The sequence below is a fragment of the Laedolimicola intestinihominis genome, from assembly GCF_040096155.1.
Taxonomy (GTDB): Bacteria; Bacillota; Clostridia; order Lachnospirales; family Lachnospiraceae; genus Laedolimicola; species Laedolimicola intestinihominis.
Map to the genome: position 1 here is coordinate 1 of NZ_JBBMFE010000011.1, position 57,671 is coordinate 57,671.

Annotated in this window: 53 protein-coding genes, 2 tRNA genes and 2 pseudogenes (1 of these 57 running past the window's edge); 49 read left to right on the forward strand and 8 right to left on the reverse strand. The window is 51.2% G+C overall.

Features of this window, described 5'->3' with window-relative positions:
• Positions 1–114 precede the first annotated feature (114 nt).
• Both WMO29_RS11445 and WMO29_RS11450 read right to left on the reverse strand, forming a co-directional pair.
• The gene (locus WMO29_RS11445; protein ID WP_178038969.1) at positions 115–657 is read right to left on the reverse strand and encodes a rubredoxin-like domain-containing protein; all 543 of its coding nucleotides are present in this window, start codon (positions 655–657) and stop codon (positions 115–117) included.
• Positions 658–848: 191 nt separating this feature from the next.
• Positions 849–1,241: a transcriptional repressor gene (locus tag WMO29_RS11450; RefSeq protein WP_178038970.1), complete on the reverse strand. Its 393-nt coding sequence runs from the start codon at positions 1,239–1,241 to the stop codon at positions 849–851.
• A gap of 326 nt (positions 1,242–1,567) precedes the next feature.
• On the opposite strand from WMO29_RS11450, the gene WMO29_RS11455 reads away from it, so the two are divergent.
• A complete protein-coding gene (locus WMO29_RS11455; protein WP_349164875.1) occupies positions 1,568–2,665 on the forward strand; it encodes a C40 family peptidase in 1,098 nt (365 codons plus the stop codon).
• Between the two features lie 586 nt (positions 2,666–3,251).
• Here the strand turns inward: WMO29_RS11455 and trmB are convergent.
• Positions 3,252–3,890: a tRNA (guanosine(46)-N7)-methyltransferase TrmB gene (gene trmB / locus WMO29_RS11460; protein ID WP_178038972.1), complete on the reverse strand. Its 639-nt coding sequence runs from the start codon at positions 3,888–3,890 to the stop codon at positions 3,252–3,254.
• Between the two features lie 276 nt (positions 3,891–4,166).
• On the opposite strand from trmB, the gene WMO29_RS11465 reads away from it, so the two are divergent.
• Both WMO29_RS11465 and WMO29_RS11470 read left to right on the forward strand, forming a co-directional pair.
• Positions 4,167–4,239: transfer RNA gene (locus WMO29_RS11465), tRNA-Lys, on the forward strand.
• 178 nt (positions 4,240–4,417) lie between these two features.
• A complete protein-coding gene (locus WMO29_RS11470) occupies positions 4,418–4,738 on the forward strand; it encodes a cyclic-di-AMP receptor (protein WP_349164876.1) in 321 nt (106 codons plus the stop codon).
• A 122-nt stretch (positions 4,739–4,860) separates the two neighbouring features.
• Here WMO29_RS11470 and WMO29_RS11475 read toward each other — a convergent pair whose 3' ends face one another.
• Positions 4,861–5,508 carry an ATP-binding protein gene (locus WMO29_RS11475; RefSeq protein WP_178038974.1) on the reverse strand — a complete coding sequence of 216 codons (648 nt, stop codon included), beginning with the start codon at positions 5,506–5,508 and terminating at the stop codon, positions 4,861–4,863.
• A 117-nt stretch (positions 5,509–5,625) separates the two neighbouring features.
• Between WMO29_RS11475 and WMO29_RS11480 the strand changes: the two genes are divergently transcribed.
• Both WMO29_RS11480 and WMO29_RS11485 read left to right on the forward strand, forming a co-directional pair.
• Positions 5,626–6,039 (forward strand): HIT family protein, encoded by a 414-nt coding sequence (locus tag WMO29_RS11480; RefSeq protein WP_349164957.1) that lies wholly within the window; start codon positions 5,626–5,628, stop codon positions 6,037–6,039.
• Positions 6,040–6,062: 23 nt separating this feature from the next.
• Positions 6,063–6,584: an RNA polymerase sigma factor gene (locus WMO29_RS11485; RefSeq protein ID WP_349164877.1), complete on the forward strand. Its 522-nt coding sequence runs from the start codon at positions 6,063–6,065 to the stop codon at positions 6,582–6,584.
• Between the two features lie 57 nt (positions 6,585–6,641).
• On the opposite strand, the gene murG is transcribed toward WMO29_RS11485, so the two are convergent.
• Complete coding sequence (gene murG, locus WMO29_RS11490) at positions 6,642–7,709, reverse strand: undecaprenyldiphospho-muramoylpentapeptide beta-N-acetylglucosaminyltransferase (protein ID WP_349164878.1); 1,068 nt, start codon at positions 7,707–7,709, stop codon at positions 6,642–6,644.
• A gap of 143 nt (positions 7,710–7,852) precedes the next feature.
• Here murG and WMO29_RS11495 point away from each other — a divergent pair, with 143 nt between their 5' ends.
• From WMO29_RS11495 to WMO29_RS11545, 11 genes are all read left to right on the forward strand, one after another.
• Positions 7,853–8,650: a hypothetical protein gene (locus tag WMO29_RS11495; protein WP_349164879.1), complete on the forward strand. Its 798-nt coding sequence runs from the start codon at positions 7,853–7,855 to the stop codon at positions 8,648–8,650.
• A 68-nt stretch (positions 8,651–8,718) separates the two neighbouring features.
• Complete coding sequence (locus WMO29_RS11500; protein WP_349164880.1) at positions 8,719–9,204, forward strand: DUF6147 family protein; 486 nt, start codon at positions 8,719–8,721, stop codon at positions 9,202–9,204.
• A gap of 293 nt (positions 9,205–9,497) precedes the next feature.
• Positions 9,498–10,211, forward strand: coding sequence for a 5'-methylthioadenosine/adenosylhomocysteine nucleosidase (locus WMO29_RS11505; RefSeq protein WP_349164881.1), 714 nt, complete (start codon positions 9,498–9,500; stop codon positions 10,209–10,211).
• Between the two features lie 286 nt (positions 10,212–10,497).
• A complete protein-coding gene (locus WMO29_RS11510) occupies positions 10,498–10,794 on the forward strand; it encodes a hypothetical protein (protein ID WP_349164882.1) in 297 nt (98 codons plus the stop codon).
• A gap of 164 nt (positions 10,795–10,958) precedes the next feature.
• Positions 10,959–11,438, forward strand: coding sequence for a PTS sugar transporter subunit IIA (locus WMO29_RS11515; protein WP_349164883.1), 480 nt, complete (start codon positions 10,959–10,961; stop codon positions 11,436–11,438).
• Between the two features lie 21 nt (positions 11,439–11,459).
• Complete coding sequence (locus tag WMO29_RS11520; RefSeq protein ID WP_349164884.1) at positions 11,460–12,287, forward strand: PRD domain-containing protein; 828 nt, start codon at positions 11,460–11,462, stop codon at positions 12,285–12,287.
• Between the two features lie 103 nt (positions 12,288–12,390).
• Positions 12,391–13,977 carry a PTS transporter subunit EIIC gene (locus WMO29_RS11525; RefSeq protein ID WP_349164885.1) on the forward strand — a complete coding sequence of 529 codons (1,587 nt, stop codon included), beginning with the start codon at positions 12,391–12,393 and terminating at the stop codon, positions 13,975–13,977.
• Between the two features lie 13 nt (positions 13,978–13,990).
• Complete coding sequence (locus WMO29_RS11530; RefSeq protein ID WP_349164886.1) at positions 13,991–15,319, forward strand: 6-phospho-alpha-glucosidase; 1,329 nt, start codon at positions 13,991–13,993, stop codon at positions 15,317–15,319.
• Positions 15,320–15,323: 4 nt separating this feature from the next.
• A complete protein-coding gene (locus WMO29_RS11535) occupies positions 15,324–16,187 on the forward strand; it encodes a YitT family protein (protein ID WP_349164887.1) in 864 nt (287 codons plus the stop codon).
• 72 nt (positions 16,188–16,259) lie between these two features.
• Positions 16,260–17,012, forward strand: a complete 753-nt coding sequence (locus WMO29_RS11540) for an RluA family pseudouridine synthase (RefSeq protein ID WP_349164888.1) — start codon at positions 16,260–16,262, stop codon at positions 17,010–17,012.
• Between the two features lie 119 nt (positions 17,013–17,131).
• A complete protein-coding gene (locus WMO29_RS11545) occupies positions 17,132–18,214 on the forward strand; it encodes an AI-2E family transporter (protein ID WP_349164889.1) in 1,083 nt (360 codons plus the stop codon).
• Between the two features lie 3 nt (positions 18,215–18,217).
• Here WMO29_RS11545 and WMO29_RS11550 read toward each other — a convergent pair whose 3' ends face one another.
• Positions 18,218–19,597 carry an aldehyde dehydrogenase gene (locus WMO29_RS11550; protein ID WP_349164890.1) on the reverse strand — a complete coding sequence of 460 codons (1,380 nt, stop codon included), beginning with the start codon at positions 19,595–19,597 and terminating at the stop codon, positions 18,218–18,220.
• A gap of 355 nt (positions 19,598–19,952) precedes the next feature.
• Here WMO29_RS11550 and proS point away from each other — a divergent pair, with 355 nt between their 5' ends.
• The 20 genes and pseudogenes from proS to WMO29_RS11655 all read left to right on the forward strand — a co-directional run bounded on the left by proS (position 19,953) and on the right by WMO29_RS11655 (position 40,243).
• Positions 19,953–21,392, forward strand: a complete 1,440-nt coding sequence (gene proS / locus WMO29_RS11555) for a proline--tRNA ligase (protein WP_349164891.1) — start codon at positions 19,953–19,955, stop codon at positions 21,390–21,392.
• A gap of 212 nt (positions 21,393–21,604) precedes the next feature.
• On the forward strand, positions 21,605–22,942 hold the full coding sequence (locus WMO29_RS11560) for a CCA tRNA nucleotidyltransferase (RefSeq protein WP_349164892.1): 1,338 nt from the start codon (positions 21,605–21,607) through the stop codon (positions 22,940–22,942).
• A gap of 25 nt (positions 22,943–22,967) precedes the next feature.
• Complete coding sequence (locus WMO29_RS11565; RefSeq protein ID WP_349164893.1) at positions 22,968–23,963, forward strand: phosphotransferase; 996 nt, start codon at positions 22,968–22,970, stop codon at positions 23,961–23,963.
• A 105-nt stretch (positions 23,964–24,068) separates the two neighbouring features.
• On the forward strand, positions 24,069–25,751 hold the full coding sequence (locus tag WMO29_RS11570) for a phospho-sugar mutase (protein ID WP_349164894.1): 1,683 nt from the start codon (positions 24,069–24,071) through the stop codon (positions 25,749–25,751).
• 80 nt (positions 25,752–25,831) lie between these two features.
• Positions 25,832–26,152 (forward strand): HU family DNA-binding protein, encoded by a 321-nt coding sequence (locus WMO29_RS11575; protein WP_349164958.1) that lies wholly within the window; start codon positions 25,832–25,834, stop codon positions 26,150–26,152.
• A 3-nt stretch (positions 26,153–26,155) separates the two neighbouring features.
• On the forward strand, positions 26,156–26,395 hold the full coding sequence (locus WMO29_RS11580) for an RNA-binding S4 domain-containing protein (RefSeq protein WP_349164895.1): 240 nt from the start codon (positions 26,156–26,158) through the stop codon (positions 26,393–26,395).
• 72 nt (positions 26,396–26,467) lie between these two features.
• A complete protein-coding gene (gene yabP, locus WMO29_RS11585) occupies positions 26,468–26,752 on the forward strand; it encodes a sporulation protein YabP (RefSeq protein ID WP_178038990.1) in 285 nt (94 codons plus the stop codon).
• Positions 26,753–26,755: 3 nt separating this feature from the next.
• A complete protein-coding gene (gene yabQ, locus WMO29_RS11590; protein WP_349164896.1) occupies positions 26,756–27,097 on the forward strand; it encodes a spore cortex biosynthesis protein YabQ in 342 nt (113 codons plus the stop codon).
• Positions 27,098–27,121: 24 nt separating this feature from the next.
• On the forward strand, positions 27,122–27,493 hold the full coding sequence (locus WMO29_RS11595; protein ID WP_349164897.1) for an FtsB family cell division protein: 372 nt from the start codon (positions 27,122–27,124) through the stop codon (positions 27,491–27,493).
• Between the two features lie 215 nt (positions 27,494–27,708).
• Entirely contained in the window at positions 27,709–29,082 is a 1,374-nt protein-coding gene (locus WMO29_RS11600; protein WP_349164898.1) for a SpoIIE family protein phosphatase, read from the forward strand.
• A 52-nt stretch (positions 29,083–29,134) separates the two neighbouring features.
• Complete coding sequence (gene tilS, locus WMO29_RS11605) at positions 29,135–30,538, forward strand: tRNA lysidine(34) synthetase TilS (RefSeq protein WP_349164899.1); 1,404 nt, start codon at positions 29,135–29,137, stop codon at positions 30,536–30,538.
• Positions 30,531–31,058, forward strand: a complete 528-nt coding sequence (hpt, locus tag WMO29_RS11610; protein ID WP_178038995.1) for a hypoxanthine phosphoribosyltransferase — start codon at positions 30,531–30,533, stop codon at positions 31,056–31,058. The genes tilS and hpt overlap by 8 nt, the downstream gene beginning before the upstream one ends.
• A 46-nt stretch (positions 31,059–31,104) precedes the next feature.
• Complete coding sequence (gene ftsH, locus WMO29_RS11615; protein WP_178038996.1) at positions 31,105–32,937, forward strand: ATP-dependent zinc metalloprotease FtsH; 1,833 nt, start codon at positions 31,105–31,107, stop codon at positions 32,935–32,937.
• A 439-nt stretch (positions 32,938–33,376) separates the two neighbouring features.
• Positions 33,377–35,425, forward strand: coding sequence for a glycoside hydrolase family 13 protein (locus WMO29_RS11620; RefSeq protein WP_349164900.1), 2,049 nt, complete (start codon positions 33,377–33,379; stop codon positions 35,423–35,425).
• An 818-nt stretch (positions 35,426–36,243) separates the two neighbouring features.
• Positions 36,244–36,417: pseudogene (locus WMO29_RS16805) on the forward strand (anthranilate phosphoribosyltransferase); the annotation flags it as partial.
• On the forward strand, positions 36,414–37,256 hold the full coding sequence (gene trpC / locus WMO29_RS11635; RefSeq protein WP_349164901.1) for an indole-3-glycerol phosphate synthase TrpC: 843 nt from the start codon (positions 36,414–36,416) through the stop codon (positions 37,254–37,256). The pseudogene WMO29_RS16805 and the gene trpC, both read left to right, overlap by 4 nt.
• A 90-nt stretch (positions 37,257–37,346) precedes the next feature.
• Complete coding sequence (locus WMO29_RS11640) at positions 37,347–37,904, forward strand: phosphoribosylanthranilate isomerase (protein WP_349164902.1); 558 nt, start codon at positions 37,347–37,349, stop codon at positions 37,902–37,904.
• Positions 37,873–38,862 (forward strand): annotated as a pseudogene (trpB, locus tag WMO29_RS11645) (tryptophan synthase subunit beta); the annotation flags it as partial. The gene WMO29_RS11640 and the pseudogene trpB, both read left to right, overlap by 32 nt.
• Positions 38,855–39,640: a tryptophan synthase subunit alpha gene (gene trpA, locus WMO29_RS11650; RefSeq protein ID WP_349164903.1), complete on the forward strand. Its 786-nt coding sequence runs from the start codon at positions 38,855–38,857 to the stop codon at positions 39,638–39,640. The pseudogene trpB and the gene trpA, both read left to right, overlap by 8 nt.
• Before the next feature lie 75 nt (positions 39,641–39,715).
• Positions 39,716–40,243: a VanZ family protein gene (locus WMO29_RS11655; RefSeq protein ID WP_349164904.1), complete on the forward strand. Its 528-nt coding sequence runs from the start codon at positions 39,716–39,718 to the stop codon at positions 40,241–40,243.
• Between the two features lie 92 nt (positions 40,244–40,335).
• Here the strand turns inward: WMO29_RS11655 and WMO29_RS11660 are convergent.
• Positions 40,336–40,409 (reverse strand) — tRNA-Pro (locus WMO29_RS11660).
• Positions 40,410–40,614: 205 nt separating this feature from the next.
• Between WMO29_RS11660 and WMO29_RS11665 the strand changes: the two genes are divergently transcribed.
• Complete coding sequence (locus WMO29_RS11665; RefSeq protein WP_349164905.1) at positions 40,615–42,195, forward strand: glucose-6-phosphate isomerase; 1,581 nt, start codon at positions 40,615–40,617, stop codon at positions 42,193–42,195.
• 207 nt (positions 42,196–42,402) lie between these two features.
• Here the strand turns inward: WMO29_RS11665 and WMO29_RS11670 are convergent, their stop codons facing one another.
• Complete coding sequence (locus tag WMO29_RS11670; protein WP_349164906.1) at positions 42,403–44,499, reverse strand: hypothetical protein; 2,097 nt, start codon at positions 44,497–44,499, stop codon at positions 42,403–42,405.
• 158 nt (positions 44,500–44,657) lie between these two features.
• Between WMO29_RS11670 and WMO29_RS11675 the strand changes: the two genes are divergently transcribed.
• The 12 genes from WMO29_RS11675 to WMO29_RS11730 all read left to right on the forward strand — a co-directional run.
• Positions 44,658–45,284: a cytidylate kinase family protein gene (locus tag WMO29_RS11675; protein WP_178039007.1), complete on the forward strand. Its 627-nt coding sequence runs from the start codon at positions 44,658–44,660 to the stop codon at positions 45,282–45,284.
• A 79-nt stretch (positions 45,285–45,363) separates the two neighbouring features.
• The gene (locus WMO29_RS11680; RefSeq protein ID WP_349164907.1) at positions 45,364–46,326 is read left to right on the forward strand and encodes an alpha/beta fold hydrolase; all 963 of its coding nucleotides are present in this window, start codon (positions 45,364–45,366) and stop codon (positions 46,324–46,326) included.
• 2 nt (positions 46,327–46,328) lie between these two features.
• The gene (locus WMO29_RS11685; RefSeq protein ID WP_349164908.1) at positions 46,329–47,225 is read left to right on the forward strand and encodes a DUF1002 domain-containing protein; all 897 of its coding nucleotides are present in this window, start codon (positions 46,329–46,331) and stop codon (positions 47,223–47,225) included.
• A gap of 24 nt (positions 47,226–47,249) precedes the next feature.
• The gene (locus WMO29_RS11690) at positions 47,250–48,863 is read left to right on the forward strand and encodes a response regulator transcription factor (protein ID WP_349164909.1); all 1,614 of its coding nucleotides are present in this window, start codon (positions 47,250–47,252) and stop codon (positions 48,861–48,863) included.
• A complete protein-coding gene (locus tag WMO29_RS11695; RefSeq protein WP_349164910.1) occupies positions 48,860–50,644 on the forward strand; it encodes a cache domain-containing sensor histidine kinase in 1,785 nt (594 codons plus the stop codon). The genes WMO29_RS11690 and WMO29_RS11695 overlap by 4 nt, the downstream gene beginning before the upstream one ends.
• A complete protein-coding gene (locus tag WMO29_RS11700) occupies positions 50,637–51,614 on the forward strand; it encodes a substrate-binding domain-containing protein (protein WP_178039012.1) in 978 nt (325 codons plus the stop codon). Before WMO29_RS11695 ends, WMO29_RS11700 begins: the two co-directional genes overlap by 8 nt.
• A 264-nt stretch (positions 51,615–51,878) precedes the next feature.
• The gene (locus WMO29_RS11705) at positions 51,879–52,880 is read left to right on the forward strand and encodes an ABC transporter permease (RefSeq protein ID WP_178039013.1); all 1,002 of its coding nucleotides are present in this window, start codon (positions 51,879–51,881) and stop codon (positions 52,878–52,880) included.
• 20 nt (positions 52,881–52,900) lie between these two features.
• Positions 52,901–54,394, forward strand: a complete 1,494-nt coding sequence (locus WMO29_RS11710; RefSeq protein WP_349164911.1) for a sugar ABC transporter ATP-binding protein — start codon at positions 52,901–52,903, stop codon at positions 54,392–54,394.
• A gap of 14 nt (positions 54,395–54,408) precedes the next feature.
• Positions 54,409–55,413, forward strand: a complete 1,005-nt coding sequence (locus WMO29_RS11715) for an ABC transporter permease (RefSeq protein ID WP_349164912.1) — start codon at positions 54,409–54,411, stop codon at positions 55,411–55,413.
• 96 nt (positions 55,414–55,509) lie between these two features.
• Positions 55,510–56,655, forward strand: coding sequence for a substrate-binding domain-containing protein (locus WMO29_RS11720; RefSeq protein WP_349164913.1), 1,146 nt, complete (start codon positions 55,510–55,512; stop codon positions 56,653–56,655).
• A 97-nt stretch (positions 56,656–56,752) separates the two neighbouring features.
• Entirely contained in the window at positions 56,753–57,193 is a 441-nt protein-coding gene (locus WMO29_RS11725) for an RbsD/FucU family protein (RefSeq protein ID WP_349164914.1), read from the forward strand.
• A gap of 118 nt (positions 57,194–57,311) precedes the next feature.
• A protein-coding gene (locus WMO29_RS11730; protein ID WP_349164915.1) for a GDSL-type esterase/lipase family protein crosses the window boundary here: on the forward strand, positions 57,312–57,671 show its beginning. Its footprint extends 1,113 nt past the window's final position; the window shows 360 of its 1,473 coding nt (coding positions 1–360); it begins with the start codon at positions 57,312–57,314; its stop codon lies beyond the right edge, outside the window.

The window sequence follows — 57,671 nt, forward strand, 5'->3', positions numbered from 1 at the left end:
CCGCTGCGCTGCATCTCACTGTCGGGCTGGCGCCCTATAAAAATGTAAAAAAATGACCAAGAGGGAGCGAGCTCCCTCTTGGTCATTTCCTTACATTTTTGCATGCCTTATAGCTTAGCCAAAGTATCTCTTCAACAGACCCTCGAATGCTTTGCCGTGGCGGGCTTCGTCCTTAGCCATCTCATGAACGGTATCATGAATAGCATCCAGGTTAGCAGCCTTTGCGCGCTTTGCCAGGTCGAATTTGCCCTCGGTTGCGCCGTGCTCTGCAGCGACTCTCAGCTCCAGGTTCTTCTTGGTGCTGGGGGTAACTACCTCACCGAGCAGCTCTGCGAATTTTGCAGCGTGCTCAGCCTCTTCGTAAGCTGCCTTCTCCCAGTAGAGACCGATTTCCGGATAACCCTCTCTGTGAGCTACGCGAGCCATTGCCAGATACATACCAACCTCAGAGCACTCGCCGTTGAAGTTTGCGCGAAGGTCTGCAAGGATATCTTCGCTTACGCCCTGTGCAACGCCTACCTCATGCTCAGCTGCCCAGGTAAGCCCCTCAGCCTGCTCCTTGAACTTAGATGCCGGAACGCCACACTGCGGACATTTCTCCGGTGCTGTCTCGCCTTCCCAAACGTAACCACATACTGTACATACCCATGTCTTCATAATCGTGTTCTCCTTTTCTTTTTTGATATTTAAGATTGTCAGTTATTTTTTACTAAATCAGTAACAATTCCTGTTACTGATATTAATATAGCATACGTTCCTGATTTCGTCAAGCATTATTTAAAAATTATTATCAATAAATTTTAAATCCTTCGCTATCTCATTTCCTATAATATATAGAAGAAACGGCATCAGGACGTATGTATCTTCGCGCATTCCTCACAGAGCCCGAAATACTGTACCGTATGCCCTTCGATGATTCCCGGAAATACGTTCTGGGCCTTCTCATCGATAAAGGCCTCGTCGTCCATATGGATGTCAAAGAGCGCATGGCATTTCCTGCATATAAAATGAGAGTGGGGCGCCACATGTCCGTCGAAGCGGTCGGCTCCGTCGGTGGTAATCTTGATAATCTCTCCCAGATCCGTCAACAGCGCCAGGTTGCGGTAGACAGTGCCGAGGCTGATATTCGGAAATTCCTCCTTTACGTGCAGATAGATGGTATCTGCGGTGGGGTGGTCATACCGGGACAACAAAAAGCGCTTGATAGACTCCCGCTGGCGGCTGTATTTTAAAGCTGGCATAAAACCCTCCTTTATTTGATAATAATAACGGTTACTGTTTCTTTTATTTTAGCAAATTTCCCGGGAATGTCAATGGAAAAATATGATAGTTTTGCGGAAAATGAAGCCCTGCGCCCTGCAGAGAAAATCCGGCGAGTCATATTATGAAGCGTAAAATAACTCCGGAAGAATATCTGGATAAGGTTGACAAACAATAATCATGCTGTTATAATTCAGTCATAAGTTTTAATAAATTTGTAACATTTAAACTTTTGAGTGAAGAACAACAGCTCTGTGTAATGAGAAGGACGTAGAGCTGCTACAGATAACATTGGAGGAACGATAGCATGCACAAGTTTGCAATGATATGTCTTGCAGGAGCGCTTTGCTTTAGCTTCAGCGAAATCCGCGCGGAGGCAAGCAGCCTGTCACTGGCGTCAGAGGAAGGAATTGCTTCCGTTATGTCAGAGGCTCAGGCAGCAGATCCGGAGGCAGATGAGAAGGTGCTGGAGGACATGACTCCGTCAGAGTTCGACGGTATCTGCATTGCGAAGGTAAATGATTACGTAAATGTCAGAAGTGAAGCCGGCGAGGACAGTGAGATCGTCGGAAAGCTTTACGATAAGTCCGCCGGAACTGTGGACGGAGAAGAGAACGGCTGGTACAAGATTACATCCGGCAGCGTGACCGGTTATGTGAAGGCTGATTATGTAGTGACCGGCGACGAGGCAGAGGAGCTGGCCAAAGAGGTCGGCAAGCGTGTGGCGACTGTCACCACCCAGACTCTGCGTGTCAGAACAGACGCCACCACAGACGCCAGCGTCCTGGGATTGATTGGTGAAGGTGAGGAGTTAACCGTTACCGATGAGCAGGAAGGCTTTGTAAAGGTATCCATCGAGGAAGGCGACGGCTGGGTATCCACCGATTATGTAGATTTGAGAACCGATTTCGTACAGGCGGAATCCAAGGCAGAAGAGGAAGCGCGTCTGGCCAAGGAAGAGGCAGCGAAAGAGGAAGGTAAGAAGAAGGCCGAGGCAGCAGCAGCGAAGACCAAGTCCGACAGCAGTTCAAACGCGGTTGTAGGCAGCGGTTCCGGAAGCAGCAGCGGCAATTCCGTAGTCAGCTATGCAAGTCAGTTTGTGGGTAATCCGTACGTATACGGCGGCACAAGCCTCACCAACGGAACAGACTGCTCCGGCTTTGTTATGGGTGTATACGCGCACTTCGGTGTGAGTCTGCCCCATTCTTCCAGCGCCATGAGAAGCGTAGGATACGGCGTAAGCCTTTCCGAGGCACAGCCGGGTGATATCCTCTGCTACAGTGGTCATGTAGCTATCTACTGTGGCAATAACACCGTAGTACATGCCAGCACACCGGCCACTGGAATCAAGTACACCTCTCCGGCGAACTATAAGAGCGTTATCTGTGTAAGACGTATTTTTTAATTTCCAATAGTATAAAATCTAAAGAGGCGGGAATCCGAAATGGTTCCCGCCTCTTGGTGTTTTCCATAGAGAGAAGCCCTGGCTGCACGCCGGACTGAATTAAAATCAGACAACATACTACAATTATCAGACACCCATACACAATTTTATGTTACCCATATACGGACCCGGTTACAGATTGCACAAAGAAATCCACCTTTCATAAAAATATGCACGAATCCACGTGGATAAGTGAAAAAGATATCCACATAAAAACGGACAAAAAAGCCCATAAAATAAAGTTATCAACCAAGTTATCCACATTATCCACATTTTTGGATGTGTAAAACCCAGGTTTACATAGTATTTTTAAAAACAAACGTTCTGTACAGATTGAATAAAACTGCATAAGACGAAAATAAAGTGGAAAACAGACTTGACTTTTGCAATGTCGAAATATAATTGGTATTGTCTGATAATTGTGAAAAAATCAGGGAATACAAGCGATGGGAAATAAACAAAAAAGTATGCCATGATACTCTAAGCCAAAGTATTTAGAGTATCATGGCAGTGTAAGAAGCTTAGAAATTATGGCTGCAATAAATACCTACCGGATGGCAACCAGTTTATAGATGGGGTTACCCTTTGCTGAAAACTTCTCCTCGTACTCCGTCATGATATTGCCCTCATTCATGGTTGGATCATGATGTAGATCCCTGGAGCAGCCCACAAGCTTCCATCCGGCTTCCTCCACGCTCTCCAGTGAGAAATCGAACAAATCCATATTGTCGGTCTTGAATTCAATCTGACCATCCGCCGCCAGCACCAGATTGTAGCGCGCCAGGAACTCCGTGGAAGTCAGGCGTCGCTTTGCGTGCCGTGCCTTGGGCCAGGGATCGGAAAAATTCAGATAGATCCGGTTCAGTTCTCCATTCGCGAACATCTCCGGCAGCTCCGCCGCGTCCTCGCAGAGGAAATACAGATTCGGCAGCGGTTCTTCTTCCATCTTCTGCAGCGCCCGCAGCAGCACGCTGCTATAGCGCTCCATGCCCAAATAATTAATATCCGGATTCCGTCTGGCCAGCTCCATCAGGAACTGTCCTTTTCCCATACCAATCTCTATATGAATCGGATGATCGTTTCCGAAAAGCTCCTGCCACTTCCCCGGACGCTCTTTGGCGTCGTGAACGACATATTCATTAGCGGCAATGGCTTCTTCGGCTCCTTTAACATGTTTCAGTCTCAAAATAGTCCTCCTTTTTGTACGTAAACAGTGTATTTTTTCAGATACATAGAAATGATTTTTTATGGTTTTTGGGTTCCCGGAATAGGAAATCACTCAGAAACGTAGTTGTTTCTAAATTCCGGAGACTCGAAAAACCTTATAAATACGCGGTTTTTTTACATTGTAAACAAAATCGAAAAAAAAATCAAGAAAAATGAAAAAAAGTGCTTGCATTTTTGAAAACCATGCAGTATAATAAATCTTGCGTTGAGGGACAGCCCAAAACGAACAAAATATGCGCGATTAGCTCAGCTGGCAGAGCACCTGACTCTTAATCAGGGTGTCCAGGGTTCGAACCCCTGATCGCGCACTCTAAAGTATCGGTTTTGCAGATGACTGCGGGGTCGGTGCTTTTTTTGTGCCTGGAAACGGGGGGCTGAGATAATACACGTTTTCTTCTAAGCTGGAGATTGTAATTTTTGGCCATCTCCGTTATACTGGGGCTATAGGGAAAAGAGTGCCGTCCCGGCGGTCAGGAGGAAGAAAATATGAAACTGATGATGGTAATTGTGCAGGATCAGGATTACGCGAAGCTGGCGACCCGGTTGATTCAGAACCAGATTCGTGCCACGAAGTTCGAGACGTCTGGTCTCTATTCCAACAAGAAGAACGTGACTCTGTTCATCTGTGTGGAGGAAGAACAGCAGGAGCGGATACTAACGTACATTCAGGAAAGCTGCACCGAACGGAAAGAAATCTGCGAAGTATGGGAGTACAATGGCAACATGATGGTGCAGGCTGAGAAGACCCTGAAAATTGGCGGAGCAACCGTATTTATATCTGAAGTAAACCAGATAATGAAATTTTAAAGATGTTACAAAATGACGACAAAAAAGCGGCCCAGCAAGTGCAGGGCCGTTGACATTTCAGAAATAATCTGAGTTTTACAAAAATTTACTTGCGTTATATAAAATCGTATACTAAAATATCCCTATAAATGAGGAAGTGTGATGGTAAAAGTCGTACCTCGCTGGGGAGTAGAGGCGACTTCGATGGTTCCGTAATGGGCCTTCACAATTTTCTGGGTAATTGCCAGACCAAGACCGGTTCCGCCGGTCTTACCGGAAGCAAAGGGGGTAAAAAGCTCCGCGGCAGCTTCCGGCGTCATACCGCAGCCGTCGTCAGAGATGCGGATAATGAGCTGATCCAGATATTTTCTGGCAGACAGTGAGACACAGCCGCTTTCATCGGTGGCCTCAAAGGCATTTTTGAGAAGATTCAGAAAGGCCTGTTTCAATTTCACAGGGTTTCCAAATACCGTGGGAAGGTGCGCAGGCAGATGGAGGGAAAAATGTTTCCCATGCTCCTGTATGTAAGGCTGGAGACTGCTTTCCAGTGAGGTAAACAGTTCTTTCATATCCACCTCGCACATGAAGAAACGGCGCCCGTCTGTATACGCGGCCAGGTCTTCCAGAAGCTGTCCCAGATAGTCCACATCTTCCAGGGTCTGATTCCAGAACTGGAAATCCCGCACCTCAGGGTGCATCGTCTCAATCAACTGAAGCGAGCTGTTGATTAAAGTCAGCGGGTTACGTATTTCGTGTGTGATTTTTGCGATAGTAAGGTTAAGTTCATCCATAGTTTGTACCACTCCTGTAACTAAGTGTAGCATGGGGACGGGGATGTGACAATATGGATTCCGCCAACAAATAAAAACAAAAAAGCTTAAAATTCGACAAAAGGAGGAAGCATGATAATGAGACATGATGATTGTATTTTCTGTAAAATTGCGAATGGAGAGATTCCGTCCGCTACGATTTATGAGGATGACGACTTTCGGGCGTTTCTGGATCTGAATCCGGCCACCAGAGGGCATGCGCTTTTGGTACCGAAGGATCACTTTGCGAATCTTTTGGAGTTGGATGAAGAGCACGCAGAGAAGGCTATTCTGCTGGCAAAGAAAATCGGAAGCCGGATGAAGGAGAAGCTGGGCTGCGATGGATTGAATCTGGTTCAGAACAACGGAGAAGCAGCCGGTCAGACCGTATTCCATTTTCATATGCATCTGATTCCGCGTTACGAGAATGACGGAGCAGGAATCGGATGGAAACAGGGAGCGCTGACAGACGACGCGAAAGAGGAACTTGTGGAGCTGTTAAAAGATAATTAAAAAGCCGAATTCAGGGGAAATGCATGGGGATTAGTGAAGAAAAATTTCGTGAACTGCACGAAAAATATAAAAACCTGATACTTCGGCAAGTCTATGATATGACGAAAGATTATTATTTGGCACAGGATATCTGTCAGGAAACATTTCTGAAATTATACAGTTACCGTGACAGAATAGAAGAGGAGAAAGCAAAAGGCTGGATGCTGGTAGTGTCCTATAATAAAACATGTGATTGGCTGCGTCGCAATAAAAAGTACTACGAAATCGTTGAGAAAAACAGCGATGTGGTGGTAAGCAGCGCGGAAAATCCTCTGGAATATCACGCGGCAGAGATGGATAATCAGAATCGGTGTCTGCACATTCTGCGCGCAGTGCGTGAGAAGAATGAGGACTGGTACGAAATGTTGATACTTTTTGATGATTTTGGAATGTCGAAGAAGGAAATCGCGGAACGGACCGGATTCCCGGTCGGTACGGTGGATACCTATCTGAGACGATGTAAGAAATGGCTGAAGGCCAGGTTTCAGGATGTAAAGGAAAAATAAATAATACAGCGGCGGAAATATAGATTTCCGCCGCAAAGAAAACAATTGGGGCCTACCCTAACGGGCAGCAGCCTCTTCGATGAGCCCGATGATCGTATCGATGGAATCGGTCTGACGGCTGGCTTTCATGGCCTCGGAGAAGGAAACGCGCTCTGTGTAGAGTCTGCGGACTGTCTGGAGCAGAAGCTCATTGGTGAGCGTCTCTTCTTCCAGAACCAGACTAAAGCCCTGTTTCTCGAAGGAACGAGCATTGAGAATCTGATCGCCCCGGCTGGCTGCAGAGGAGAGCGGAATCAGCAGGTTCGGTTTGTGAAGGGCCAGCAGCTCGCAGATGGAGTTGGCGCCCGCCCGGGAGATGACCAGATCCGCCAGAGCGAACAGATCCTTCAGCTCCTCGTTAATGTACTCATACTGTACATAGCCGGAGAGACCGGACAGAGAAGCGTCCAGTTTTCCCTTGCCGCAGAGATGGATCACATGGAAATCCTTCAGCAGGGTGGGAAGAATCTTGCGGACCGCCTCATTGACAGCTGCAGCGCCCAGACTTCCGCCCATAACCAGAATGACGGGCTTGTCATCGGCGAGACCGGTGAACCTCCGCGCGGCCAGAGCGTCGCCGTGCAGCAGCTCCTGGCGGATGGGAGAGCCGGAGAGGACCGCCTTGTCCTTGGGCAGATACTGCAAAGTCTCAGGGAAATTACAGCAGACCTTCCAGGCAGCCGGAATTGCCAGCTTATTGGCCAGGCCCGGCGTCATATCGGATTCGTGGATGATACAGGGAACTTTACAGTGTTTCGCGGCCAGAACCACAGGCACGGACACGAAGCCGCCCTTGGAAAATACCACATCCGGCTTCAGTTTTTTCATGGTGCGGACGGCTTCGCCGTAGCCTTTCAGGACCTTGAAAGGATCCGAGAAGTTTTTCAGGTCGAAATACCGGCGCAGCTTACCGGAAGAGATGCCGTAGTAAGGAATCTGGAATTCCGTAATGAGCTTTTTCTCGATTCCATCGTAGGAACCCATATAGGAAATGTCGTAGCCGAGCTCGCGAAGCCGCGGCAACAGCGCGATATTGGGCGTTACATGTCCGGCAGTTCCGCCGCCGGTCAAAAGAATTCGTTTCAAAATTACACCTCCGTAGATAACTGTCTAAGGTTATTATGCTAGGTTCCATCCCTTCTGTCAATTGTAAATCAGAGGGGAGCAGATAGATTTCACACGGAAACCGGAAAACACAAAACTATCAGAATTACGATAAGGAAAGAAATATGAGTGAAGAAAAATTCCGTGAATGGATAAGCAGTGAATTTGAAAAAGAGGCAGAGGAACTGGAAAAGCGGCTGCAGGAGCATGAAGCAGCGGATCCCGAGCTGGCTGCCCTGGAGATGCCGGAGGATTCCTTCGACGATCTGATGCGGCGAATTAAAGCCGAGGAAGAGAATAAGAACATCAGTAAAAATGAGAACGGTCCCGCGAAAAAGCCGTTCCGGATTCGGAAGCGCACGCTCCTCGCCGTGGCCGCTGCCGCGATCCTGGTGGCTGCAATGGGTGCAGGCGTTACCGGCGCGAAATTATTCGTGCCGAAGGTGGAAAACCGGAGTGAGGATGGGGATTTTAATACAACGATTATTAATGGAGAGACCAAAGAGGATAGAGATATTTCAGAGGAAGAGGCTTATCAGGAAATAGAGGATAAGATCGGGATTCAGGCGTTGAGGCTAAACGATAAACCTCAAGATATGATTTTGAAAAAAGTGTATATAGATGAAGCAATGGGCGAAGCTCAGATGGAGTTTCGGTATGCCGATAAAGCATTTATAATATACGAAAATAAACAAAATGAAAATTCTGTTTTTGACAAAACAATTGACGGTGAAGTGGTAGATACTATGGATATGTTTTACCTAAATAAGGCGGTAGATATTATTCAGGTAGATAAAGGAAATGGTTCAGATTCATATACCGTTCAATTTCAACAGGGAAATGCATATTATACGGTCACTTCAGATTTTGAATTAGAAGATTTTGAACAAATTATTATGGGAATTATTTTTGAAAATGTCTGATATGGAACCCCTCATTCGTATTCTTAATGTAACTACCAATGAAGTGCAATATGAAGGAGGGGAAACATATGCACAAAAAAAGAATTGCCATGGCACTGATGAGTCTTCTGCTTGTAGGAGGAATTTATAATGTGGGAGCCATCACCAGCCATGCAGAAGAAATGCCGGGATATCACGAGTATGTCAACACAGAGGACGAAGCGATTGATACCTGGTATGGAATCGCAAGAGGAACTTATCTATGTGATGGAACCACTGGAATTAAGAAAGCTGGTTCTGGGCTTGTCAGCATATCAGGTACGACAACTGCGTATAAGACATGCGATTACGTGAAAGTAGGGCTTCATTTGGATGAAAGTTCCGATGGTGGCAGTCATTTTGGTAACATTGCCAGCTACTATTTCCAGGAAGAGAATACGACATCCTGTCATGGAAGTAAGGCAAATATTTCTGTTACAAAAGGCTACGACTACCGTGTTCGTGGTGGGCACACTGCAATCAAGGGCAGTACCGTCGAATCCACGACCACCAAAGCCGGCGTCATTACCGCCTAACCCGCGCTCCACTCCCAATACCCGGGCGCAGGAAAGGACAAACCATCTACCAATCATTTATAGACAACTGAATATGGAAAAGTAAAGGAACCAAAAAACGTAACTGAAAAATCAAAAAAATCTACACACTTTGAAAAAGCAGTGATTGTTGTTTTGTGATGTGATGAAAAGAGTCGGCCGGAGGAATTCCGGCCGACTTTTTTGACCGGCGGGTATCAAAAGGATTCTTTCTTGCAATTCCGTACAAGTGTTGGTAAAATAGAGAACGGAGAAGCAAAGAAAGTGAGGCGTCTATGGGCAGAACAGGTATTATTGGAGCGATGGAAGAGGAAGTTGCTCTCTTAAAAGAGAAAATGGAAATAGAGGTAGTAGTCAAAAAGGCATCCATGGAGTTCTATCAGGGGCATTTGAATGGCCGTGAGGTAGTCGTGGTGCGCAGCGGTATCGGCAAGGTGAATGCAGGCATGTGCGCCCAAATTCTGGTGGATGCGTTCAATGTGAGCCACCTCATCAATACAGGAATTGCAGGCTCCCTGAAAGCGGAGATTAATATCGGAGATATCGTGGTATCATCCGACGCGCTGCAGCACGATATGGACGCGCGGCAGTTCGGTTATGCCAGAGGCGAGATCCCCCGCATGGATACGATCAGCTTCCCGGCAGACCCGGAGCTTATCGCCATGGCGAAAGCAGCCTGCGAGGAAGTGAACCCGGATATCCGTGTCTTCGTGGGACGGGTTGTCACGGGCGATCAGTTCATTGCGGAGCGTTCCGTGAAGAACGAGATTGCGTCCTGGACGGAAGGCTACTGCACCGAGATGGAAGGCGCAGCCATTGCGCAGGCGGCGTATTTGAACAAGGTACCCTTCGTCATCGTCCGCGCCATTTCCGATAAGGCAGATGACAGCGCCACGATGGATTACCCCACCTTTGAGGCACAGGCCATCGAGCACAGCGTGAAGCTGGTAGAAGACTTCGTGTCCCGGATCCCGGAGGATGTATACTAGATTGGCGGTCAGAATCTAAAGAGGATAAGAGAAGTGCGATACAGGTACTTCTCTTATTTTAGTTTACGCGGGCAGCGAGTAAAATTCGCGAAGCATAGGTTCTCTCGTTTGCCGGTAACTTGCTGCCGGAGAATAGAAAGTCACATAAGCGGGAAGCTTGTCAGTCCCTGTCGGGCAATGACGAGCGCCCGCTCTTTTTATTTACCTGCCTGCCTTTTATAATAAAAGATAGAAAAAATTCCGTATGGAAAAGGCATACGGAAGTAAAAAAACGGGAGGGGACAGGATGTTTCGAATCGTGATGATAGCGGCCTGGGCCGTGTTGTTGATCGTGGTGCTTTATTTGTGGGCGGACGTGCGGGAGATTCGTTCGGTGGTGAAGGATACCAAGCGGGAGCTGCTGCGCAGCAATCTGTCGGCCCGGGCGGCGGAGAGCTTTCCGAATTTTGAGCAGGAAGCCCGGGAGGAGCAGGAACAACAGACGCAGCAGGAGACGGAGAAGCCGGTAAAAAACGTTGTGAAAAATCTGAATCCCCAGGAGGAGCAGGTGCTGAAGGAGGTGCTGTCGGAATTCCTGGGGTAAATCGATTGGAAGAACAAAAAAAGAGTAAAATGTAAAAAACAACTTGACAAAAGCGGGGGACTGTTGTATATTATGCTCAATAACACGTGTTACTGAATTGCAGGCATGAGTGATTTTTCACTCATGCCATTTTTGTTTTTAGACAATGATAACCCGGAGGTTCTATGTTTGGATTTTTAAAGAAAAAGAAACAACAAACGGAGATTTACGCTCCGGTAGATGGTCGGGCGATTTCCCTGGAAGAAGTCGGCGACGGTGTCTTTTCGGAAAAACTGGTCGGTGACGGCATAGCAGTGATTCCGGAAAAAGATCAGATAGTAGTTCCTGTGGACGGTGAGATAAGCTTTGTAATGGAGACAGGTCATGCTTTCGGAGTCAGAGTTCCGGATGGACCGGAGATTCTGGTTCACATCGGGATCGACACAGTGAATGAAAAGGGGGAAGGATTTCAGGTGCAGGTAAAAGCGCATCAGCCAGTGAAAGCCGGTACGCCGGCAGTGCTGGTGGATCGGGAAGCCCTCTATAAGAAGGGATACAATCTGGTAACCATGGTACTGGTGCCGGAGGTCGAAAGCTATGGATCCCTGCAATATTTAAAAAAAGGGGAGGTATGTGCAGGAAAAAGCGCGGTGCTTGCATTTTAAGTTGCGTAAGAGGGGAAGAGCATGAAAATTACAAGAGTCATTAACAATAATACCGTTGCGACAGTCGCAAATAAAAAAGAAATTATTCTAATGGGCTCTGGAATCGGATTTCAGAAGAAACCGGGAGATACGGTAGAGGTTAAGAAGATAGAAAAGGTATACCAGATACGGGATCGGTTTTTCCAGAAATACGAACAGATTTTCCGGCATATTGAGCCGGGCATTTTTAAACTGGTGGAACAGATACAGGAATATGCGGAAAAGGAGCTTGCATGTACGCTGAGTCCGCAGTTTGTATTTGCGCTGGCGGATCACATTTCCTTTGCGGTGGAACGACAGAAAAAGCAGGAGCCGTTGCCCAATCTGATGCTGCAGGAGATTAAACTCCTGTATAACAGGGAATATCAGATCGGACGATACGGAAAACAGCTGGTAGAAAAGGAAATGGGGATTTCGCTTCCGGAGGATGAGGCGGGGTATTTCGCGCTGCATATTGTGAATACCAGAATGGGAGAACCATCTGTAGATGTGAACAATATTCTGGTGCTGACCAACGGAATTCTGCAAATTCTGGAAGCGGAGATGGGAATTCACTGCCGGGAGGATGACTTTGAGTACAGTAGATTTCTTACGCATTTGAAATTTTTGGCAAGACGTATTTTTAATCAGGAACAGGTTCAGTTTGGCATTATGGAGGGCCTGTATCCGGGGCTGTTGGCCAGGGAGCCAAAGCTGGAAGAGATAATTGAAAAAATTAAAAATTTCATAAGTGAGACCTTTGATTATGACATATCAGAAGAGGAAGCGGCCTATCTGGCTATGCATATTCTTCGGATCAGAGGCCAGTAGGATTGTTACTCACAGGAGGCAAGACCGTCTATCTTGAAAATACAGGGATTCAGGCTGTATGTTTCAGGACAGAAGGTCTTTTTGTTTATCAGGAGGGAAAGGTATGAAGAAAGGAAATACAATGGTATTTTTTCAGAAATTGTCAAAAGCATTTCTGACGCCGCTGTCGCTGATTGCGTCAGCGTCACTGTTAATGGGAGTCGCATCGTTTTTTACATCGGGGGATATTATTGCGGCAGCTCCCTTTTTGGGCAACACCATGGTTCAGTACATCTTTAAGGTACTGCTTCAGATGGGAAGCATCGTAGTCAGCAATTTCGCGGCGCTGTACGCAGTGGCATTGCCCTTTGCGCTGGTGGATGAGGATAAGGAATACGCAGCCTTCGCGGGCTTTGTGGGCTATCTGTCATTCCTGACGGGAATGGGAATGCTGGTGGATAATTTTCCGAATATCGCAGCCATGTTCCCGGGCAACGGTCTGACCACGGTGCTGGGTATCAGTACCGTAAACGCCGGTATGCTGGGAGGTATTCTGGTAGGTATTCTGACCAGTGTGCTGCACAAAAAATTCCATACGGTAAAATTCCCGATGGCGTTCTCCTTCTTTCAGGGAGTACGGTTTGTGCCGATTATCAGTGTGTTCAGCTTTATGATTCTGGGAAATCTGTTCCCCTTCGTATGGGTGTTTATTTCCCGCGGTATCAATGGACTGGCAACCATTCTGAACCAGATGGGCGTCTTTGGTCTGTGGCTGTACGGCTTTGTAGAGCGACTGCTGATTCCCACCGGTCTCCATCAGATCTGGATTTCTGTTGTACGTGATACTTCTGTGTCCGGTATATTTGAGTTTGCTTCCGGTATCGTAGAGGGTCAGAGACCGGCCTTCATGCAGTATTTGGCAGAGGGACTTCCGTTGAATACCACTCTGCGTGAAATGGTGAAATTCTCCTATGGACCGCAGATTCCGATGATGCTGGGCGCGCTTCCGGCTATCGGACTTGCGATTTACCGGTGTGCGGACGCGGATAAGAAAAAAGCGGTAAAGCCGCTGATTCTGGCAGGTGTGACCACAGCCATGATTGCAGGTATCTCGGAACCGTTGGAATTTATCTTCCTGTTTACGGCTCCGGTTCTGTATGTGATTTATGCAGTCCTTTATGGATTAAGCTGGGTATTTATGTATCTATTCGGAAATCAGATTGGTTACGGTTCCGGAATCATTGAATTTGTGGTATTTGGACTTTTGCGTTCAGACTCTCACTGGTGGGTATGTGTTTTTGTAACCATTGGCGAATTTATTGCCAACTATGCAATTTTCCGCTGGTTTATCCTGAAATTCAACGTGAAGACTCCGGGGCGCGGAGGCGATTATGACGCATCTCTGGAAGCACTGCAGGAGGCGAATGATTCAGAGGAAGGCAGCAGCGTGGATGCAGCGACGGATCCGAAAACACTGAAGGCACTGACTATCATCAAGGGTCTGGGCGGCAAGGACAATATTGAGGAGGTAGATTCCTGTATGTCCCGTCTGCGTGTGGTATTAAAAGATGGTTCCCTTGTTGACAAGGATATGCTGAATAAAACGGGCTGCACAGCTATTCGCGTTATTGATGATCGGAACATTCAGATTATTTACGGAACGACCGTAGGTATTATTAAAGAATCTGTCAGAAAGCAATTAAAGAAATAGGAGGAAATATATTATGAAAAAATATTCTGTATTGATTGTAGGCGGCGGAAGTACGTATACGCCGGGTATGGTTCTGATGCTGTTAAGTCAGCTGGATCGTTTCCCGTTACGGAAAATCAAGCTTTATGACAATGATCCGGAGCGTCAGGAAGTGATTGCCAGAGCATGCGAAATCATTATTCACGAGAAAGCACCGGAGATTGAGTTCCTGGCATCCACCAATCCGGAGGAGGCGTATACAGATATCGACTTTGCCATGGCGCAGATTCGTGTAGGGAAATACGCTATGCGCGAGCTGGATGAGAAGATTCCGCTGAAATACGACGTGGTTGGACAGGAAACCTGTGGCCCGGGCGGTATCGCTTACGGCATGCGTTCGATTGGTGGAATTCTGGAGAATCTGGACTATATGGAGAAATATTCTCCGAATGCCTGGATGCTGAACTACTCTAACCCGGCGGCGATTGTGGCTGAAGCGACCAGACGGCTGCGTCCAAATTCCAAAATTATCAATATCTGCGATATGCCTATTGAGCTGGAAAATCACATGGCGACTATACTGGGTCTGAAATCCAGAAAAGAGATGGATGTGCGGTATTTTGGATTGAATCACTTTGGATGGTGGACGGAGATTCATGATAAAGCAGGAAACGATCTGATGCCCCGTCTGAAAGAGCATGTGCGGAAGTACGGCTACGTGGAAGATGAATCTCTGTATACAGACCCGAAGCGTGACAGCTGGCACGCAACTTATCAGAAAGCCCGGGATATTCTGGAACTGGATGACGCGTATCTGCCGAATACCTATCTGAAATATTATCTGTTCCAGGATTATGTAGTGAAGCATTCGGATAAGAATTATACCCGTACGAACGAGGTTATGGATGGCCGTGAAAAGGATGTATTTACAGCATGCCGGAAGGTGGCGGAGGACGGTCACTGCCATGATGATTTGTTTGATGTGGATAATCACGCAACCTTCATTGTGGATCTGGCAACCGGAATTGCCAATAATACCCATGAAAGAATGCTGCTGATTACGGAAAATAAGGGGGCTATTGCAAACTTTGATCCGACAGCCATGGTGGAAGTGCCCTGTCTGGTGGGAAAGAACGGTATCGAGCCGCTGGCCATGGGTGAGATTCCCCAGTTCCAGAAGGGACTGATGGAGCAGCAGGTATCGGTGGAAAAACTGGTCGTAGACGCATGGATTACCGGCTCCTATCATAAGCTGTGGCAGGCACTGACCTTATCCAAAACCGTACCCAGCGCTACTGTGGCAAAGCAGATTCTGGATGAACTGATTGAAGCTAATAAAGGATATTGGCCGGAGCTGAAATAAGGATATGTTTGGGAAAAAGCTGAATTGGGAATCCTTTTTTCTGGAGGTGCTGGGAAGTCTGCTGGTCGCCGTGAGTATTTATAATTTTGCGGCGGCCGCGGAATTTCCCATGACCGGTTTCTCCGGAATCGCATTGATTCTGTATCGGTTGTTCCGGATTCCACTGGGTTTGTCCAATGTGCTTTTAAATATTCCGGTGGTGATTCTCTGCTTTCGAATGCTGGGAAAAGGTTTTTTTCTGCGGTCTGTGCGCTGCATGGTAATTTCCTCGTTGCTGATGGACTACGTGGCTCCTCTGCTTCCTGTTTTTACGGGAAATCGGATGCTGGCTGCGATTTGCACCGGCGTTTTGGGCGGGGTAGGATACGCGCTGATTTATATGCAGAATTCCTCGACCGGTGGCGCGGACTTCCTGATTATGGCATTAAAGGCGAAGAAGCCGTATCTGCCTTTGGGCAATATTACCTTCCTTTTCGCAGTCAGCGTCATTGGCGTTACCTGGCTGATTTTCGGGGATACAGAAGGCGTTATCTACGGATTGATTATCAATTATCTGGCAGGAGCAGTGATCAATAAGACCATGTACGGAAGAAATGCCGGAAAAATGACCATGATTATTACAAAGGATGGTAAAAAGATTTCGGATGGAATCGAGGATTGCTGCCACAGAGGCTCTACGATTATTCCAGTCATGGGCGGATACCGGCAGGAGAAAAAATATGCGGTACTCTGCGTCTGCAATAATAAACAGATGTTTGAGATTACGCAGCAGGTAAAAAGGCTGGATCCGGAATCCTTTATGATTATCTGGGAGTCAAATGAAGTACACGGAGACGGTTTTAAAGCATTGACGATAGGGGAAAAATAACGTTATAATGAGATTGCCCTTCAGCGCGGAAGCGGGAGGGCAATCTTTTTCTATCGATAAAACGGAGAGCGTATGAAGGAACTGGAAATCATTTACGAGGACAAGGATGTGCTGGTCATTCGCAAGCCTGCCGGGGTACCGGTACAGAGCGCGCGGGTGGGGGCAAAGGACTGCGAGAGCCTGCTGAAAAATTATTTATATAAGAAGAATCCAAAGGGCGGCGCGCCCTATCTGGGACTGATTCATCGGCTGGATCAGCCGGTGGAGGGACTGGTGGTATTTGCGTTAAATCCGAAGGCTGCGGCAGCCTTAAGTAAGCAGTCAGCCGGAAAAGAGATGCAGAAAACCTATCTGGCGGTTCGGCACAGTGTGGATAAGTGTCCACATCCTGTCCCCAATGAGGAAAAGTTCTGTGGAAAACCTGTGGATAATGTGGAAAACTTGGTGGAAAACTGGAATGAGTGCGTGGATTACCTGTGGAAGGACGGGAAAAATAACCGCTCTGAGATGGTACAAGAGGGACATGCCGGGGCTAAAAAAGCAGTGCTCCGCTACCGGATTTTAAAGCGGGTGGATAACCTGGAAATGCTGGAAATCCGCCTGGAAACAGGCCGTCATCATCAGATTCGGGTGCAGATGGCGGGCAGAGGAACCCCTCTGGTGGGCGACCGCAAATATGGAAAGGTTGAAAACTATGTGGATAATGTGGATAACTCCTTCCCGGCCCTGTGTGCATATCGGATAAAATTCCGCCATCCGTCCACCGGAAAATGGATGGAATTTGAACGGAAGCCGGAAAATCCGGTGTTTCAGAAATTTATGTAAATCAGTTATCCACAGCGTAAAACGCTCTTTTTTGCAGATACTAAGACGGACAGAAAAGGGAGAAGCCGTTCGCTTTTTCGGGGCCTGTCAGTTCAAGCGGATGCAAAAGGAGCGGCTTTATGGAATGGGTGCGGAAATATCAGAACTTGTGGAAGAAAATCGGAATCGCAGTGGCGGTCGGGCTTGCAATGAAGTACCTGGCGCCACTGGTGATTCCGTTTTTGATCGCGGGAGCGATTGTGTACTGGTGCAGGCCGCTGCTTGCATGGTTAAAGAAACGGCTTCATATCCGCCCGGGAATTTCCATGGCGGTGCTGCTCGTAGGGGCAGCAGGAGGGCTTGTGTCAGCCGGAGCGTTGGCGGGTCGAAATTTGCATATTCAGATCCGGCGGTTGTGCGTGTATTTCAGCTACCCGGGACGGGTGGGGGAGCTTCTGGCACAGTGCTGTGAACGGTTTGGGGGTATGCTTCATATAGACAGCAGGATGATGATGCAGTTTGTAGAGGAGCAGACAGCCTGTATCGGAGATAAGACCTGGGAGCAGCTCCTGCCGGGTGTGTTCGGAGGATCCTGGCAGGCGGTACGCGTCTTGGGCGGCTTCCTTACCGGCGCCTTTGTGACGGGAATTGCCGCGATTCTGCTGGCAGGTGATTATGACAAGCTGCGGGAAATGGGACAGCGGTGGAGCTTCTATGAAAACGTGTCCGAAGCGCTCCGGGGAATCTCCCGGGCCATTGGTCGTTACCTGCATGCCCAGTGTATCATCATGGGACTGGTGATGCTGATCTGCACCGTTGGAATCTGGAGCTCGGGAACGGCAAAAAGCCCGTTGCTGGCCGGAGTCGGCACCGGTTTTCTGGACGCGCTGCCGATCTTCGGCACGGGGACGGTGTTTGTGCCATGGATTCTGATTCTGGTCATCTGGCAGAAGCGATATCGGGCGGCTGTCGTGTTAGCTGTGACTTATGGTCTTTGCACCCTGACCCGGGAGCTTCTGGAGCCCAGGCTGGTGGGCGCCCATCTGAAGCTGCTGCCGGTGGTGGTGCTGGCCAGTGTGTATGTGGGCGTGAAGATCTACGGAGCGGGCGGGATCGTGCTGGGGCCTTTATCAGTACTAATTATTCAGGAATTGTGGAAGAGGGTGGATGCAGATAAAAAAGAAGGAGCATCGGCAAATGAAGCAGATACTCCTTCGAAATAGATGTTATCGCAGAAACATTTTCACCAGCCGCCGCTTTCCTTCCGTATACGGCTGATACCGCATGGGCAGATCCGGCCATTCCTTCTTATCTACGATACTCTTACGGTGGGAAAAGGTCTCAAACCCGGCCTTCCCATGATAACTGCCCATACCGCTCTCCCCGAAGCCGCCGAAGCCCATGTACGGCGTAGCCAGGTGGATGATCGTGTCATTGACGCAGCCGCCGCCAAAGGAGCAGCGGGTCAGCACCCGGCTGGCCAGCTTCCGGTTCCGGGTGAAGACGTAGAGAGCCAGCGGATGGGGCTTCTCGTTGATGGTGCGAATCACTTCGTCGATGGAATCGTAGGTCAGAATTGGCAGCAACGGTCCAAAGATTTCCTCCTGCATCACGTCGTCCCGCCAGGAGACCCGGTCAAGGATGGTGGGTTCAATTTTCAAGGCTTCGGCGTCTGTCCGTCCACCAAAGACAGTCTTAGCCGGATTCATCAGATTCAGGATCCGCAGAAAATGTTTTTCATTGATGATATGGCCGTAATTCTCATTTTCCAGGGGACGCTCGCCAAGCTGGGCGCGGATCTGCCGGATCAGCTCTTCTATGAGCCGGTTTTTCACCCGGATATCGCAGAGAATATAGTCGGGAGCCACGCAGGTCTGTCCGCAGTTCAGAAACTTGCCGAAGACGATGCGCCGGGCCGCCGCATGGATATCCGCGGTACGGTCCACGATGCAGGGACTCTTTCCGCCCAGCTCCAGGGTCACCGGAGTCAGGTGCGCGGCGGCCTTCTCCATGACGAAGCGGCCCACCGATTTGCTGCCGGTGAAAAAGATATAGTCGAAATGCTGTTCCAGCAGCGCTGCGTTTTCCGCCCGTCCCCCGGTTACGACAGCCACCCGGGACGCCGGGAAATAAGCCGGAATCAGACGCTCCATCAGGCGGCTGGTGTGAATGGAGTAGGCGCTGGGCTTTAAAATCGCCGTATTACCGGCGGCCAGGGCGTCTGCCAGCGGCTCCAGGGTCAGGAGCAGCGGATAGTTCCAGGGACTCATGATCAGCGTTACGCCGTAGGGCGAAGGCTTCTGGTAACTTGTCGAGCAAAACTGCGCCAACGGCGTCGGGACGATCCGATCCTGCATCCAGAGGCGCAGATGATGCTTCAGATAATGAATTTCGTTTAAAAGAAGGCCGGTCTCACACATATAGCTTTCTGCGGCGCTTTTGCCCAGATCCAGACGGAGCGCGTCCTGAATTTCATTTTCGTGTTCGGTCACCAGCCGCTCCAGTCTGGTCAGGGCGGCCATCCGGTTTTTATAAGAAAGTGTCGAACCCGACCGGAAACACCGCCGCTGCCGGGCCACCAGTTTCTGAATCTCCTGTTCGTCCATGGGAATCCTCCAATCAAAGTAGATAGTTCTATTGTACCCAAATATGGAAAATCCGTCAAAGTAAATTGCCCCTATTATTATTTTTACGGAGTTTTGTTTAGCAGAAAATCAGCAGTAATTAAATTGATAATATTCCGATAGAGAAATTGATTTTACGATGGGTCAAGTTATTTAAGGTCATAAGGATTCGCCGTTTCACTCAAATTGCTCCTCAGACCGCGAAAACCTTGACAAAATCGCCATTTCCGTACTACAATACAAAAAGATACGCCTACCCGGGCGTGATAATCATAACAGCTTACTGTTAGAGGAAAATAAATGAGAAAAACCCCCGATGGGCGAGAAGGAGAACAAGATGGCGAAGGAGAAGAAACTGGTCGAAGAGATCACTTCCATGGACGTGGATTTCGCACAGTGGTACACCGATGTGGTGAAAAAAGCGGAACTGACCGATTATACAAGCGTAAAGGGCTGCATGGTTATCAAGCCGGCAGGCTACGCGATCTGGGAAAATATTCAGAAGGAGCTGGACGCGCGTTTTAAGGCGACAGGAGTAGAGAATGTCTACCTGCCCATGCTGATTCCGGAGAGCCTGCTTCAGAAGGAGAAGGATCATGTGGAGGGCTTTGCGCCTGAGGTAGCATGGGTAACCCACGGCGGACTGGAGCCGCTGCAGGAGCGTATGTGCATCCGTCCGACCTCCGAGACTCTGTTCTGTGATTTCTATTCCAAAGAGATCCAGTCCTATCGTGATCTGCCGAAGGTATACAATCAGTGGTGCTCTGTTATGCGTTGGGAGAAGACCACCCGTCCGTTCCTGCGCTCCCGCGAATTCCTGTGGCAGGAGGGTCATACCGCTCACGCGACAGCAGAGGAGGCTGAGGCACGTACTCAGCAGATGCTGAACGTATACGCGGACTTCTGCGAGGAAGTGTTGGCAATGCCGGTTATCCGCGGACGTAAGACTGATAAGGAGAAATTTGCCGGCGCAGAGGCGACCTACACCATCGAAGCCCTGATGCACGACGGTAAGGCGCTGCAGTCCGGTACCAGCCACAACTTCGGCGATGGCTTCGCAAAGGCATTTGGTATTCAGTATACAGCAAAAGACAACACCCTTCAGTATGTACATCAGACGTCCTGGGGTATGACCACCCGTCTGATCGGAGCCATCATCATGGTTCACGGCGATAACAGCGGACTGGTTCTGCCGCCGCGTATCGCGCCGACCCAGGTTATGGTCATCCCGATTGCGCAGCACAAGGAAGGCGTGCTGGACAAGGCATATGAGCTGAAATCCGCGCTGCCGGACGCAGGCTTCAAGGTAAAGGTAGATGATTCCGACAAGAGTCCGGGCTGGAAGTTCTCCGAGCAGGAGATGAAGGGTATCCCGGTACGTATCGAAATCGGACCGAAGGATATCGAGGCAAATCAGGCTGTGATTGTCCGTCGCGATACCCGTGAGAAGATCGTAGTTGCCCTGCCGGAGCTGGCCGAGAAGGTAGGCGAGGTGCTGACCACCATGCAGAGCGATATGCTGGAGAAGGCAAGAAAGCATCGTGATTCCCATACCTACGACGCTCATAACTACGAAGAGTTTGTAAAGATTGTCAATGAGAAGCCGGGCTTCGTACGTGCCATGTGGTGCGGCGATCAGGCCTGCGAGGACAAGATTAAGGAAGATACCACGGCTACTTCCCGTTGTATGCCCTTCAAGCAGGATCACATCGCGGACACCTGCGTGTGCTGCGGAAAGCCTGCGAAGGCGCTTGTTTACTGGGGCAAGGCATACTAAAATTACGAATGGATAAATGAGCCAGTAAAGCGGCTGGAGGATGAAACCTTCTGGCCGCTTTTTTATGGAATAGGAAATTCCGATAGAATTCCCTATTCCATAAAAAATATTATCGCACTCGGCGCAGTGGTAGATGGTTGCTGAAGCAACCGCGCCTTGGCGCGAGAATGTGCCAACGGCACATTCTTTTTTATTAGAAATGAGGTGACCAAATGCAAATTCAGATCCCGGAAAAAGCAAATGAAATCATTGCAACTCTTGCGGAGGCAGGCTACGAAGCCTATGTGGTGGGCGGCTGTGTGCGCGACGCCATTCTGGGACGGGAGGCGGCGGACTGGGATATCACCACCAACGCCAGACCGGAGCAGGTGAAGGCTTTATTTCCCAGAACGGTGGACACGGGGCTCCAGCACGGAACCGTGACGGTCCTGAACGGAAAAGAAGGCTTCGAGGTCACCACCTACCGGATTGACGGCGAATATCTGGACGGCCGCCACCCGGAGCAGGTGCTGTTCACGCCAAATCTTCTGGAAGATCTGAAGCGGCGGGACTTTACCATCAATGCCATGGCATATAATGAAAAAGAGGGTCTGGTAGATGCCTTCGGCGGTATCGGCGACCTGGAGCGCGGACAGATCCGCTGTGTGGGCGACCCGAGAGAGCGGTTTACCGAGGACGCCCTGCGAATCCTGCGGGCAGTCCGTTTTTCTGCCCAGCTGGATTTTGAGATTGAGGCGGAGACAAAAGCGGCCCTGGCGGAATTTGCACCGAGACTGACTAAGGTCAGCGCCGAGCGGATTCAGGTGGAGCTGATGAAGCTTCTGACCTCGGATCACCCGGAGGTATTCCGCGTGGTCTGGGAGACGGGCATTACGGCGGTGATTCTGCCGGAATTCGATGCCTGCATGGAGACGCCCCAGCACAATCCCCATCACTGCTGGAACGTGGGTGAACACATTCTGCGGACCCTGACCGGCGTAGAGAAGGACAAAGCCCTCCGCTGGGCAGCTTTGCTGCACGATATGGGCAAGCCTGCCACCCGTACTACGGATGAGCAGGGTATTGACCATTTTCACGGGCATGCGAAGCTTGGTGCCGAGATGGCAAATGGAATCTTACGCCGCCTGAAATTTGACAACGACACCCGCAAAAGAGTGGTGAGGCTGGTGGAGTTCCATGATGATCGGCAGTTTCCGCTGAATCATCGGGGCGTGCGCCGGGCCATTCACCGGATTGGCGCGGATCTGTTTCCGGATTATCTGAAGCTTGCCCGGGCGGATGCGCTGGCCCAGAATCCGGCGCTGCTGCCGGAGAAGCTTGCGCGGCTGTCAGAAATCGAGCGTCTGTATACAGAGATACTGGAAGCCCAAAACTGCCTGTCCCTAAAGGATCTGGCCGTGACCGGCCGAGATCTCATAGATGCGGGCGTGAAGCCGGGACCGACCTTAGGAGTCATCCTGAACGCCATGCTGGAGGCCGTTATCGAGCACCCGGAATACAATACAAAAGAATATCTCTTAGAAAGAATATTACCCCTCGTTTCCTCATAGATTTGAAAGGAACGGGGGGATTTTTGTGAACGAAAAAGCGCTGCAAATCCTGGAGCAGTATGATCTGGAGGTTCTTCGAAGCTACGGCGGCCGGGGCGGAATCATGTTGGAGACAAAAGACGGCTTAAAAATGATAAAGGAATTTGCAGGCTCGCGCGCAAAGCTTCCCCTGGAACAGCGGGTGCTGGGGATTCTGGCGGAGCGCGGCGTCTGCGCCGTGGATCAGGTGCAGGCCAACAAAGAAGGGGAGCTTGTAACCATCGGCGACTATGAGACGCCCTACATCATCAAGGACTGGCCGCCGGGGCGGGAATGCGATCCGAAGAATGAGGAAGAGCTTTTGAAAAGTATGCGTCTGCTGGCCCGGGTTCACCGGGAGCTTCGGGGTGTTCTGCGCACAGAAGGGGCGGAGCGCCGCCGGATTCTGGGCGCCGACCGGTCGGAAGAGTTAGAAAAGCATAATCGGGAAATGAAGCGTGCCCGGAATTTTATCCGCACCCGGCAGAAAAAGGGCGAGTTTGAACTCTTATATCTTCAGTGCGCCGAAACCATTTTCCAGAATGGAGCGGATGCCCTGGAGCTTCTGAAGGCTTCCGGCAGTGAAAAGCTGTATCAGCAGGCCGTGGATGGCGAACACCTCTGTCACGGGGAGTATGTCCATCACAATATCCTGCTTCAGCGGCAGGAAACGGCCCTGGTGAACTTCTCCCGGTTTGAAATCAATGTGCAGATGAACGATGTGAGCCAGTTCCTGCGGAAAATCATGGAGAAGCACAACTGGAACGGTGGGCTGGCAGAGCGGATGCTGACAGCCTACGAGCGGGAACGCCCTCTGTCCGGGGAGGAGCGGGCCTATCTGGCTGCCAGCCTCTGTTACCCGGAGAAGGCCTGGAAGCTGGTGCATCATTATTACCATACCAACAAGGCCTGGGTGCCGGAAAAAAGCGCCGAGAAGCTGCAGGTTTTCCTGGCCCAGAATGAACGCAGGAAGAAAATGGTAAAAGAGTTATGGGTATCGTAAATGTGCTGTAAAATATGCCCGGATACATTGACTTTGCTGTACAAATATTCTAAAATTAAGCATAGATAACTCTATCTAAAAAACTGTATGAGTGAGGTATAAGTTATGTATTTGGACGATTATAAGCGTTGGATGGACACAGAACTGGAGGATCCGGCTCTGACAGAGGAACTGAAGGGTATCGAGGGTAAGGACGATGAGATTAAGGATCGCTTCGCAGTGGCCCTGAAGTTCGGTACTGCAGGCCTGCGCGGCGTGCTGGGAGCAGGATCTAACCGTATGAATATCTATGTGGTTCGTCAGGCCACCCAGGGTCTGGCCAACTGGGTAAAGACCCAGGGCGGCAAGCAGCTGGTAGCCATCAGCTACGACAGCCGTATCAACAGCGACGTGTTCGCGAAGACAGCAGCCGGCGTACTGGCAGCCAATGGAATCAAGGTTCGCATCTACGACGCTCTGATGCCGGTTCCGGCCCTGAGCTTCGCGACCCGTTATTATGAGGCCAATGCGGGTATCATGGTGACCGCGTCCCATAATCCGGCGAAATACAACGGCTATAAGGCCTACGGCCCGGACGGCTGCCAGATGACGGACGAGGCGGCTGATATTGTATACACGGAGATTCAGAAGACAGATATCCTGACCGGCGCGAAGGTTATGGATTTTGAGGAAGGAATCAAGGCCGGACTTATTGAATATGTGGGCGACGACTGTAAGGAAGCCCTGTACCAGGCTATCGAGGCCCGCAGCGTGCGTCCGGGAATCTGCGCTGCATCCGGCCTGAAGCTGGTATACTCCCCGCTGAACGGTTCCGGTCTGGTGCCGGTTACCAGGGTGCTGAAGGATATCGGCATCACTGACGTGACCATTGTACCGGAGCAGCAGTATCCGGACGGTCACTTCCCCACCTGCCCGTACCCGAACCCGGAGATCTTTGAGGCTCTTCGTCTGGGACTGGAGCTGGCCAAGAAGACAGAGGCAGACCTGATGCTGGCCACTGACCCGGATGCGGACCGCGTGGGTATCGCCATGAAGTGTCCGGACGGCAGCTACGAGCTGGTATCCGGTAATGAGATGGGCGTACTGCTTCTGGACTACATTTGCGCAGGCCGCATCGAGAAGGGCACCATGCCGAAGAATCCGGTGGCGGTGAAATCCATCGTATCCACTCCGCTGGCGGATGCGGTAGCGAAGAATTACGGCGTGGAGCTGAGAAGCGTTCTGACCGGCTTCAAATGGATTGGAGACCAGATCGCGCAGCTGGAGGCAGCAGGTGAGGTAGACCGCTTTATCTTCGGCTTTGAGGAGAGCTACGGTTATCTGGCAGGCCCCTATGTACGTGACAAGGACGCGATTATCGGTTCCATGCTCATCTGTGAGATGGCAGCTTATTACCGGAGCATTGGTTCCTCTATCAAACAGCGTCTGGAGGAGATCTATGAGAAATATGGCCGTTATCTGAACAAGGTAGACAGCTTTGAGTTCCCGGGACTGTCCGGTATGGACAAGATGGCCGGCATTATGGACGGGCTGCGCCAGAATCCGCCTGCAAAGCTCGGCGATTATGCGGTAGTGAAGGTAACTGATTATAAGAAGCCTGAGGAGACAGGACTCCCGGCAGCAAATGTTCTGGTGTACAAGCTGGAAGGCGGCGCCGAGGTCATCGTTCGTCCCTCCGGAACCGAGCCGAAGATCAAGACCTATTTTACTACACTCGGAAAAAATCTGGCAGAAGCCCAGGCACAGAAGGATGCGCTGGCAGCAGCAATCGCTCCCATATTTGAGTAACAAAACCCGAAATGCCTTGACAAATAATTGAGAAACGGGTATAAATAGGAAAGAAGATATGGCAGAACGCACACACAGACATATCATCGACAAAAAAGAGTAGTAGTATTATTAGGAGGAATTACCAGATGAACAGAATGGAATTAGTTGCTGCTATCGCAGAGAAGACTGAATTATCCAAGAAGGACGCAGAGAAGGCTCTGAAGGCTTTCACAGATGTAGTAGCAGAGGAGCTGAAGAAGGGCGAGAAGATCCAGCTGGTTGGATTCGGAACCTTCGAGGTATCTGAGAGAGCTGCAAGAGAGGGAAGAAACCCGCAGACTGGCGAGGCTATGAAGATTGCGGCTTCCAAGTCCCCGAAGTTTAAGGCTGGAAAAGCACTGAAGGATGCCCTGAACTAATCTATGCGTCTTGATAAATATTTAAAGATTTCTCGGCTGATTAAGCGGAGGACCGTAGCCAATGAAGCCTGTGACGCGGGACGCGTGCTGGTCAACGACAAGGTGGCCAAGGCATCTGTGAACGTGAAGACGGGTGACGTCATCGAGATTCAGTTTGGCAGCAAGTCCGTAAAGGTGGAAGTCCTGGACGTCCAGGAGACCGTCCGCAAGGATGACGCCAAGGAGCTCTACCGTTATCTTTAAAAACAGGAATAATGAGAAAGACCTTTTCATACATTTAGTTGTAAACTAGTAAGTGTATGGGGAGGTCTTTTTTTGGAAGAAAAGCAATACGCGAAAGCCCACAAGCTGCTCTTAAGCAACCGGCGGACGGGCACCATCAGCGGCGTGACCGACGTGATTTCCTTCGATATCGCGGAAATCCTGCTGGAGACGGAACAGGGTATGCTGACCATCAAAGGCGCCGATCTCCATGTGAATCGTCTGACCCTGGAAAAGGGCGAGGTGGATATCGAGGGGCGGATTGACAGCATGGCCTACTCGGAGGTCACAGATTTTCATAAGGCGGGCGCGTCGATCCTGGGCCGCCTGTTTAAATAGCCTATGGCCGGTGGAATTCTTTTTGAACTGCAGTTTTTTGGAAAAGCCTTCCTCTGCGGCGCGGCCCTGGCCTTCCTGTACGGGGGATTGAAGGTCTTCCGGCGGCTGGTTTTCCATGGGACCGTCTGGATGGCAGCGGAGGATCTGGCCTACTGGCTGCTCTGTGGTTTCCTGATTTTCCGGATGCTGTACCGGGAGAACAGCGGGGCGGTAAGGGGCTTTGCTGTGGCGGCAGTGGTGCTGGGCATGCTTTCCTGGCTGCTGCTTTCGAAAATGTTTCGAAATATAGTCAATTTCATAAGAAAAAAATTGCATAAATGTATAAAAAAGATTATAATCAAATAAATATACCCATAGACAGAGGTTTCTGTGGAAAAGCGAAGAAAGACTGGCTGTGGAAACAGTTTTCAGAATGAAAGTGAGGCGGAAGGAGCTATGACGACGAAGACCCGGCGCGGAATGAATCGCAGAAAGCGTATGGGCTACCGACTGATTGTACTGACAGTCATGTGTCTTCTGGTAACGGGTTTTTATGCAAAGCATCGGCTCCAGCAGAAGAACGCAGCCTATCAGAAGCAGGAAGAACAGCTGATGGCTCAGATCGAAGAAGAGGAACAGCGCTCGAAGGATATCGAGGAGCTCGGCAAATACGTCCAGACCAAGAAGTATGTGGAGGAAGTGGCGAAGGAGCGGCTCGGACTGGTTTATCCGGATGAGATTCTGTTCAAGGCTAAAGAATAATTAGTTTACATAATGCGTGCATGTAAAGGCTGTCCGGGACAGGGAAGGTTCCGGACAGCCTTTATGCTTTCCGGCAGGTTCTTAAACAGAATTCTATGTCCCCTTTTGCCGAAAAGATCTGAAATCACCCGCCTCCATTTGACAAAATAATCCGTTTCTGTCCTCTATAATTCCCAATCACACAGACACACACAGAAGACGAGGAGGAGTAAAAGGTGAGACGAGAGGAAAATTACGGCTGGCTCTACGGAATTGTGGCGGGCAGCTGTGTGGCGGCGATGCAGATCGGCGTGGGGATGCTTCAGATGGATCGGGATTACGCCATCCTGCTGGGGGCGGCCCAGGGGCTTTTGGTGTGTTCACTGACGGTAATCTGCGGCGGGATTCTGGTATGGATTTTAAGACCCCTTCCCATGGAAAATGAGGAAGCGCCCAATCCGGTGCAGCAGCGCCTGCGGGATTACCGGGAGGCCTTCGGCAATCTGGCGGTAAGCTTCGCGGGAGAAGGACAGAAAGCGGAAGCCGTTCCGGAGAACGAACAGCTGGATAAGACAGAGAAAATGAAGCTGCTCTGGAAGAACAGGCTGGAGGAAAACCGCGCTGCAGTGGCGATACAGCTGGGGGAAATGGCCCAGATCATGACGGATACCGTAGAATATGCCTGGGATACCAGGCCGGACGAGGAACTGGAACAGGTTTTAGCGAAAAAGCTGAAGGGTATGGGACTCTGCGTCCATTCAGTGCTGGTCTATCAGGAGGAGCACCGGCGGCAGGAGGTATATCTGACGGTCAGTACCCGCAGGCGGAAATGTGTGGCGACGAAGGATATTGCAGAGGTATTGTCCAGGATGATGAAGAAGGCCATGATGCCGGGCAAGGACAGCCGGGCCTTTGTGGGCAGTGAGAAGGTGACGGTGCTTTTCGCGGAACGGACGAACTTCCAAGTGCTCTGCGGCGTAGAGAAGGCGGTCAAAAGTAAAGAAACCATTTCCGGGGACAATTTTTCCCTGCATCGGTGCCGGGAGGGGCAGTTTATCGGGGCGCTGTCGGACGGTATGGGGTCCGGTATGGCGGCTTACCGGGACAGTGAGATGGTCATCGATCTGCTGGAGCAGTTTCTGGAGGCGGGATTCTCCAAGGAGACGGCGGTGCGGATGATCAATTCGGCGTTGATCGTGCGGTCGGACGCGCAGGTGTTCTCCACCATTGATATCAGTTCGCTGGATTTGTATACGGGTATCTGCGAGTTCCTGAAGGTGGGCGCGTCCACCACCTTTATCCGGCGGGAAAACTGGGTGGAAACCATTTCCTCAACCAGCCTGCCTGCGGGCGTCTTTCACAAGTTGGAGCCGGACTGTACCAGTAAAAAGCTCTACGACGGCGACATGGTCATCATGGTCACCGACGGTGTGCTGGATGCGTTGCCTGCGGCTCATCAGGAGAAATTGATAAAGGATATCATTCTGGAGCACGATACAGGAAATCCGTCCGAGCTGGCAGCTTACATTCTGGCCCGGGTGCGTCAGTACCGGGAGAAGGAGCCTGTCGACGATATGACGGTGTTGGTGATGGGGCTGGTAAAGTATTAAAGAGATATGGTATACTAAAAGCAATGGAAAACTACGAAAGGAAAACTGGGAAATGCTGGATCGTGTGCGTGCATTTACAGAAAAATATCAGATGATTCGTCCGGGAGACAGGATTGTGGCGGGCATATCGGGAGGTGCGGATTCCGTATGCCTGCTTTTCCTGTTGAAAGAGCTGTGCGGAGAAAAGGGCGCAGCGCTGTCCGCAGTGCATGTAAATCATTGTCTGCGGGGCGCGGAGGCCGACGGGGACGAGGCCTATGTGCGGGAGCTTTGCGGAAGCCTGGAGGTTCCGCTTTCCGTCCGTTCCTTTGACGTGCAGGGCCGGGCTAAGCGGGAGCATCTGACGCTGGAGGAGGCCGGACGGCTCTGCAGGTATGAGGCCTTCGCGGAGGAAGCGGAGCGTCTTGGGGGCGCGCGGATTGCGGTGGCCCACCATGCGGGGGATCAGGCGGAGACGGTACTGTTTCAGCTGTTCCGCGGAAGCGGCCTAAAGGGGCTGTCCGGCATGAGCCCGGCGCGGGACAATATCATTCGGCCGTTGCTCTGCGCAGAGCGTGAGGAAGTCGAGACGTGGCTGACCGGGCGAGGGATAGCCTGGCGCACTGACAGCACGAACCTGAGCATGGACTACACACGCAACCGGATTCGGGGCGACATTCTGAAGACGGCCCGGGAGAGCGTCAATGCGAAGGCGATCCGACATGTGGCCGAGGCGGCTGCGGAGCTTGGGGAGGTGGAGGCGTTTCTGGAGCGGAAGACGGCGGAAGCCTACCGAATCTGTGTGCGGGAAGAGGACGGCGCACGGTTTGTATTCACCAACGCATTTTCCATGCAGGATCCCCTGATCGGAAGCAGACTGCTGCGGCGGTGCATGGCGGAGCTTGGCGGACTCAAGGACGTGGAGCGGGTTCACATCGAGATGCTTCGGGAGCTGTTCGAAAAGCAGACCGGGAGCAGAATGGATCTGCCGGGTGACCGCAGCGCAAGACGGGAATATGAGGGCGTGCGGCTCAGTCGGAGTGAGAAGCCTGCACGGCAGCAGGACGGTGAGAAAACCAGTCCCATATCGTTCTGTCCGGAGATTCCCGGCAGCGTTACCATCCGAGGACAAAAATGGAAATTTACCCTGTATCCCGAGGAAAAAATTGAAATTATTCCCCAAAAAACATATACGAAATGGTTTGACTATGATAAAATAAAAAAATGTCTGGAGATCCGGGGGCGTAAGCCCGGGGATTATCTGGAGATTAACAGAGCGCACGGGCGCAAAAAGCTGAAGGCGTATCTGATTGATGAAAAGGTGCCGGCATTTGAGCGGGACGAGCTTCTGCTGCTGGCGGATGGAGCGCATATTGTATGGATTCCGGGGCATCGTATCAGCGAAGCGTACAAGGTCACGGAAGAGACAAGGAACATTTTAAAAGTACAGATAAGCGGAGGAAATGAACATGGCTGAGAAAATCAGAGTTATGATTCCCGAAGAGGAAGTAGACGCGAAGATCAGAGAGCTGGGACAGAAGATCAGCGAAAAGTTTGCAGGCGAAGAGGTTCACCTGATTTGTATCCTGAAGGGCAGCGTATTCTTTGTATGCGAGCTGGCCAAGAGAATTACCGTGCCGGTGACCATCGACTTTATGCAGGTATCCAGCTACGGCGCGGAGACCAAGTCCAGCGGCGTGGTACGCTTAAGCAAGGACCTGGACGAGCCGCTGCAGGGCAAGAACGTGATTATCGTAGAGGACATCATCGATTCCGGACGGACCTTAAGCCACCTGGTAAAGCTTCTGGGACAGCGTAACCCGAAGACCATGACCCTGTGTACCCTGCTTGACAAGCCGGACCGCAGAGTCGTAGATGTGGACGTGGAATACACCGGATTTACGATTCCGGATGAGTTCGTGGTGGGCTATGGCCTGGATTATGATCAGAAGTACCGGAATCTGCCGTACATCGGCGTACTTGAATTCGTAGACTAACTGCGAACGGCGCGGGCTGAACGTACGAATATAAGGAGGACACATTTTGAACAACAGACAATTTCGGATTTCCGGAATCTATTTCGTATTTTTACTGGTGCTGGTCTATCTGTTCAGTACCTACGTAAAACGGATGGACATGGAAAATCTGTATACCTATCAGCAGTTTGAGACTGCCGTGGAGAACGGCGAGGTAGTATCTGCCGTGATCAGCCAGTCCGAAGCTACACCTACCGGCACGGTGCGCCTGACCCTGAAGGACGGCAGCCGTCAGGATGTGAATGTGGCAGACACCACAGAGGCCAGAGAGCTTCTGGAGTCTGAGAATGTGGCGGTAGCCTTTGCTGCAGTGAGCACCAATAACTGGATGGCGTCCCTGGGCGCGCCCCTTCTGGCGGCTGTAGTGGCCGTAGTCGTTATGATGATCCTGATGAACCGTCAGGCCAACGGCGGCGGTGGCGGCAAGATGATGGACTTCGGCAGAAGCCGGGCCCGTATGACCACCCAGGAGCAGATTCACACCACCTTTAAAAATGTGGCAGGTCTGCAGGAAGAAAAAGAAGAGCTTCGTGAGATCGTAGATTTTCTGAAGCTTCCACAGAAATATACTCAGGTAGGCGCGCGCATCCCAAAAGGCGTGCTGCTGGAGGGTCCTCCCGGAACCGGTAAGACCCTGCTGGCCAAGGCTGTTGCAGGCGAGGCAGGCGTGCCGTTCTTCAGTATCTCCGGTTCGGATTTCGTAGAGATGTTTGTCGGTGTAGGTGCTTCCCGTGTCCGTGATCTGTTCGCGGATGCCAAGAAGAACAGCCCCTGTATCGTATTTATCGACGAGATTGACGCGGTGGCGAGACGCCGCGGCAGCGGTATGGGCGGCGGTCATGATGAGCGTGAGCAGACCCTGAACCAGCTGCTGGTGGAGATGGACGGCTTCGGCGTCAACGAGGGCATCATCGTCATGGCGGCCACCAACCGTGTGGATATTCTCGATCCGGCTATCTTACGTCCGGGTCGTTTTGACCGTAAGATCATGGTGGGCAGACCGGATGTGCGCGGCAGAGAAGAGATTCTGCAGGTTCATGCGAAGAATAAGCCGCTGGCAGAGGATGTGGATTTGAAGCAGATAGCCCAGACCACCGCAGGCATGACCGGCGCGGATCTGGAAAATCTGATGAACGAGGCAGCCATTCTGGCAGCCAAGGACAACCGTCCTTATATCACCCAGGCGGATATCCGCAAGTCCTTCGTGAAGGTGGGCATCGGCGCAGAGAAAAAGAGCCGCATCGTCTCCGAGAAGGAGAAGCGCATCACTGCGTACCACGAGGCAGGGCATGCGATCCTGTTCCATGTGCTGCCGGATGTGGGACCTGTATACAGTGTATCTATCATTCCCACCGGCGTAGGAGCGGCCGGCTACACCATGCCATTGCCGGAGAAGGATGAGATGTTCAATACCAAGGGAAAGATGCTGCAGGATATCGAGGTATCCTTAGGCGGACGTATCGCCGAAGAGCTGATTTTCGACGATATCACCACCGGCGCTTCCCAGGATATCAAGCAGGCTACCCGTGTGGCCCGTGCCATGGTCACCAAGTACGGCATGTCCGACGAACTTGGTCTGGTCAGCTACGATTCCGATGAAGAAGTATTCCTGGGCCGCGACTACGGCCACACCAAGGGCTACGGCGAGAACGTGGCAAGCAAGATCGATTCGGAGGTCAAGCGAATCGTAGACGAGTGCTACGATAAGGCCAAAGCCATCATCCTGGACCACCGCGACGTCCTGGACGCAGCGGCAGCGTTGCTTCTGGAGAAAGAAAAGATCTCCCGGGACGAGTTCGAGGCATTGTTTGAAAAGGAAGAGGCCGTACCGGCTGTATAAAAGTGAGCTTTTAGGGATTTCACGATTTAGTGAGATCCCTTTTTTTACAGCGCCAGACTAGCGTTTTCGTCATTATGACGGAATGGAATTGTGAATATTTCACAAAAACAGATTCTGATTTTTGTGAAGTTTGTGCACACTTATCGCGACATTATGATATAATAATACTCGTAAAACCCCCAATACATTATATAGTTTTTGCTACACCCCATAAGTAAAAAGAAATACCTTCTCCTGAAACAGACAGCGCGAGCTGTCTGTTTCACTTTGTGCGGAAATATCTGTAATAACAGCAGAGACAGAATATATGGGACAGAAGTCTGCAGATAGGCAAGATTGTTACGTAATAAACAAATGTTGAAATGAAAGAGCTGGTATTATAGAATAATAATCAGGGAGCAGCCACAGAAGAGCGGCTGTGACAGAAAGAGAGAGAATTATGGGAAAGATTAACCGACAGGCGCTTTTCGTAGAGGAGTCGGAGGGCTTTCGGATTCCGCTGGAGCCGAAAGCAGGCGAACGGGTAAAGTTACGCTTTCGAACTGCAAAGGATAATGTAGAAGCTGTATATTTTATTAGCGGTGAAGAACGGAATCCGATGACAAAGGTCTGTTCCAGGGGCCGCTTTGATTATTATGAGATTGACATTGAAGTAGGAACTGACACCATCTATTATTATTTTGAAATCCGTTCCGATGAGGAGCGGCTTTTTTATAATAAGCTGAGCATCACCAATAATCTGCAGGACAGCTATGCGTTCCGCATCATTCCGGGCTTCGCTACGCCGGACTGGGCCAAGGGCGCGGTCATGTACCAGATCTACGTGGATCGCTTCTGCAACGGCGATCCCACCAATGATGTGCTGACAGGAGAATACAGTTATATCCACCAGCAGGTGGAACAGGTAAAGGACTGGAGCGAACCGCCTGAGGACATGGACGTGCGCCGGTTCTACGGCGGCGATCTGCAGGGCATCCTGGATAAATTGGATTATCTGCAGGATTTGGGCATCGAGGTCATTTACATGAACCCGATATTCGTGTCCCCGTCCAATCACAAGTACGATTGTCAGGATTACGACTATATCGATCCCCACTATACAGTGATCAAAGAGGATGGCGGCGACCTGCTTCCGCCAGGCGAGCTGGATAATACCAAGGCAACGAAGTATATTAAGCGCGTGGTCAGCAAGGAAAATCTGGAGGCCAGCAACGAATTCTTCATCCATTTCGTGGAGGAGGTGCACAAGCGCGGCATACGTGTGCTGCTGGACGGTGTCTTCAATCACTGCGGATCCTTCAATAAATGGCTGGATCGGGAGTGCATCTACGAGGGCGATGGCGACTATGAAAAGGGCGCCTACGTCTCTGAGGACAGCCCCTATCGGAACTTCTTTAAGTTTAATAATATCCATGAGTGGCCGTACAATCCCTATTACGACGGATGGTGGGGCCATGACACCCTGCCGAAGCTGAGCTATGAGACCTCTCAGGAGCTTTACGATTATATCATGGGCATTGCCCGGAAATGGGTTTCTCCGCCTTATAACGTGGACGGCTGGCGTCTGGACGTGGCGGCTGATCTGGGTCTGTCCGCCGATTTCAATCACAAGTTCTGGCAGGATTTCCGGAAAAATGTAAAAGAGGCCAATCCGGAGGCTGTCATTTATGCGGAGCATTACGGCGACGCCACCAGCTGGCTGAAGGGCGGCGAGTGGGATTCCATTATGAATTACGACACCTTCATGGAGCCCATTACCTGGTATCTGACCGGCATGGAGAAGCACAGCGACGGCAGGGAGCCGGATTTGATGAACAATGCGAATGCCTTTATTGATACCCTGCGGGAAAAATCCTGCGCCTTTACGGGCCAGTCCTATCTGATTGCCATGAATCAGCTTTCGAACCACGACCATTCCCGTTTTCTGACCCGCACCAACCATAAGGTGGGCCGCGTGGATGAATTGGGCAGCGAGGCGGCCGAGGAAGGCGTCTCCAAGGCGGTCTTCCGGGAGGCGGTGGCCATGATGATGACCTGGCACGGCGCGCCGACCATTTACTATGGTGACGAGGCCGGCGTCTGCGGCTTCACCGATCCGGACAGCCGGAGAACCTATCCCTGGGGCCATGAGGATCAGGATCTGATCCGTTACCACAAGGAGCTGATCCGCGTCCGCAAGGAAAACCCGGCCTGTCGTCGGGGCAGCGGTATCCCGGTGTACGCCAAGGACGGACATTTCGCCTTTGGCCGTTTTTTGGACGATAATCATGTGCTGACCATTATAAATAATACTGAGGAAGCGGAGCGCATGACGATTCCGGTCTGGCAGATCGAGATTTCGGACGGCGAACTGTTTGAGCGCCAGGTGCTGTCCATGGAAGAAGAATTTAACCTGGAAAAAGCCCACTATCTGGTGTGCGACGGCAAGATTGAGATTTATATGCCGCCCTATTCCGCGGCTGTTATGAGCCATACCGGAAATAATTAAGAAATAGGGTATAAAAAACAAAAATTTTCGAATACAAGAAAAAGAAAAAACGAGAATAGAAAAAGGGGTTGACAAATCCCTACCATCGTGATAAGTTAATAAAAAATTTAATGAACTAAACCGTTGAAGCGGAGATAACGATGTTCATGCGCGCCCAGAGAGTCCGGGGAGGTGGAAGCCGGATCGAGATGCAGGATATCAAATGGACCGCTGAGGGCGCAGTCAAAGGTCAGATATCAGAATGGATATGATGTAAACCAAGTATTCTGCGACGTAGGGCATACGTCAGTTGCCGGGAATATGTAGGTATTCCGCAAAGAGCACGGTTCGTTCCGTGAAACAGGGTGGTACCGCGGGTGGTATATAATTTGTAGAACTCGTCCCTGACAGATGTAGAAGTCTGTCAGGGATTTTTTTATGTAATAGGAAATTCCTATGGAATCCCCTATTACATAAAAAATATTATCGCACTCGGCGCAGTGGTAGATGGTTGCCAAGGCACATTCTTTTTAGGACAGGAGGAAAAAGTGATGTATCCAAGCCTTGAAGAAGTAAAGAAGATAGCGGCGTCGGGCGAATACCGCAGAATTCCCGTATGCCGGGAGCTGTACGCAGACCGCTACACGCCGGTGGAAGTACTTAGGACCCTGCGGGGCTCCAGCCGCCATTGCTACCTGCTGGAGAGTGCCAGCCAGACCGAGAGCTGGGGCCGATATTCCTTTCTGGGCTGTCATCCCACGCTGGAGCTGAATCTGACGGACGGGGAGCTGACCATCCGGCGGACGGCGGAGGCCCGGATAGGGGCAAAGACGCAGGAGGCTGACAAAGGTCCGAAGCGCCAGGCGGTCTGCCTGAACGCAGGCGCAGCCCTCTATATCGCAGGCAAGGCCGAGACCATGGAGCAGGGCGTGCGGATGGCCGAAGAACTGATCGACAGCGGCGCGGCACAAAAGAAACTGGAAGAATTTGTAAAGGAAAGCAATGCGGAATGAATATCTTAGAGGAAATAGCAGGAAAGACAAGGGAACGAATCGAAGAGGAAAAACGGCGGTGCAGTCCGGCGGAAATGAAAGGGTTAGCGGAAGAACTGCTTCGATCTAAGAAACATGGCGGGGCGGGGGCTTTGACAGGAGCAGATAACGCCGCAGCAGGCGGATGCTTTTACCGGGCTTTGGCGGTACCGGGCATGTCCTACATCTGCGAGGTGAAGAAAGCGTCCCCATCCAAGGGGCTCATTGCGCCGGACTTTCCGTATCTGGAGATTGCCAAGGAATATGAGGCGGCAGGTGCGTCGGCCATCTCCTGCCTGACGGAGCCTTTTTATTTCCGGGGTGCGGATCAGTATCTGAAGGAGATCACCGGCTCGGCGCGGATTCCGGTGCTGCGAAAAGACTTTACCGTGGACGAGTACATGATTTACCAGGCAAAGACATTGGGAGCATCGGCGGTACTGCTGATTTGCGCGATTCTCGACAAAGTGCAGCTTCGGGACTATCGGCAGCTGGCCGAAAGCCTGGGGCTGGACGCGCTGGTGGAGGCCCACGATGAAACAGAGGTGGAAATGGCGCTGGACGTCGGCGCAAAGATCGTCGGCGTCAATAACCGGGATCTGAAGACTTTTCAGGTGGATATGCAGAACAGCATAAGACTTCGGAATCTGGCTCCCAGAGAGGTGCTTTTCGTATCCGAGAGCGGGATTAAGGGACCGGAGGAAATCAGTATCTTAAGGGAACATCAGGTGGACGCGGTGCTGATTGGCGAGACGCTGATGCGGAGTACAGATAAGAAAGCGGAGTTGGAGCGGTTAAACGGAAGCCCGCTGAAAAGATAACCAGCAGGAAATTTTTGAGAGAACGCATGGAAAGGATAAGCAAGAGTTCCTGCGAGGCTTTCGGCGGGACGCCGCAAGGAGTGAATGAACATGACAAAAATCAAAATCTGCGGCCTGAAACGACCCGAAGACATCCGGGCAGTCAACGAGGCACAGCCGGATTTCGCAGGCTTCGTCATCGAAGTGTCGAAGAGCCGCCGGAATGTAAGCGTCGAACAGGTACGGGAGCTGGCGAAAGGCCTGTCAGAGCAGATACAGGCCGTGGGCGTCTTCGTAAACGCGCCCCTGGATTTGGTGGCCGGACTGCTGAACGACGGCACATTGGCGCTGGCACAGCTTCACGGCAGTGAGGATGAGGCCTATATCCGGCAGCTGCGGCAGATGATCGATAAGCCGCTGCTCCAGGCTTTTTCCATCCGCACAGAGGCTGACATAGAACGGGCCTTACAGAGCAGCGCCGACTATCTGCTCCTCGATCAGGGAGGCGGTGGACTTAAGCAGCAGCCTGGAGACGGATGGCGTAAAGGATCCGATAAAGATACAGGCAGCGGTGAAAATGGTGCGAACACTGGAAATCGGTTCCTGATAAAAAAGACAAAAGATAGAAACGATCAGACTGGGCGGTGCAAAGATTTACCTGAAGCGTGAGGACCTGAACCACACCGGAGCCCACAAGATCAACAACGTGCTGGGTCAGGTGCTGCTGGCGAAAAAGATGGGCAAGACCCGCGTCATCGCCGAGACCGGCGCAGGCCAGCACGGTGTAGCGACGGCCACTGCAGCGGCGCTCATGGATATGGAATGCGAGATTTTCATGGGAAAAGAGGATACAGAGCGGCAGGCGCTGAATGTGTACCGGATGCGGCTCTTAGGCGCGCAGGTACATGCGGTCACCAGCGGCACGGCCACCCTGAAGGATGCGGTTTCTGAGACCATGCGGGAGTGGACCAACCGGATCTCGAATACCCACTATGTGCTGGGTTCCGTCATGGGACCTCATCCGTTCCCAATAATTGTAAGAGATTTCCAGGCAGTTATTTCCAAGGAGACGAAGCAACAGCTCATGGAGAAAGAAGGACGGCTGCCGGATGCGGTGCTGGCCTGCGTGGGCGGCGGCTCCAATGCCATCGGAAGCTTCTACCACTTCATCGAGGATCCGGAGGTGCAGCTCATCGGCTGCGAGGCGGCAGGACGGGGCGTCAATACGGCGGAGACGGCGGCTACTATCGCCACAGGCCGCTTAGGTATCTTCCACGGCATGAAGTCCTATTTCTGCCAGGATGAATATGGACAGATAGCGCCGGTATACTCCATTTCCGCAGGACTGGATTATCCGGGCGTGGGACCGGAGCATGCGCATCTTTACGATATTGGCCGGGCTCAGTATGTGCCGGTGACCGACGACGAGGCTGTGGAGGCCTTCGAGTACCTGTCCCGGACTGAGGGAATCATTCCGGCCATCGAGAGCGCCCATGCGGTGGCCTACGCAAGAAAGCTGGCGCCCACCATGGACAAGGAGCAGATTATCGTCGTTACGATTTCCGGACGGGGCGACAAGGACTGCGCGGCCATTGCCCGTTACAGAGGGGAGGATCTTCATGAGTAAAAAAGTTGCAGACGCATTTGCAAATGGAAAGGCATTTATCCCGTTCATTACCTGCGGCGACCCGTCGCTGGAGGTGACGGAACAGCTGGTCTATGCCTGCGAGGAGGCGGGCGCGGACTTGATTGAGCTGGGTATTCCGTTTTCAGACCCTACCGCAGAGGGTCCGGTCATTCAGGCGGCCAATATGCGGGCCCTGGCGGGCGGCGTGACCACGGACAAGATCTTTGCCATGGTAGAGCGGATCCGGCAAAAGACCGATATTCCCATGGTATTCATGACCTACGCCAATGTGGTATTTTCCTATGGAAAAGGTACCGAAGACTTTATTCGCCGGGCAGCGGAAATCGGTATGAACGGCCTGATTCTTCCGGATGTGCCCTTTGAAGAAAAGGAAGAATTTGACAGCGTGTGCAGGCAGTACGGACTGGATTTGATTTCCCTGATTGCGCCCACATCCCATGAACGCATCAAAATGATCGCAAAAGAGGCGAACGGTTTCGTTTACTGCGTATCTTCCTTAGGCGTTACCGGAACTCGGACTGAGATTACCACGGATATCGGAGCCATGGTGAGGCTGGTAAAAGAGGCGAAGGACGTCCCCTGCGCCGTGGGCTTTGGCATCTCTACCCCGGAGCAGGCGAAGAACATGGCCTCTCAGTCCGACGGTGCCATCGTGGGTTCCGCCATCGTGAAGCTCTGCGCGGCCTACGGAACCGAGTGTGTGCCAAAGGTGAAGGAGTATGTGAAAGCCATGAAGGACGCGGTGCGGGAAGCGTAAATTTTCTTAGTGTTTCCTTAATCTTCCGTTTACCGCCTAGACAGCCCGGGGAAATGGTGCTATGATAGCCCCGTTATGATAAAAGCATTATTAAGAGCGATTTTAAAGCCCCTGTCCTTCCTTCCGGCGTTGGCCATGATGTATGTCATCTACGGTTTCTCGGCCCAGGATGGAATCACATCGGGGAATTTAAGCTACAAGGTAAGTGAAATCATCGTCGAGACGGCAAATGAGAGCTTTGATCTGCACTGGAGCGCGCAGGAGGAGGCGCAGTATATTCAGAGAATCAATTATCCGGTGCGGAAGCTGGCTCATATGACAGAATATTTTCTGCTGGCGGTCTCGGTATCCTTTCCGCTGTATGTATACGGCGTGCGCGGGATCTGGCTGCTGCTTCTGGCAGGCGGTTTTTGTGTGGGCTTCGCGGCGCTGGATGAGTACCACCAGTCCTTTGTGGCGGGCCGCGGACCGTCCAAGCGGGACGTGGCCATCGACAGCATCGGAATCGCCGTCGGCGTGATACTGGTGCAGATTGTGTGTTTCATCGGCAGAGTGACCGTGTTCCGGCCGCTGGCGAAAAAGAAAAAGAAGAAACGGGTATAAAACGAAAGAGCGAAGCGTCGGAAAATCAGTGCTTCGCTCTTTCATTTCTATCACAAAAAAGGAACCCTTCTTTAAGGATTCCTTTTCATTCGTCGGCGTGACAGGATTTGAACCTGCGACCTCTACGTCCCGAACGTAGCGCTCTACCAAGCTGAGCCACACGCCGTTTTAGTGACTTGCCGTCAACAAATGATATCATAGCACAAGTGAACGGGTTTGTCCAGTAAAATTTTAAAAAAATTAAAAAAATGTGTGTAAAATTTTTGCAGGGGTAGATCGCAAGATATAAATATGGTACAATGCGGGTGAATCAGGTGATTCTGCATACAGGTTATGGTATCGGAATAACAGAAATGGAGGAAAAATCTATAATGGTAGAATGGAAGAATCTGGATACCCTGAAATCCTATCAGGAGCTGAAAGACACCGCACGCGTAAACCTGGCGGAAGTCATGTCCGGTGAGAACGGAGCAGAGCGTGTGAAGACATACAGTGTGCCAATGGCAGAAGGCATGGCATACAACTACGCCGCAAAGGCCGTAGACGATAACGTACTGGCAGTACTGGCGAAGCTTGCAAAGGAAGCACAGCTGACGGAGAAGTTCGCGGCTCTCTATAACGGCGAGGTGATCAACACCGGCGAGAAGCGTCTGGTGCTTCACCAGTTGACCCGCGGCCAGCTGGGCGACGCAGTCGTAGCGGACGGCGTGGACAAGCGCGCGTTTTACGTAGAGCAGCAGAAAAAAGTAGCAGAATTTGCCAATAAAGTACACGCAGGTGAGATTACCAACGCGGCAGGTGAGAAATTCACTACCGTCGTACAGATCGGTATCGGCGGCAGCGACCTGGGCCCCCGGGCTATGTATCTGGCGTTGGAGAACTGGGCGAAGAAGCATGATACCTTCAAGATGGAAGCGAAGTTTATCAGCAATGTAGACCCGGACGACGCGGCAGCCGTACTGGCGTCCATCGACGTGGCACATTCCCTGTTCGTGCTGGTATCCAAGTCCGGTACCACCCTGGAGACTCTGACAAATGAGTCCTTCGTCAAGGACGCGCTCGCAAAGGCAGGTCTGGACGCTTCCAGGCATATGGTAGCTGTCACCAGCGAGACCTCTCCGCTGGCTAAGAGCGACGATTATCTGACGGCCTTCTTCATGGACGACTACATCGGCGGACGTTATTCTTCCACCTCCGCAGTAGGCGGCGCTGTCTTATCCCTGGCCTTCGGTCCTGAGGTATTTGACCGCTTCCTGGCAGGTGCAGCTGCAGAGGACGTGCTGGCAAAGAATGAGAACCTTCTGGAGAATCCGGCGATGCTGGACGCTCTGATCGGCGTATACGAGCGCAATGTTCTGGGTATGGGCTGCACAGCAGTTCTGCCGTACTCCCAGGCACTGAGCCGCTTCCCGGCCCATCTGCAGCAGGCAGATATGGAGTCCAACGGAAAATCCGTGAACCGCTTCGGCGAGCCGGTAGATTACGTGACCGGACCGGTCATCTTCGGCGAGCCGGGAACCAACGGACAGCATTCCTTCTATCAGCTGCTTCACCAGGGAACCGACATCGTACCGCTGCAGTTCATCGGATTTAAGAACAACCAGTGCGGCGTGGATGTGGACATCCAGGGCAGCACCAGCCAGCAGAAGCTCTGCGCGAACGTAGTTGCCCAGATGGTAGCTTTTGCCTGCGGTAAGGAAGATGAGAACCGCAACAAGTACTTTGCAGGCGGCCGTCCCTCCAGCATCATTGTAGGCGATCAGCTGACTCCGGAGACTCTGGGCGCGCTGCTGTCTCATTTTGAGAATAAGATTATGTTCCAGGGCTTCGCATGGAACCTGAACAGCTTCGACCAGGAGGGCGTACAGCTTGGCAAGGTACTGGCAAAGCGGGTACTGGCGCATGATACGGACGGAGCGCTGAAGGCTTACAGCGAGCTGCTGAATATCTAAGCGTAGCTTGAAGAATACAAGATAAAGGGCTGTTGCAGAGAGTATAAACAGTTTTTCCTATATCCAGATGTCCGCCTTTTCGAGACAGCTGTATGAATGGAGCAGACTTTAGTCTGAGCCAAGCATACTGCTGTAACGAGAAACGGGCGAACATGGGATATGGAAAACTGTAAATATTCTGCTGTAACAGCCCTTCGTATTTTCTTTCTATGGATGGAATATCCGGCTCACATACAGATAGAAGTCCGGATTCTTTAGCAACACATCATTGGTTTCATTTGAGAAAATTGTAAGAACTCCCCTCCCAATCGTCACCAGTATCGCGCACAGCACTATTACGTACAGAATCCGCGCGGAACGCGTTCTGTCAAAATGGATCTGCTCCAGTATCAGGAACAGGGCCAGCACTGACAGAGCCAGGGTCAGGTCGCAGACATAGCGGATATGGATTCCGCCCAGCATAAAATCCAGATACCCCAGGGCCAGAGCCGCCAGCAGCACTAGCACGCCGGTCTGTTTTTTTAGAAGTCCTTTCCGGTCGGAGGAAGAAGACCGCGTGAATACTGCCGGAATCAACAGGAATATGCCCAGATTCAGCGGCATTTGCAGGAGCCCTGCGCTGTATTCCTGATAGAGATAGTTGCCGAAATCCACACATTTCTCCGTGGTGAAACGCAGGAAGGGGAAAAATTCTGTGTACACAAAGGATTCCGCAAAATAGTGATAGAGCATGGAACCAAAATGGTGCAGGCCTGGCGTCACGGAATTGTAGCGGATATCGCTTTCCGTCAGCTGGTAGGAGGTGCCAAATTCAAAAACCGATCCAAAACGGATAGCGTTATAATACATGATTCCGGCTGCTCCCATGAGAATCGGGATCAGAAAAGGCAGGGCGCTTTCCAAAAACCGCTGACGCGCGGAGAGGTTCTTATCCAGGAGAATCCGTAAGAACAGCGGCGCACCGAAGGCCATCGCCAGCAGTGCTGCGTTGGGCCGGGACAATACCAGCATTACTACGGAAAGTCCGCAGAGCGCAAAGAGCACGATCCGTTTCCAGGGCTTCCCTGCCTGATATCCATAGCAGGCGAAAGCTGTAAATGCGCCCAGCCAGCCAAAGGAGGCAATGAGCGGCAGATAGTAAAAACTGGAGGCCGAAGCCTGCATCAGCCACAGAAGGCTGCCGCCCATGACAGCCAGTTCTCCTGAGAGAAAGAGCAACAGGTTGGCTTTTGGCGTAAAGAGCCGCATAAGCCCCTGAATGGCTGCAAAGATACACAGAATGGCAAAAACGGTGAGGCAGGCTCCTGCGAAAATGGTCGTGGGTAGCATGCCGGTCAGCCAGAATACCGGGTAATAGACCATAAAAAGCGGTGCCAGGCCGAAGTAGGAATAGTATTTTCCGTTATAATAGGCCCGATCCCAGTGATATTCCACGCCATTTTTATCCCGCTCACCCTTATCATAAGGATTGATAAGTTCATGTAAGGCCGGGTTGACGTCCAGGTCAAGCTCCAGCTGTCCCTTTTCAAAGGCGTCCAACTGCTGCATGTAAGCGTCCACTACCATCTCCGGTGAGCGAACTTCCTCCAGGGGCGGATAGGGGCGCAGAAGCTGGTGGGAAGCGTCGCTTCCATACAGAATTCCGGCAGAGATAAAGAGAGCAAGCAGCAGCACGCCCAGATTCAGGAGGCGGTGGCTGCGCTTTCCGGGCTGATAATCCTGCGCGTAGAGCCGGAAGCGTAAGGCCAGGAACAGCGCGGCCAGAAGTCCGGTCAGAAGGAATACACGAAGCCAGTGAATGGCGAGGGGCTGTCGGGCATTCAGGGTGACTGAGAGCAGAAAAACCGGCTCATTCAGTTCCTCAAAGGTCAGACGCAGCCGGGTCAGATCGCCGCGGCTCTGGAGCCGCACGGTAAAGGCATTTTCCCGGCCGCCCGGATTGACCGAGAAGCTGCCCGCCCCGGTAGTCTTCACAGAGCTGGCCTCATCACAGATGCCCACATTGCCGGAGATGACGCCGGAAGGCCCGGCCAAGGTCACGGTCACCCTGCGTGTCGGCAGGGAAAGGCCGTCGAAGGATACCGACGGATTCTCCGGCAGGATCGCCAGCGCTTCTCCGTTCCAGCCATTCATGCCGGAGAGATCAAGGGCCGTCTCCGGATAAGCTCCGGAGTTCTGCGTAAAATAAGAAAATTGAAAAATACCGAGTTCCAGCACCAGCGCCAGGAAAAGAGCCAGGCACAGGGAAAGAGCCGTGGCCGTAGGCGTGGAAGGCCGGTGGAATTTCTGAATCGTATGCTTCATAAAGGAGATACCTGCCTTACTTCTATAAAATAGGATAACAATCTAATCTGATAATAGCAGAGCCGTCCCTGTTTGACAAGCGAAACAGCAATTGACAAACCCTCGAAAAAAAACTACAATAAAAATACCTATAAGCGGAGAAAAGAGGAGGCTTGTATATGGATAAATTCGTAATTGCAATCACCAGAACCTGCGGAAGCGGGGCGACCTCTATCGGAAAAATTCTTGCAAAGAATCTGGGCGTGGAGATTTATGACCGGAATATCCTGCGTCTGGCGTCAGACGACAGCGGCATCAGCGAGGAGCTGTTCGCCAGGGCGGATGAGGATCAGAAGCAGAGCCTTTTGTTCCGGGCATCCCAGAAGGTATATACAGGAGGCCTGATCCCGCCGGAGAAGGAGGATTTCACCTCGAACAATAACCTGTTCAACTATCAGGCTAAGGTGCTCCGCGAGCTGGCGGACGAGTCCAACTATGTGGTCATTGGCCGCGCGGCAGATTATGTGCTTCGCGACAAGCCGGGACTGGTTCGTGTGTACATTTACGCATCCCGGGAAAAGTGTATTGAGAAAGAGATGAACCGCCAGAAGATCGACTGGAAGACGGCGGATAAGTTCATCACCAAGACGGATAAGTACCGCCGCGATTACTATCGCTATTTTACCGGTCAGGAATGGGAGAATATGCAGAACTACGATCTGTGCATCAATACCACACAGATGACCTATGAGCAGGCGGCAAAGGCCATTCAGGATTTTGCGGAAAATATGCTGACTGATAAATAACACAGACTGACAGAGATAAAAGGGGGTATCTGAAAGGAAAGATACCCCTTTTTGGGTATTAGAATAAAAGGAAAATGACATGGCAGTAAAACGGGAATTTTCATACGCGTCCGCGGACGGGCGGACGAAGATCCATGGCGTGGAGTGGAAGCCGGAAGCAGGAGAGCCGAAAGCGGTGCTTCAGATCTTCCACGGCATGGTGGAGTATATCGAACGCTATGAGGAGTTCGCCTCTTACCTGACGGAAAAGGGCCTTCTGGTGGTGGGCAATGACCATCTGGGCCACGGCGGCTCCATTGTAAATAAAGAGGATTACGGATATTTCGCAGAGAAGAACGGTAACGGAATCGTGCTGCGGGATCTGAGAACCCTGCACAAGAGGACGGCGAAGCGGTATCCGGAGCTGCCCTATTATATACTGGGCCACAGCATGGGATCTTTTTTGCTTCGTCAGTATCTGTGCCGTTACGGTGATGAGCTGGACGGTGCGATTATCATGGGAACCGGAAGCCAGCCGATGGCGGCATTGCGCTTTGGGCAGAACCTCTGTCGGTTGATGGCGAAGGTGAAGGGATGGCGTTACCGCTGGCCCTTTGTTGACAATATGGCCTTCGGGGGCTATAATAAGCACTTCCGACCGGCCCGCACCACCAGAGACTGGCTGACGAAGGACGAGCGGATTGTAGACGCTTATCTCGCAGATGAGCGCTGTACCTTCTTATTTACACTGAACGGCTATTATAATCTGTTCCATAGCATCGAGGAGGCCTCGAAACCGGAGAATCTTCAGAAAATGCCGATGGATCTGCCGGTGCTGTTCGTATCCGGAGCCGAAGATCCGGTGGGAAATTTTGGAAAAGGCGTGGAGCAGGTGCGGAAGGCCTTTCAGGCTGTAGGTATGGAGGACGTTACCTGGATTTTATATGAAAATGACAGACATGAGATCCTCAACGAGACAGATCGTGCCACGGTCTACAAGGATCTCTACGCATGGTTGTACGTACGGATGAACGATCCGCGGCGTAAAACAGGAGGAAAATAATTATGAAAATAACAAAGAAGCTTTTAGCAATGGTACTGGTTCTGACCATGACTCTGGGACTTGGCGTGACAGCGAATGCCGCCTCCGATGACAAACCGATTCTGGCGCTGGGCGCGGATTTAAGCACGGATCAGCGGGCTGCGGTTCTGGGACTTCTGGGCGTGGATGAGAGCGATCTGGCCAATTACGACGTCATCAGCATCACCAATGCGGAGGAGCATCAGTATCTGGACGCTTACCTTTCATCCAGCGTTATCGGCACCCACGCCTTATCATCCGTGCTGATCCGTCCGGCTGAGGAGGGCGCCGGCCTGAATGTTACCACTTATAATATCAGCTACTGCACCATCGACATGTATACCAACGCACTGCTGACCGCAGGCCTTCAGGACGCCAACGTATTCGTGGCGGCTCCGTCCAACATCTCCGGAACCTCCGCTCTGATCGGCGCGGTCAAGGGTTACGCGGATATGACCGGCACCAAGGTAGATGAGCAGGCTCTGGAGACCGCCGTCAACGAGTTGGTAGTGACCGGCGATCTGGGTGATCAGCTGGGCGATTCCGAGACCGCTTCCGACATGGTGGCCTATATCAAGCAGCAAATTCTGGAAAATAATGTAAAAGACGACGCAGACATTGAGAAAATCATCCGTGACGCCATGGACAAATTTAACATCAAGCTGACCGATGATCAGGTTCAGCAGCTGATTGGCCTGATGAACAAGATCAGCAAGCTGGATATCGACGTGGACGCCCTGTCGAAGCAGGCCACAGAGATTTACAACAAGCTGAAGGGCATGGGCCTGGATCTGGACAAGATCGATACCAAGCAGGTCGGCAATTTTATTACCCGCTTTTTTGATAAGATTATGAGTCTGGTAAATCAGTTTATCGGATAAAAAGAATAACATTGGGGGAGCAACATGTACAAGGTATTGCTGGTAGACGATGAAGCCCTGACCCGCGAAGCAATCAGTGAAAATATCCCGTGGGGGAAGCTGGGATTTGAGCTGGTAGCAAGCTGTGAAAATGGCCGGGATGCCATGGAAGTAATTCGACAGAAGAAGCCGGATCTGGTACTGACGGATATTTGTATGCCTTATGTGGATGGAATAGAACTGGCGAAGTATATCTTCGAGAACTGCCCGGACACAAAGACGATTATTATCAGCGGCTACGATGAATTTGAGTACGCCAAGCAGGCGGTGCGCTATCAGGTGATGGAGTATATTCTGAAACCGATCACACCGTCGGAGCTGACAGAAGTGCTTTTGAAGGCAAAGGCGCGTCTGGATGAAGCGCGGACCGAACGAACCACATTAAAGAAATTAAAAGGGGCCTATCAGAGCAACAGGCCTCTTTTGCGCGGGCGCTTTTTGAACAGTCTCCTGCGGGGAGACGAGCGCCGGGAGAACCTGGAAGAGAAAATGAAGGATCTGGATGTTTCTCTGCCGGGTTCCTTCTATAATACAGCCATTGTGACAGGGGACGACCTGTCGCCGTTTCTGGAACGGTACCCGGGCGTGCGGGAGGAACTGGCACAGTTTTCCATTTACAATATTACCCAGGAGCTCATTGAACAGCGGAAGCTGGGCGTAGTATTTCAGAATATGGACACCAGCACGGTAGTCATTTTCTATGGGGATAATAAAAAAGAGCTGGACGAGCGGGCGGAGACTGCGCTGACGGAAGTGCAGAAGACGGTCAAAGAGCTGCTGTTTATTGATACAACGGCAGGCGTAGGCGAGGATGTATCGGACATTATGAAGCTCTATCCGTCCTTTGAAAAAGCGAAGGCGGCGCTGGAGCTTCGGTGGCTTCTTGGCGGTTCCCGGATTCTCTGGTCGGAAATGCTGGATGCCAGTAAGAGCGCGCCCATCGACGTGTCCCATTGGGCGGAACGGGTTCTGGCAGGTGTGAAGGCCGGGAATACGGAGATTATTGAAAAAGAAGTGCGGGGCTTCGCCCAGGAGCTCCGGGAGCGGCGGACCAATCGGACCCGTTCCATTATCTATATGCAGAACCTGCTCCTCAGCGTGATAAACAGCGCGGATTTGGAAGAAGAACAGGAAAATGAGATATACAAAGAAGAAAAAGAGCTGATGAACCGGCTTTATACCTACGAGCGGCTTCGGGATATGTCCACGGACATCATTGCTATCTGCGGACATCTTTCCAGGCTTCTGAATGAGCAGCGGGACAGCTACGGGAAAAAGCAGGCAGCCAGAGCGCAGGAATACATTGAACGCAACTACATGAATTCAGATGTGACCCTGAATTCCGTCTGCACCTATCTGGCCATGAGTACCAGCTATTTCAGCACCATGTTCAAGACGCATACCGGAGAGACCTTCATTGAGGCGCTGACAAAAAAGAGGATGGAAAAGGCAAAACAGCTACTGGAAAATACCTCCAAACGCGCCTATGAGGTAGCGGAAGAAGTGGGATTTTCCGATCCCCATTATTTCAGCGTGGCCTTTAAGAAAGCCACCGGCAAAACCCCGACCGAATACGCGAAGGAGAAACGGAAGAAATGAAAAAGAATCTGCTGACGCGGTTCCGCAGTATCCGTACTTCGATTATAGTGGTCTTCAGTGTGCTGATTGTCTTTTCCCTGCTGACCTATCTGGTGATTTCCCTGCGGTATACGGAAAATACGGTTCTGAAGAATTCCAAGGCCTATACCTCACAGCTGATTGGCCAGGTAAACAACGACATTGATTCTTATATCAATTATATGGAAAATATTTCCTATATCGTATCCAGCAACTATGATGTCCGGGATTATCTCTTCACGGAAAATTTGAGTGACGAGCGCGCAAGGCAGCTGCGGGAGCGGATTACCACCGTATTTAAGACTGTGTCGGATACCCGCGGGGATATTACGAATATTGCTTTACTGCCTCAGGATCGGGATCCGATCATCAATGACGGGGACGCGGAGCTGAATCCCTATACGAAGGTGGGCGCCATGTCCTGGTATCAGGAGGCGTTGGAGCTGAATGGACAGGCGGCTATCTCATCCTCGCATGTGCAGAACGCGGTGCAGGATAAATACGACTGGGTGGTGACCTTAAGCCGGAGCATCACCAACAAGGCGAATCCCGGCGTCTGCGGCGTATTTTTTGTGGATTTGAATTACAACTCCATCCGGGAGCTGTGCGAACGCATCAGCCTGGGCAATAAGGGTTATATCTATATCCTGGATAAAGACGGAAGTATTGTCTATCATCCCCAGCAGCAGCTGATCTACAGTGGTATGAAGCATGAATTGATTTCCGAGGTCATGGAGAGCACAGACTCCTCTTTCCTGACAGAGGATGGAAAGCTATACACCATTTCCCGGTCGGAGGCCACCGGCTGGATCGTGGTGGGCGTTTCCAACGTGGCGGAGCTGATGGCGGACGCGGACGCGGCACGGCTGATTTATGTGGTCATGGCGCTGCTGCTTTTTACCGTGGCGCTGACATTGGCCTACCTGCTTTCCAGCGAAATTACCAGGCCCATAAAGGGACTGGAGCGCTCCATGAAGGAAGTAGAGCGGGGCAATTTCAGTAATGCGGCCCTGGCAGTGCGGGACAGCAATGAGATTGGCTCCCTGACCCGCAGCTTCAATATTATGACTGAGGAAATTCAGAACCTGATGCGGCAGAGCGAGCAGGAGCAGCGGGCCAAGCGCAAGTACGAGCTGAAGGCGTTGCAATCCCAGATTAGCCCTCATTTTCTGTATAATACCCTGGATTCCATTATCTGGATGGCCGAGTGGGGCAAAAACAAGGAGGTTGTAACCATGACGTCGTCCCTGGCGCGTCTGCTGCGTCGGACCATCAGCAACGAACAGGAGCTGGTGACCATCGGCGAGGAGCTGGACTGCACCGAGGCATATCTGACCATTCAGAAAATGCGGTATAAGGATAAACTGGAATATTCAATTTCGGTAGAAGAAGACATAAAAGAGGAAAAAATTGTAAAACTCCTTTTGCAGCCCCTGGTAGAGAATGCCATTTATCACGGTATCAAATATAAAGAAGGAAAAGGCACCATTGAAATCCGCGGTTTCCGAACCGGCGGCCTCATACAGCTGGAGGTGGAGGACGACGGCATCGGCATGGACGCGGAGGCTCTGGCCCATATCTTCGAAAAACACATCCGGGATACAAAGTCCAACGGCGTGGGCGTCTCCAATGTAAATGAACGGATCCGGCTGTTCTACGGCCCGGAATACGGGCTGCATTTTGAGAGCGAGCCGGGACAGGGAACCAGGGCTATCGTGGTGATTCCGGCCGGAAAGGACGTGACGGCAGTTGAAAATGAGTAAAAAACGGGCACGGATGCTTCTGGCTGCCGGCACGGCCCTGATTGTGCTGGCCGGCGGCCTCTGGTACTGGAAAAAGGCCCGGGACACGGCGCGCCCGTTGGATATCGTGCTGATACAGAAGGCTCTGGATGATACGGATTTCTGGACCTCCGTATATCAGGGCGGGGAGACCGCAGCAGAAGAATATAATGTGAATCTGACTGTCATGGGTCCGAAAAATGAGCGTGAGGTGGATACGCAGAACCAGATGATTCTGGACGCCATTGCATCGAAGCCGGACGCTATCGTGCTCTGCCCCAGCAGTACGGATCAGACCGCAGCATATGCGGAGCAGATTGAAAAAGCAGGAATCCGGCTGGTGTTGGCAGACTCCACCATGGATGAGCCCATGGGCAGCGCAGTGGTGGCCACCGATAATTATGAGGCCGGTTATAAGCTGGGCAGCTATATGAAGCAGTTTGTGAAGGAGGACAGTGTCATTGGAATCGTGGGGCATGTGAAGGGCAGCTCCACGGCAGTGGGACGGGAGGCAGGCTTTCGCGCAGGTCTGGGTGACGCTGGCTCACAGGTGGCGGAGATTGTATTCTGCGATTCCGACGCAGACAAAGCCTATGAGCAGACGAAGGAGCTTCTGAAAAAATATCCGGACATGGATATGATCGTGGGTCTCAATGAGTATTCTGCCGTGGGAGCGGCCCGGGCTGTGAAGGCTCTCGGGAAGACCGACCAGATCCGGATGGGCAGTATCGACAGCTCCATGGAACAGATCCAGTATCTGGAGGCGGGTATTTATGAAGCCCTGGTGATCCAGAAGCCCTTCAACATGGGATACCTGGGTGTGGAGACAGCGGTGAACGCGGTGCGGGGACGAAAGATCGCGAAAAGCACAGACTCCGGTTCAGAGCTGATTACAAAAGAGAATATGTACACGGAGGAGAATCAGAAGCTTCTCTTTCCGATCGCAAAATAAGGATTTCGCGGGCGGCTGTTTCGGACAGCAGCCTGCGAAATCTTTATTCATGTTGAAAAAGGTGCTTTTTTTACCACATTTTCGTTGATTTAAAGAAGATTTTCAACCTTTCCAAAAAGATTTTCTATTACTTTATTCATATTTTGGACATATAATAGTCATAGATTGACAGAGCGGACAAGACTGAAGAAATGGTTGTTCAGTTCCTTTTGTCTCTTTATGGGGTGAGGCAGGAGGGACAGTCAGAAGTTAGGAGGAAGGAAAGTGGAGAAGATAAAAGAAAATGCGTTCGTCAAAAAGATTGGCTTTAACACATTGGTTCTGCTGTGTGTTATGGTGGTGCTGTACATACTGTTTGCCATTGCGACGCCGCTGATTAAGACAAATGCAAGCTTCGTAAGTTATTCTCGAATCGTAAGTGCTCTGAACTACGCTTACTTTTTAGGATTTCTTGCACTGGGTGTAACATTTGTAATTGCGACCGGAGGAATCGATTTCTCAATCGGACCGGTTATGTTCTGTTCAGCACTGATTTCAGGATATATGCTGACCCTGAAGGGTGTACCGCTTCCGGTATGTCTGCTGGTAAGCATTCTGGTAGGAACCATCTTCGGTATCATCAATGGTTTCCTGGTAGCTTACGCAGGACTGCCTTCCTTCATCACTTCCATGGCGAGTATGATGATTGCGAAGGGTGTCGGCTCCGTATTTACCAAGACACAGTCTGTCAGCTGGCCCCAGTCAGCAGACGCCAACGGCTGGTTCCGTAATCTGGTAAAGATGAAGGTAAACGGTATGGATATTCCGACCGGTCTTATCTACCTGATTATCGGCGCGATTATCTGCTCCATTATTTTAAATAAGACAAAAGCCGGAAGATACATTCTCTGTATCGGAAGCAACCGCGAGGCGGTTCGTCTGTCCGGTGTAAATACAAAGAAATGGGAAATGCTTGCCTACATCATCTGTGGCCTGCTGGCAGGACTTGCAGCTATCTTCTATGTAGGAGCATACACTACCGTTCAGCCGGGTCTGGGCGATACCTTCAACAACGAGGCAATCGCGGGTTGCGTAATGGGCGGTACCTCCATGACCGGTGGAGTGGCATCCATCGCCGGAACCCTGGTAGGAGTTCTGATTATAGCCCTTCTGCAGGAAGGAATCCTGGCTATGGGATTCCAGATCAATTATCAGTATATCATTACTGGTATCATCGTACTGGTGGTTGTTTACGCTGACCTTAGAAGCCGGCGCAGACGGAATTAATCGGAAGGGGGAAGCGAAAAATGGGTGACGTAATTTTAACCATGAAGGGAATTGACAAGTCGTTCCCCGGCGTACATGCGCTGGATCACGTAGACCTGGAGGTCCGCAAGGGAGAGGTTCACGCCCTTATGGGTGAGAACGGAGCCGGCAAGTCAACTCTGATGAAGGTTCTGACAGGTATTTACCATAAGGATGCGGGAACCATTACCTATGAGGGTAAGGAAGTAGAATTCACCAATCCGAGAGAGGCCCAGGATGCAGGTATCGTTATTGTGCACCAGGAGCTGAACATGATGGGTCATCTGACCGTAGCTCAGAACATTTTTATCGGCCGTGAGTACATGAACGGAAAGCTCATCGACGATAAGAAGATGAATGAAGAAGCAAAGAAGCTGTTCGATCAGCTTGGTATCAATATCGACCCGAAGGAGACCATGAGCCGCCTGACAGTCGGAAAGCAGCAGATGTGCGAGATCGCCAAGGCTATCTCCCATGACGCAAAGGTTATTATCTTCGACGAGCCGTCAGCAGCGCTGACCGAGGCAGAGATCGAGGAGCTGTTCAAGATTATCCGCGACCTGCGCGACAAGCAGATGGGTATCGTATATATCTCACACCGTATGGATGAGATTAAGGTTATCACAGACCGCGTAACCGTTATGCGTGACGGCGGATATGTAGGAACCCTGATTACTAAGGATTCCACCAAGGACGACATCATCAACATGATGGTTGGCCGTGTTATCTATGAGGACCCGAAGACAGAAAGCCAGGTTGCGCCGGACGCGCCGGTAGTTCTGAAGGTAGAGCACCTGAATGCAGGAAGAATGGTAAAGGATGTAAGCTTTGAGCTTCATAAGGGCGAAATCCTCGGCTTCTCCGGACTGATGGGCGCGGGCCGTACCGAGACAGCCAGAGCGCTGTTCGGAGCAGACCCGAAGGACAGCGGCGATATCTATGTCAATGGACAGAAGGTAGACATCAAGACTCCGCAGGATGCTGTTAAATGTGGTATCGGATACCTTTCCGAGGACCGTAAGCGTTTCGGTATTGTAGTAGACAAGACAGTAGCTGAGAACTCCACCATGGCTACCATGGAGAACTTCATGAAGGGCATCTTCATTGATAAGAAGAAGGAGAAGGATGTAGCTCAGGAATATGTAGAGGCCCTGAAGACCAAGACTCCCAGCGTGGATCAGCTGGTAGTCAACCTGTCCGGAGGAAACCAGCAGAAGGTGGTTATCGCCAAGTGGCTGGTAAGAAACTGTGACATCCTGATTTTCGACGAGCCTACCAGAGGTATCGACGTAGGCGCGAAGAGCGAGATTTATCATCTGATGAACGAGCTGGTAGCGGAAGGAAAATCCATTATCATGATTTCTTCAGAGATGACAGAGATTCTGCGAATGAGTGACCGTATCGTAGTCATGTGTGAGGGAAGAAAGACCGGCGAGCTGGGAATCGAAGAAGCCACACAGGAGCGGATCATGCACGCGGCAACGCTTAGAAAATAGGAGGGAATAAGACAATGACAGACAAGAAAAACGGAAATGCTTTTACAAACAATCCGCTTGTGAGAGCGATTGGTGTACAGAAAATTGTCGTCGTGATTGTGCTGATTGCCCTGATAGCGTTTTTCAGCGCGGTAAGCCCCTCATTCCGGCAGTATTCTACACTGTTAAGTATCATGGATTATACATACTACCTGGCATTCCTTGGAATCGGCGTAACCTTCTGCCTGATTACAGGCGGTGTTGACCTTTCCATCGGAACCGGTATGTTCTGCTACGCGCTGATTGGAGGATACCTGATTACACGTCAGGGAATGCCGGTTATCGTAGGTATTCTGGCAACCCTGATTTGCGGTCTGGTAATGGGAATTATCAACGGACTGATTGTTTCCAAGGGCGGACACGCTCCGTTCCTGGCAACCCTCTGTACCATGATGATTGCCAGAGGTCTGGGCGCTATCGCCACCGGCGGAGCCAGTGTAACCTGGCCGGGCGCTACCGCACCCAACGGCTGGACCAGAAGCCTGTTCAAGCTGACGATAGGCGAGACAAAGCTTCCCCTGGGCTTCCTGTGGGTTATGATTCTGGCAGTGGTTATGAGCATCGTGCTCAATAAGACACGTACAGGACGTTACATCATCGCAATCGGAAGTAACAAAGAGGCAACCCGTCTGTCCGGTATCAATGTAGCAAAATATCAGACCATGGCGTATATATTCTCCGGTATCTTCACAGGACTTGCAGCGCTGGCTTACAGCTCCGCGTTCCAGTCCATGGCGCCCGGCGGCGGTGGTGGAGTAGAGCTGAACGCTATCGGCGGAGCTATCATCGGAGGAACCTCCATGAGCGGCGGATCCGGAAGTATCTCCGGTACTATCCTGGGAGTATTCATTATGTCCGTACTCCAGACAGGACTTCCGCTTATCGGACTTCAGGCAAACTATCAGCAGATTATCATCGGACTGGTACTGATTGTAGCTGTTTACATCGACGTACTGAAGAATAAGAAGCTGGATAAGTAAGGGAAATTCAAAATTATATAACGATGTGTACTGCGGCGAGCAGTTCATATAAATAAGAATCCAATAAGGAGAACATAATAAAAGGAGGATTTTTACATGAAAAAGAAGGTATTGGCAGCAGTTCTTGCAGCAACGATGGTAGTTGGACTGACCGCATGCGGCGGCTCCAAGGATACCACCACAACCACAACTCCTGACGCAGAAACTGAGGAGACCACAGACGATGCAGCAGCTCCGGCAGCTGACGCAAGCGGAATGTCTTTCGAGATCGTTTCCAAGGGTCTGCAGCATCAGTACTGGCAGGCAGTTAAGAAGGGTGTTGAGCAGAAGGCTGCAGAGCTCGGAGTTACTGTTAACTTCGTAGGTCCGGACAGTGAGTCCAACATTTCCCAGCAGGTTCAGCAGCTTGAGAGTGCTCTGAACGCTAACCCGACAGCAGTTGGTCTGGCAGCTCTGGATACAGAGTCCGTTAAGGATCTGCTTCAGAAGGCTATGGACAGCAACATTCCGGTAATCGGATTTGACTCTGGTGTTCCGGGCGCTCCGGAAGGATCCGTACTTGCAAACTGCTCTACTGACAACTACGCAGCAGGCGCTCTGGCAGCAGAGAAGGTTTATGAGGCAGTTAAGGATCAGGTAGCTAACGCAACCGCTCCGGTTCGTGTTGGTGTTGTAGCTCAGGATGCTACTTCCGAGTCCGTTATCAACAGAGGTCTTGGCTTCATCGACAAGTTCGCTGAGCTGGCTAAGGCTGATGGCAAGACTTCCAACGTAGTTGGAAACGACAAGTACATCGCAGATTCCAAGGCTGAGAAGACCGATGGCGCTGACGTTGTTATCGACGTTCGTGTACCGGCAAGCGTTACCTCTGAGCTGTCTGCAGCAGATGCAACCGCTCTGATGAATGAGAAGGATACTATCGCAATCTACGGCTCCAACGAGCATTCCGCAAACGCTATCATCACCGCAAATGAGAACCTGAACAAGTGCGGCGTTGGCGAGGGCAAGATCGTTGCAGCAGGCTTTGACTCTGGCGCAGCTCAGATTCAGGCAGTTAAGGACGGCGTTCTGCTTGGTTCCATTACTCAGGCTCCGGTAGCTATGGGTGAGACTCTGGTTCAGCTTCTGTACGATGCAGCTTCCGGAAATACCGCAGCTGTTAAGGATACAGATACAGGATGCCAGTGGTATACAGCAGAGAACTGCGGTGACGCAGAGATCGCACAGAACCTGTACGAGTAATTTCGGTCAGACAGTATATCTGAAAACTAAATAAAATAATGAGGGGCACACCGTCTGGTGTGCCCTTTCTGGAATAACAAAGAAAAGGAGAACTATTATGTTAAAAGGAATTCCGAGTATCTTATCCCCTGAGCTCTTAAAAGTACTTTGTGAGATGGGGCACAGTGACCGCGTCGTTATCGGCGACGGCAATTTCCCGGCAGAATCCATGGGAAAAGACGCTATCGTCATCCGCTGCGACGGCCATGGCGTACCGGAGCTTCTGGACGCTATCCTGCAGGTAATGCCGCTGGATACCTATGTGGAGAAGCCTATGAACCTGATGGAGGTAATGCCGGGCGATCCCGTAGAAACTCCGATCTGGGACACCTACAAAGAGATCGTTGCGAAGCATGATAAGCGCGGCGCTGCCTGCGTCGGCAATATTGAGCGCTTTCAGTTCTATGAAGAGGCAAAGAAAGCCTATGCGATCATTGCCACAGGCGAGAGCGCGGTTTACGCGAATGTGATGCTTCAGAAGGGCGTAGTCATTAACTAAAGTGTGTTAAAAGTGTGAAAAAATCTTAATATTTTCGGTATTTTCAGGGATATGCCTTGCGGCATATCCCTTTTTAAGTTATACTTTACTGCGTGTTATAAGAAGAAATGGGGACATTATGAAAAAATGGAAAAAATGTCTGTCCGCAATACTTTGCGCGGCCGTTCTGCTTCCGGGCAGCGAAGCGCTGGCTTCAGAAGGCGATCCGGAGCTGGAGAAAGAGCTGGCGCAGGTAATGCCGGAAAAAGATGAGTGTATGTTTGAAGATGGCGATGTAGTCGGCTTTATCGGCGACAGCATTACCCAGGTGGAATATACAGGCATCAGTTATCAGGAATTTATTTACAATTATTATATTACACGGCATCCGGACTGGAAGCTGGAATTCCGGAATCTGGGAACAGCTTCCTATATGGCGGCAGATGCGGTCCGTCTGTACAGTGACAGCGCGGTGGTGACAGATAAGGCCATTGACGGG

Excerpts from the sequence above, each read along its gene's own strand:
- WMO29_RS11445 (WP_178038969.1), bottom strand. The coding sequence starts at position 657 with ATGAAGACATGGGTATGTACAGTATGTGGTTACGTTTGGGAAGGCGAG.
- WMO29_RS11450 (WP_178038970.1), bottom strand. The coding sequence starts at position 1,241 with ATGCCAGCTTTAAAATACAGCCGCCAGCGGGAGTCTATCAAGCGCTTT.
- WMO29_RS11455 (WP_349164875.1), top strand. The coding sequence starts at position 1,568 with ATGCACAAGTTTGCAATGATATGTCTTGCAGGAGCGCTTTGCTTTAGC.
- WMO29_RS11470 (WP_349164876.1), top strand. The coding sequence starts at position 4,418 with ATGAAACTGATGATGGTAATTGTGCAGGATCAGGATTACGCGAAGCTG.
- WMO29_RS11475 (WP_178038974.1), bottom strand. The coding sequence starts at position 5,508 with ATGGATGAACTTAACCTTACTATCGCAAAAATCACACACGAAATACGT.
- WMO29_RS11480 (WP_349164957.1), top strand. The coding sequence starts at position 5,626 with ATGAGACATGATGATTGTATTTTCTGTAAAATTGCGAATGGAGAGATT.
- WMO29_RS11485 (WP_349164877.1), top strand. The coding sequence starts at position 6,063 with ATGGGGATTAGTGAAGAAAAATTTCGTGAACTGCACGAAAAATATAAA.
- WMO29_RS11495 (WP_349164879.1), top strand. The coding sequence starts at position 7,853 with ATGAGTGAAGAAAAATTCCGTGAATGGATAAGCAGTGAATTTGAAAAA.
- WMO29_RS11500 (WP_349164880.1), top strand. The coding sequence starts at position 8,719 with ATGCACAAAAAAAGAATTGCCATGGCACTGATGAGTCTTCTGCTTGTA.
- WMO29_RS11505 (WP_349164881.1), top strand. The coding sequence starts at position 9,498 with ATGGGCAGAACAGGTATTATTGGAGCGATGGAAGAGGAAGTTGCTCTC.
- WMO29_RS11510 (WP_349164882.1), top strand. The coding sequence starts at position 10,498 with ATGTTTCGAATCGTGATGATAGCGGCCTGGGCCGTGTTGTTGATCGTG.
- WMO29_RS11515 (WP_349164883.1), top strand. The coding sequence starts at position 10,959 with ATGTTTGGATTTTTAAAGAAAAAGAAACAACAAACGGAGATTTACGCT.
- WMO29_RS11520 (WP_349164884.1), top strand. The coding sequence starts at position 11,460 with ATGAAAATTACAAGAGTCATTAACAATAATACCGTTGCGACAGTCGCA.
- WMO29_RS11525 (WP_349164885.1), top strand. The coding sequence starts at position 12,391 with ATGAAGAAAGGAAATACAATGGTATTTTTTCAGAAATTGTCAAAAGCA.
- WMO29_RS11530 (WP_349164886.1), top strand. The coding sequence starts at position 13,991 with ATGAAAAAATATTCTGTATTGATTGTAGGCGGCGGAAGTACGTATACG.
- WMO29_RS11535 (WP_349164887.1), top strand. The coding sequence starts at position 15,324 with ATGTTTGGGAAAAAGCTGAATTGGGAATCCTTTTTTCTGGAGGTGCTG.
- WMO29_RS11540 (WP_349164888.1), top strand. The coding sequence starts at position 16,260 with ATGAAGGAACTGGAAATCATTTACGAGGACAAGGATGTGCTGGTCATT.
- WMO29_RS11545 (WP_349164889.1), top strand. The coding sequence starts at position 17,132 with ATGGAATGGGTGCGGAAATATCAGAACTTGTGGAAGAAAATCGGAATC.
- WMO29_RS11550 (WP_349164890.1), bottom strand. The coding sequence starts at position 19,597 with ATGGACGAACAGGAGATTCAGAAACTGGTGGCCCGGCAGCGGCGGTGT.
- proS (WP_349164891.1), top strand. The coding sequence starts at position 19,953 with ATGGCGAAGGAGAAGAAACTGGTCGAAGAGATCACTTCCATGGACGTG.
- WMO29_RS11560 (WP_349164892.1), top strand. The coding sequence starts at position 21,605 with ATGCAAATTCAGATCCCGGAAAAAGCAAATGAAATCATTGCAACTCTT.
- WMO29_RS11570 (WP_349164894.1), top strand. The coding sequence starts at position 24,069 with ATGTATTTGGACGATTATAAGCGTTGGATGGACACAGAACTGGAGGAT.
- WMO29_RS11580 (WP_349164895.1), top strand. The coding sequence starts at position 26,156 with ATGCGTCTTGATAAATATTTAAAGATTTCTCGGCTGATTAAGCGGAGG.
- yabQ (WP_349164896.1), top strand. The coding sequence starts at position 26,756 with ATGGCCGGTGGAATTCTTTTTGAACTGCAGTTTTTTGGAAAAGCCTTC.
- tilS (WP_349164899.1), top strand. The coding sequence starts at position 29,135 with ATGCTGGATCGTGTGCGTGCATTTACAGAAAAATATCAGATGATTCGT.
- hpt (WP_178038995.1), top strand. The coding sequence starts at position 30,531 with ATGGCTGAGAAAATCAGAGTTATGATTCCCGAAGAGGAAGTAGACGCG.
- WMO29_RS11620 (WP_349164900.1), top strand. The coding sequence starts at position 33,377 with ATGGGAAAGATTAACCGACAGGCGCTTTTCGTAGAGGAGTCGGAGGGC.
- trpC (WP_349164901.1), top strand. The coding sequence starts at position 36,414 with ATGAATATCTTAGAGGAAATAGCAGGAAAGACAAGGGAACGAATCGAA.
- WMO29_RS11640 (WP_349164902.1), top strand. The coding sequence starts at position 37,347 with ATGACAAAAATCAAAATCTGCGGCCTGAAACGACCCGAAGACATCCGG.
- trpA (WP_349164903.1), top strand. The coding sequence starts at position 38,855 with ATGAGTAAAAAAGTTGCAGACGCATTTGCAAATGGAAAGGCATTTATC.
- WMO29_RS11655 (WP_349164904.1), top strand. The coding sequence starts at position 39,716 with ATGATAAAAGCATTATTAAGAGCGATTTTAAAGCCCCTGTCCTTCCTT.
- WMO29_RS11665 (WP_349164905.1), top strand. The coding sequence starts at position 40,615 with ATGGTAGAATGGAAGAATCTGGATACCCTGAAATCCTATCAGGAGCTG.
- WMO29_RS11670 (WP_349164906.1), bottom strand. The coding sequence starts at position 44,499 with ATGAAGCATACGATTCAGAAATTCCACCGGCCTTCCACGCCTACGGCC.
- WMO29_RS11675 (WP_178039007.1), top strand. The coding sequence starts at position 44,658 with ATGGATAAATTCGTAATTGCAATCACCAGAACCTGCGGAAGCGGGGCG.
- WMO29_RS11680 (WP_349164907.1), top strand. The coding sequence starts at position 45,364 with ATGGCAGTAAAACGGGAATTTTCATACGCGTCCGCGGACGGGCGGACG.
- WMO29_RS11685 (WP_349164908.1), top strand. The coding sequence starts at position 46,329 with ATGAAAATAACAAAGAAGCTTTTAGCAATGGTACTGGTTCTGACCATG.
- WMO29_RS11690 (WP_349164909.1), top strand. The coding sequence starts at position 47,250 with ATGTACAAGGTATTGCTGGTAGACGATGAAGCCCTGACCCGCGAAGCA.
- WMO29_RS11695 (WP_349164910.1), top strand. The coding sequence starts at position 48,860 with ATGAAAAAGAATCTGCTGACGCGGTTCCGCAGTATCCGTACTTCGATT.
- WMO29_RS11700 (WP_178039012.1), top strand. The coding sequence starts at position 50,637 with ATGAGTAAAAAACGGGCACGGATGCTTCTGGCTGCCGGCACGGCCCTG.
- WMO29_RS11710 (WP_349164911.1), top strand. The coding sequence starts at position 52,901 with ATGGGTGACGTAATTTTAACCATGAAGGGAATTGACAAGTCGTTCCCC.
- WMO29_RS11715 (WP_349164912.1), top strand. The coding sequence starts at position 54,409 with ATGACAGACAAGAAAAACGGAAATGCTTTTACAAACAATCCGCTTGTG.
- WMO29_RS11720 (WP_349164913.1), top strand. The coding sequence starts at position 55,510 with ATGAAAAAGAAGGTATTGGCAGCAGTTCTTGCAGCAACGATGGTAGTT.
- WMO29_RS11725 (WP_349164914.1), top strand. The coding sequence starts at position 56,753 with ATGTTAAAAGGAATTCCGAGTATCTTATCCCCTGAGCTCTTAAAAGTA.